This window comes from Eisenibacter elegans DSM 3317 (genome assembly GCF_000430505.1).
Taxonomy (GTDB): Bacteria; Bacteroidota; Bacteroidia; order Cytophagales; family Microscillaceae; genus Eisenibacter; species Eisenibacter elegans.
In genome coordinates, this window is sequence record NZ_KE387152.1 from 660786 (window position 1) to 716570 (window position 55785).

Below are 55785 nucleotides of genomic sequence, written 5' to 3' on the forward strand. Positions count from 1 at the left end.
CCACATTGGGACTAAAGCGCTCCGGGTGTTGCTCAATCAGGCTTTGGAGTTGGTCGGCAGACCAGTGGAGATTGGTGTTGAGCACTTGATAGCTTCCGTCGGGCTGGGACTCGATCCGCTCCCGAAGCCCTTGCTCAAGATAGAAAAAATTGACCTTACGAGGATACACCTGTGCTTTGTATCCAAGTGCTTGCAGCGCTTCGGAGCTTTGGTTCACAGCATTGTTGGCGTGATGTTGGTGCATATCTTCCCACATCATTGGGGCAAACAGGCGCTTTAGGGCTGCCTCATCGCCATCCAAGCAAACCAATCCCCAAGGTTTGAACAATGTGTGTACGAGCTTGCGTGTGGCTTCGGCTAAGTTTTGGCTTTCCAAATAAGGAGCCGCATATTCCGGCGGCAAATCGGGTAAGGTGGCCAACAGCTCGGCCAGCCCTTGGGTCGAAAGCCTACCTACTGCCCCGGTGGCTTCTCGTTGCCATTCGTAGCGCTGCCCAAAGAGGTGGAAATGATTGATTTCGGCAAAATCGTGGTCTTCCGTAGCCATCCAATATATGGGTACGAAACGGTACTGTGGGTAGCGCGCTTGTAGGCGCTCGGCCAAACGAATGGTACTGACGATTTTGTAGACAAAATAAGCCGGCCCTGTCATGAGGCAAAGCTGATGGCCGGTCGTAACAGTAAAGGTGTTGGCTTCGCGAAGCGCCTCAATATTGTCCATAGGTGCATCGGCTATCCCCTCATATTGCTTACAAAGCACCTCATACAGCACTTGTCGATGCGATGCAGGAAAATTTTTTTTCGCTTCTATCTGGGCTTCAAAGCCGGCTTCTGTAGGTAGATGACCATAAAAATCGCGCAGCTCGGGGCGCGCTTGGAGATAGTCCAACACCAAACCAGAAAAAGCATTGGTGGCCGATAGAGGCATACAGTGAATGTCCATAAGAATGAGCAGGGGAGATAGCAATGATGAATAAAATAAAAAGGCGATATCGGTGTTTAAACATATACCCTAACAAGCACCTTGGGTGATAAGTTTCGCACCAAGTCTTATATCAAGAATGCGCTAGCCGAGCGCGCCTAGTCTCCTGTGATGGCGATTTTGCCTACCAAGGCCTCCTGGCCGTCGGGCAGGGAGCCAAACACCAGATAAACCCCGGCGGGTGGGCGACGGCCTTGGGCATCGGTCAGCGGCCAGGTAGCTGTGCCGCCTTGGGCTTGGGTTCGGTAAACCAAGCGCCCGGCGATATCCGTAATGCGTACTTCTGAGTTGCGTGCAAAGCCTTCTATAGCGACAAGGCCACTAAAATCGGAGCGTACCGGATTGGGGAAAATGTGCAGTGTGCTGACCGTTACCGGTGCGGCGCTAGCGTCTGTTCGGTATCCCCAAAGCCCTTGGGGTGTGGCTACGATTAGCTCACCACTGCGGCCTTGCCAAGCGAGAGAGGTGATGGTATCGCTACGCAAGGGGCTATTTTGCGTATCAAATCGGGCTTCGAGCGCAGTACCGGCTGGGTTGAAGGCCCAAAGGCCGTTGCGTGTACCCATCCATTTACGGTTGCCTCCGTCTACGGCAATGGCCAACACCGACTCAAAGCGCAGCAAGGGCCGGCTGTCAAATACCGGACGAATGACCCGGAAGTCAGGCACAAACACGTTGCGCTCCGAAGCAATCACCGCCACTCCGTTGCTAGTACCTATCCAAAGTTGGCCTTCGAGGTCTTGGGCGAGGCTCAGTACTTGTGCCGAGGGGAGTTCTCCGGTGCCGGGGAAGGCATTGAGTACACGGCTGTCGTTGGTACGTGGATCCAGCACCCATAGCCCTCCCTCAGGGCTTTGTCGGTTCCATACGTACACCAATCCGTTGCGGCTGACAAACACATCGCTGGCTTGTCGAAGGGCGTTATTGGGGGCAAAATAGGCTTGGGGGCTGCCGTTGTCTGTCGGAAAGCGGAAGAGTGTTGCCCCGCCTTGGGGGTTGAGCGCCTGTACCCATAGCTCGCCTTGGCTTGTAGCGGCTAAGGCCGTTACGTTGATTTGACCGTTGGCCTGTGGCAGCCCGCTGTTGGTTAGCCTTACCCACTGGCCGTCGGGGCTGCGGCGTAACAAACCGTCTCCCATCGTGCCCAACCACCAAGTCCGGCTGTTGGAAAGGTACACCGCATCGGCAGGGTCTTGGGTGGAGGGTAAAAAATTGCCTTGTGCAGCGTTAAGGTTGCGCCATTGCCCTTGGGCATATAGCGCTATATTGGCGGGGCGATTGAGGGCTTGGCCGTTGTTGCCAAAGCCGCCATTGAGCACCCAAACACTGTCTGCCCCTTGGCGCAGCCGGAAGGCCGCCTGCCTTGCCGGGCCATTGGGGCTGCGGGCTTGCCAAGTCTGGCCTTGCGGAACGAGCAGTCCTCGGGTAGCATCGGCCAGCCACAGCTGTCCTTGGTCATCAAGCCAAGCATCTTGTGGTGTAGTGATATTGGTAGCCTGCACCAATACAGGAGCCTGCCCGAGCTGGATACGGTACACACCATTGGCTGTAAGGGCGATGAGCTGACCATTGCGGCTGTGCAAGCGCTGTGTAGGCCAAGGCCAACGCTGTTGCCACTGCCCCCGGGCATAGCGCCAGATACCTTGTGGGGTGGCTGCATAAAGGGTATCTTGCCATACGGCCAACTGCCCTACTGGCAGTGGCAGGCTACCGGCGGCGCTGCGCTGCCAGACGCTGAAGTCTTGTAAATTGAGGTTGCTGCGCAAGGCCGCACGCTGTACCCCCTGTGGGGTGGCGATGAAAAGGCTGTCTTGCCAAAGGGCTATGCCACGTGTGGGCAACACAGAGGCATTGATGCCTAGGTTGCGATAAATTTCGCGCACTTGGCGGCGGCGTAAATCAAGGATTACCACCCCTGCCTCAGAGGCAAGATAGGCCGTTTGCCCATCCACCGCAGCTTGGTAGAGTTGTTTGCTGCCCGTCAGCTCGGCTTGTGCCAACGCACTGAGCGCATACAATCGATTTTGCTGCCAAAGGTCTATGGCTCCATTGACATAGCCTATGAGCAGATCTTCGGATGCTTGACCGGTGGCTTGTAGCAGGGTAAAGCGGTTGTCAGAAAGCGCCAGTAGGTTGCTGAGCGGCTCTAAGCTTTGCTCTTGGCGGTCGTAGCGAAAAAGCCCGTTTTGGGAGGCAACATACACAAAGGTCGGTGTGCCGCTAATGAGTTGTGCTTCTTGGTAGGCAGGATAAGTCCGCCAAGTACCCACCGGCTGTAATTGAGCGTAAGCCCTCAAAGCAGACAAATACATCAAAAGACCGAGCAAGATCCAAACGTGCAGACCAGCACCATACCACTGAGCGTTTTTGGAAAAGCAGCTCCAAAGCTGGAGCTTGGGGGTAAGCAGGCATATCATTTTGATACAAAAACGAGGGCTTGGTAAATTTGGCTTACAGGTTGACCTGTAGGAATGCAAAAATTTGAGACCAAATCGACGGCTTAGGCAGCCCCCTCTGGGGAGTGTGTGAAGACCTAAAGACATGTAAGAAGGATCAGACAAGGCTGTACTCATTAACAGGGTTATTGAAAAGAGAGGCGTTTTTTACCTGTATACACAGCAAAAGAGCCGCCATCCGTAAAGCTGAGCATCGTGATGCCGGCATCTGTGGCTAGGTGATAAGCCAAGCTTGTGGGGTTGCCAACACCAGCCACCACTGGAACGCCTAGTGTCAAGATTTTTTGCATTACATCAAAATCAATATTGGCATTGACCACCAAGATGTGGTGTTGCAAGGGCAACAGGTTTTGGGTCAGTACAATACCGATGAGTTTGTGGATGGCATTGATGAGGTTGTAGTCTTCTTTAATAAGTGTCAGAGAGCCTGAATGTTCAAATAAGGCGACTGCTTTGAACTGAAGGTGGGTCTGTGCTTTGCGCAAGTTAGCCAACAACTGGTGAATTTGTTGGGTTTTAAAAATAGGAATAGGGGGAGGAACTCTTTGTGGGCTTTTTTGCAAGGCTTCAGCAATGGCAGCTGCCGGATTGATACCCAGAGAGGCATTTTTGTAGCGTTTTTGTTGAAAGTTCGCAGGGTCAAAATTAAAATGATGAGCCAGCTCCACCCACAACACATTACCGCGCTCGCCTTCGCTTTTGGGGTTGTCGTCATGGTACATCTTGACAATATCTTGGTAGCGGCTAATCCCCCCCACTGTATATAGAAACCCTACTGCCAGCTCAAAATCGTTGCCGGGGGTGCGCATCAGGGTCGAAAATATAAATACACGTCTGTCGGAGGGGGCACCATAGTGTAGCCGTATTTCTAGCGGAGCCTCTTGTGTAAGTAGCTCTTGATCTGGAGATTGTAGCTGATTGGCTACAACTTTTTCAGCCGTAGTGGAGCTTGTTTTCATGGGGTTGTTCTGATTGGGGTAGGGGCTTGGTTTTGTTGAGTAAAAGTAGGACAATTCCAACTCATTATCAAGGGCTTCACTACTTTATTTGGCCAACAGACCTAATGTATCACAAAAAAAATGCTATATTTACTCAACACAGTTCAAAATCACTGATTTCAGGTGCGAACAACTACCCAAGTGCCCTATGGTTACCAACGTATTTGTGTATGCCAAAACATTGGCCTGATAATCAGGAAATAGTAACTAACCACTAAAAACAAATTTTACGATGGCTCAGAAATATGCAAGCGCCCAAAACCTTCAGTTTTTGCTCAATGAGGTACTCTCAATCACCGAATTATGCCGGCTGCCGGCTTATGAGGAGCACTCCCCCGAAACCTTCACGATGCTGCTCGATACAGCTTTTGAGCTCTGTGATGCCTACCTCAAACCCATTCACGAGGAAATGGACAGGGACGAGCCACAACTGGTAGACGGCAAAATACGGGTACACCCCAAGATGCGCGAAGTGGTCAAACAAATGGCCGATGCAGGGTGGATTTCGGCCATATTCGATTATGATGACGGGGGGATGCAACTCCCCATTACAATCAACTCTGCAGCAGGGTTTGTCTTCAATGCGGCCAACTATTCGGCCAGCGTCTATCCGTTTTTGACTACAGGCGCTGCCGGACTTATCAAGAGCTTCGGCAGTGAGGCGCTACAAAAGACCTACTTACCCAAGATGTTTTCAGGAGAATGGCAGGGCACAATGGCCCTGACAGAGCCCAATGCGGGCAGCTCGCTATCGGACATTACCACCACGGCCACAGCCGCCGGCGATGGCACATACCGCATTCAGGGGCAGAAAATTTATATCTCTTGTGGCGATCACGATGCTTGCGACAATGTCATCCATCTGATGCTGGCGCGAATCAAGGGGGCTCCTGTGGGAGTAAAAGGCATTTCGCTTTTTGTAGTGCCCCAAAAACGATTCGATGCCCAAGGGCAACTCCAGCCCAACGACTTGCAAACCATTGGCGTATACCACAAAATGGGCTACAAAGGCGCACCCATTGCCCACCTCCAAATGGGCGAGCGTGAGGATTGCCACGGGTATCTAGTGGGCGAAGAACACCAAGGGCTGATGTATATGTTCAAGATGATGAACGAAGCCCGCATAGGGGTGGGAATGAATGCAGCGGGGATTGCCTCGGCGGCCTATTATGCTTCGCTGGCCTATGCGATGGAGCGTCCACAGGGGCGTAAGATTGATAACAAAGACCTCTCGCAGCCTCAAGTCCCTATCATCCAACACGCCGATGTAAAGCGAATGTTGCTGTTCCAGCGGGCAGTGGTAGATGGGTCGCTGGCACTACTGCTACAAGCAAGCTATTATGCCGACCTAGCCAAGGCGCATCCCGATCACGCTGTGCGCGAAAAATACGAGCTTTTGCTAGATTTCTTGACCCCCATCGCCAAAACCTATCCCTCCGAAATGGGTGTGCAAAGTACCAGTGCAGCGGTACAGTGCTTAGGCGGTGCAGGCTATTGCCGCGACTTTCCAGTCGAGCAGTATTACCGTGAGGCCCGCATACACCCCATCCACGAGGGCACGACGGGTATCCACGGTCTCGACCTGCTAGGCCGTAAGGTTACGATGAAGCAGGGGCAGGCTTTTGGCTTGTTTTTGTCAGAAGTGCAGGCTACCATCCAAGCTGCCGCCGAACACACAGCCCTCAAGGCCGAGGCCGATCAGCTCCAAACCGCCCTCCAAGAGCTCCAAACCACCACCAAGCAGCTGCTTACCCTAGCACAACAAGGGCAAACGGAGGCGTTTTTGGCGGATGCAACCCTCTATCTGGAACTAACAGGCATCATCGCCATCGCATGGCAGTGGCTCAAACAAGGACTTTGCTGCCAAACAGTCTTACATCCAGAAGAAAACAACGCTACTGCCGCCAATGGCAATACGGCTACACTCATCCGCCCGACGGCCAAAAAGCTGGCTTTTTACGAGGGTAAGCTCCAAACAATGCGTTATTTCTTTGCCTATGAGCTGCCCAAAACTGCCGGCTTGCATCAGCGACTTCGCCAACAAAATTTTGTAACAATAGCAATGCAAGGCGAGTGGTTTGAAGACTAAAAGCCAATCAGGTGTAAAAAACACCAAGATTCATTGGATGTAAGAATTTTATATGCTTGATTATCAAGGGTTTTTGATGCATAATATTCCAAACAAATCTTGATTGGGGCTAACCCCTCCAAAACCAGACAAGGCTTGGAGGGGTGGCAGCTATCAAGGCCGCCTATTATTATGATGGATAGCCGCTGGGTTTTGGAACATAGCGCGCTTAGCGCTTTTTGTTTTGTTTGAAATCCCTCAAAAACTCCTCTCTGTCGTTGATGCGGATATCTGCCTGATACTCGTGCTCCAGCCCTTCGTGAAGGGTGTGGTGTGCGCCGTAGTAATAGAGCTGCTTCATCGCAGCGATAGTTTGGGCACTGTTTTGGGTGATTTGTGCCGCTAGTTGCGCGACAGTTTGGTCTAGTTGTGCGAGAGGAACCGACCGATTGGCCAAGCCTAGGGCTGCCGCTTCGGTACCGCTGATGGGTTGGGTAGTAAATGACATTTCCATCGCTTTAAGCAGGCCAATACGTTGGGGCAGCCGTTGGGTCATTCCCCACTTGGGCGCTATGCCCCACTTGGCGTGTGTATCCCCTATGCGGGCTTCGTCAGCAGCGACAATCAAATCAAAAGCTAATGCAATTTCTAGAGCTCCCGTAAAACAGAAGCCATTGATGGCGGCAATGGTTACCTGTGGCATCGCTTGTAGGGTTTCGATAAGCTGTAGCCCATCTTTCAAAATCTGATCTGCAGCAAACTGCCCTCCTTGGATGCTTTCATTAAGCGCTTGGAGATCTACCCCAGCAGACCAAGCACGCCCTGCGCCCTGCACAACCAGTACTTTGATGTCTGGGCTTTGGGCAATGGCCTTGGCGGCCTTATTCCAGTCTGCAACTAGGGCAGGACTGAGGGCGTTGAGCGAGTCGGGGCGATTGAGGGTTAGATAGGCAACGGCATCGCGTTGCTCAAACAACAAAATGTCTGTGGTTGGAATCATTGGTAGGTAGTTTTGGGTAATTCAACAGAAACACCTACAAGATACACAAAACCTCTATAGTAAGGCCTTGTTGTTCAGAAAATCCTCCCAAGCCAAGTCCCAACCCAAAAGCCAAGCCCAAATAAAATGGCTAAGCCAAGCACCCACAACAGCCGTAAACGTATCATAAATTCAGCAAAGCTCATTGTTCAAAGGTGCATTTTTTATGTTTTAAAAAGCACAAATAAAAACCTAAATAAGCCTGAACAAAAACTTAAAAAGAAGATGGCAGCTTGGAGGCTGCTCCCCAAACGAATCAAATTGGACTCTTGTGGCGCTATTGTGGGGGAATGGTTGTTGATTTAGAACAAGATTTCCCTCAAAACCTCTTTGTCATCAAAGGGATAACGTACTCCTTTTATTTCTTGGTAGGTTTCGTGGCCTTTGCCTGCTACCAACACGATGTCTTTGGGTTTGGCCATAGCACAGGCCTTGGCAATGGCTTCACGTCGATTTTCGATGATTTGTACTTGTGCTTGAGCCGAAGGCGGAACACCTGTGAGCATATCCTCCAGAATGTGCATAGGTTCTTCATTGCGCGGATTATCAGAGGTCAGGATGACCTGCGCGCTATATTGACAAGCAATTTTGGCCATTAGTGGGCGTTTGAGCGCATCGCGGTTACCACCACAGCCAACTACTGTAATGACGGCCTCGTCTGCTTGGCAGGCATCATTGATGGTCTGAAGTACATTTTCGAGCGCATCGGGCGTATGGGCATAGTCTATCACTGCTACGATACCTTCGGGACTAATCATTTGCTCAAATCTTCCGGTAGCAGGGCTGAGGGCAGAGATGGCTGTCAATACTTGCTCTTCTTCTTCGCCCAATAGGCAGGCAATCGCATAGATGGTCAGGAGGTTGTAACCATTGAAATTGCCAATTAGTTGGCACCAAGCCTCACGCCCATCAAACTGCATCAGCAGCCCTTGGAGGGTATTTTCGATGATTTTCCCCTTAAAATCAGCAGCCTCTTGTAGTGCAAATGTTTTCTGAATACGAGCAGCACAATTTTGCAACATCACCATTCCCCGCTTATCATCAAGGTTGACCAGTGCGAATGCCTCTGGAGGCAGCAAATCAAAAAAGCCTTTTTTGGCCTTGATGTATGCGTCAAAGGTTTTGTGAAAATCGAGATGGTCGTGGGTGATATTGGTAAAAGCAGCGCCGCTAAAGTGTACTCCGGCAATACGCTGTTGTACGACTGCGTGAGAGCTCACCTCCATAAATGCGTGAGTACAGCCCGAGCGCACCATTTCGGCCAAGAGCGCCTGTAGCTGTAATGGGTCAGGGGTGGTAAACTGCGTAGGCGATACCCGGTCGTGCACACGGTTTTCGATGGTCGAAATCAAACCTGTACGGTAACCTAGGTTTTCAAACAGCCGGTATAGGAGGGTGGCACAGGTGGTTTTGCCATTGGTACCTGTAATTCCCACCAGACGGAGCTGGCGCGAGGGGTGCTCATAATAATTGGCGGCTAATAAGCCTAGAGCTTGAGCAGTGTCGGGTACTTCGTAGCAGCTCAGTGTTTGGGGAAGGCCGGAAGGGGTATTGAGGCAGACAATCGCCGATGCGCCCTGAGCCACAGCCTGAGGGATATACTGGTGGCCATCGGTTTGTAAACCACTTACGGCTACAAATAAATCTCCGGGCTGTACTTGACGTGAGTCTGAGCGTATTTGTTGGATTTCAGCTTGGACAGGGCCGTGTGTATGGCGAGCATTCAAGCCCGATAATAAGGTGGAGAGTGTTTTCATTATATGAGAGAGGGGGCTAATCAGGCAAAGATACGTAAATTTTGTGAGGAGGCGCTCAACTATCCAACCACTGAAAGAGCAATTGTTTGCCCTCTGGAGTCATAATAGATTCGGGGTGAAACTGTACCCCACTGACGGGATAATGCTTGTGTTGGATAGCCATAATCCTGCCGTCGGGGGTGCGGGCAGTAATATCAAGTAGGTCGTGGGGAAACCCTTCTTCGTGCAGAAGCCAAGAGTGGTACAGCCCTATGGGCATAGGGTTGGGCAAGCCTTTGAAAAAACCTTGCCCATTGTGTTGGAGTGGATGGGCTTCTCCGTGGTAGATGGTGTCAGTGTTGTAAAGCCTTGCACCAAATACCTCTCCCACAGCCTGATGCCCTAGGCATACCCCTAGGATGGGTTTTTGGGGGGCATATTGTGTGATAAGCGGCAACATAATCCCTGCTTCGGCAGGAACACCCGGCCCCGGGGAAAGAATTATTTTATCGAAGAGCGCTACGGTTTCAAGGCTGATACGGTCGTTTTTGGCCACATAACAAGTATACCTGCCGTGTTGCTCCAATATTTGCAGCAAGTTGTAGGTGAATGAGTCGTAGTTGTCGAGCAATAAGAGGCGCATAAGCAATAAATGCCCAAAATTATGATTAAGCCCTCAGCTTTGCAAGCCAATGAAATAGATACAATAAAAACCCTGCCGTCCAAAAACGACCCTTCCAGCCTTTGCAGCTCTATTGGTTCTGATTTTCGCGAGCCATTATCATCAAAATCACTGAGTGAATAATCGTGACCACCCCAACACCAATAAAGCCATAATACAATTTTCTACCATCAGAAGCCGCAGTCATACCGATGCCCAGCAGGAACAAAAAAATGCCTACGCTTTTTGCCTAGTATCAGCACAAAAATCAGCTATTTTGAGCGCGGAGCTGAAAATTTAGACAAGCTCTTATGTGGTTGAACATATATCAAAGCTGGGTTTTGGGGCATTGTTAGAGACTGTTTGCGATACTGCCTCGTGATTTGTACTACGGGAGCGTGGGGGCAGCGAAGTTTTATCAAAAAAATCAAGTCTAACCACTTGATTTGGGAGAGCACTCAAAAGTTGGATAAAAACTTTCGAGTGCTCTCCTCAGTAGTTATGATGCGTATTCTACAAGATTATAGGTCGCCCTTGCTGATTTGCCCAAAAGAAACCGGGCTCTCTTTGGGACTATGTTCAAATTTGACAAACACGACTCCTAGGCGCTCGTCGACACTGACGACCTCTGCCGGACGGAAATTGCCCACAAATACGGCCTGTACTTTGTCGCCGGGTTGTACTTTGACTATCTGTGGGATGGTCTTACAATCTTTGCGAGGATAGGTCTTCATTCGCCCTGCAAACCCAAGCGTCAGAACTTGCTGCCCATCATTGGCAATAACCTGCACACATCGCCAGTCGTCGCCGTCTTTGGCTGCGATGGTGCTTCCTTGAGAGAAAGGCCCTATGACTGTAAAAGAGTTCGGTTTGAGTTTGTATTCTGTTTGTCCGATGCCTTTGCCGCTGTCGCGGTCTTGGGCGGGGTTGTCCCAGCTGAGGTCAAGGTAGCGCACTGTCGGTTCGGCGGGGTTGCTGGCTTCGGTTACAATGGCGCGTTGCATTCCCGAGCCTGTTTGCCACCAAGTCAGTACTACATCTCCGACCTTGGCTTTTTGGCCTTTGGGAATACGTACCAGCATTGAATTGGGCATTTTTTGTGTACCATCAAAAGTAAATTTCACTTCTGACTCTAGCTCTCCCGGAGTTTCCATCTCTGCGTGGTAGAAGAGATAGGTCTCCTTGGTGGGGTCTTCTGTGGCTAGTTTACTTGTCCACATTTTGTAGCTGGGGCACAATACCACATCGCCGGCTTCGGCCTTGGTAGCTACTGCAGGGAAGCCAAAAGGGGTTTCGCCCGGAGCCAAGGTTACCGTCTTCGGCTTCTCAGTCGTTGATTCAGCCTCAGTAGTCAGGCTGTCTGCTGTATCGGCCTCAGTGGCGTTTTCTTTGGTGCTACCACCGCAAGCCGACAGTGTGCCGGCGATTAAACCAAAGATGAAAAAGCGAAAAATGGAGGAATGTTTCATAAGTGTAAGTGGTTTAGTGAGCAAAAGGTTAAAACATCTACGAAGCCATACGCATTCAAGCATTATTTGTTGCTGAAAGCAACTTTTTTGTTTATGTCAATGGTTATCATATCGATAAAACACGCTCCCTACTCATAACAGCGTCTTTACCTGCTAAATTTGCTAAATTTGCGTGCTTTTCGCTACGCTTTACCCATTTGTTATGACCACTAAGCTCAAACTGGCGCGCCTCAACGACGGCCCTGAGATATTCTATACCATTCAAGGAGAAGGCAAAAACCTAGGGTTTCCTTCTATTTTTGTGAGGCTTTCGCTTTGCAATCTCTATTGTGTATGGTGTGATACTGACTATACCTGGAATTGGCAACACACCCCATATCCACACTTGCGCGATACAGAGCCAGGCTATCAGAAATATGACAAAGCCCAACATATCGTGATGATGGAGGTGGAGGCGCTGATGGAGGCTGTTGGGCAGCATCCTTGCAAACATGTCGTCATTACTGGAGGAGAGCCGCTAGTCCAACACAAGGCGCTATTACCTTTTGCGCAGCGCCTAAAAAGCGAAGGCTATTTTATAGAATACGAAACCAATGGCACCATCATCCCCAATGAAGCATTAGATATATACAGCGACCAATATAATGTCTCTATCAAGTTGAGCAATGCGGGGGTGTTGACAGAAGAGCGTATTAGACCAGAGGCCATCAGTTTTTTTGCGCAGTCATCAAAATCATACTTTAAGTTTGTGGTAGATTCTCCCCAAGATCTGAGCGAAGTCCTAGATTTGGTACAAAATTATGATATCCCTTCGGATAAGGTATACCTGATGCCCCAAGGGACAAGCCAAGCACTATTGCGCCAAAAACAGCAATGGCTGGTAGCATTGTGCAAAGAGCAGGGTTTCCGCTACACCGACCGGCTACACATTCATATTTATGGAGACAAGCGCGGGGTCTGAGTAAGCCTGTAGCACAGCCATCAAACGGAGCAAGCGGGCTTTTTAGCCTACAGCTTGGCTATCAATATGATAAGTGTGCCCTTCGACACTAGCATAGCTTTCAGCAAAAATACGTCTAGCTTCGGCCTCAAAGGCGGCTGCAGGCTTTTCGTAACGCACCGAAAAATGCCCCATCAACAAACGTTTTACCTGCGCATCGTGGGCTACTTGTGCGGCTTGTTGGGCTGTGCTATGCAGGGTGGCTAGGGCTTTGTCGAGGTCTTGGTGCAAAAAAGTGGTCTCGTGGTAGAGCAGGTCTACCCCGTGCAGGTATGGGGTTATGGCTTCGTCAGGCATTGTATCGCTACAATAAGCATAACTGCGGGCCAGAAATTTGTAGGTATATTGGTCAACGCGCAGGGGTTTGCCTAGTGTATCAGTGGTATCCTGTCCTTGTTTGAGTGCCAGTATTTGAGCTTTCCCAAGCGTAGGCCCCAGCATCTCTTTTCGGAGGTTGTAGCGAATATCGGGGCGCTCCCGTACCACAAATCCAGTACAATCGATACGGTGTTTGAGCGGAAAAGACTGCACACTAAACGAGGGAGTTTCTACCAAATAGCAAGGGCTATCCGCCGGAATAGGGCTGAAGTGTAAGGCATAATTGAGAATAGTCTGTGAAGCTTTGAGCTGTAGACGGATGATTTCATCAAGAGCACGTGGTGCATAGAGGTATACTGGGGTCTTGCGCCCTTGCAGATGCCAAGAGGAGAGCAGCCCCATCAGCCCCCAGTAGTGGTCGCCGTGGAGGTGTGAGATGAAAATATGGCTGATTTTTTGGGATTTGATACCATAGCGCATCATTTGAATCTGCGTTGCCTCTCCACAATCGATAAGCAAATGCTGATTGTCGAGTTGAATATACTGTGCGCTGGGGTTGCTTTGGTGGGTAGGAGTGGCTGCGCCATTACCCAAAATTGTGATTTCAAACATAAGCAAAAAACAGTCCTAGCTACGAGGGCTTGCCGGAACGCCAGGCCCGACAAGCCTCGGCTAGAGGGCTATTCGTCTTCTACATCTTCTTGGCCGGCGCGCAAGTCATTCTCCAGCTCTGTCATAAAAATATGTTCTACCGCCTCTTCGACAGTAGGCAGTAAGGTAAGCACTTTTTCAAGCTGAGAGATTTTGATGAGCTTCATCACGTGGTCGGTGAGGGCCGCCAAAATCAAGCTCCCGCCTGCATCAGAGCAGAGGCGGTTGGCAATCAACAATGCGCTTAGGCCTGAAGAATCCACATATTTTACTTCGCTTAGGTCGAGCACAAGATTGCGCATTCCTTCGGCATTGAGGGAGATAAACGTGGCTTTTACCTCAGGAGAGACAGTAGCATCAAGTCTTTCTTCGTGAAACTTGAGCAAGATGTATTTGGGTTCTTTGTCTATAGAATATTTCATTCGAGCAAAGCGTTTTTGTTTAGGAGTTTAAATATGTATTTATCTGTTGGGCAATAGCATCTGTGTTGGCCGTTTGGGGCACAAAAGCCTGTCCGGTAAGCTGTTCGTAGAGCTGGATATAGGCCTGTGAAATCTGCAAGGCCCATTCTTCTGTCATTTCAGGGATTTGCTGCCCGGCCAAGCCCTGAAAGCCTTGGCTCATCAGCCATTTGCGCACCATTTCTTTGGAGCGTTGGGGCTGCGCTTCTCCTCGCTCTTGGCGTTGGGCAAAGCCATCGGCATCAAAGTAGCGAGAGGAATCAGGAGTATGTATTTCATCGATAAGGTAAATCTTGCCATCAAAGATACCAAATTCATATTTGGTATCCGCCAAAATCAACCCTTTTTCAGCGGCAATTGTTGTCCCTCGGGCAAAAAGCTGGCGGGTATATTGGGCGATGATTTCGTATTGTTCGGGGGTGAGCAGGCCGCGAGAGAGGAGCTCCTCGGTGCTGATATCTTCATCGTGATTGCCTTGGGCGGCCTTGGTACTGGGGGTGAGGATAGGCTCGGGCAAGGCGTCGTTTTCGCGAAGGCCTTCAGGGAGTTTGTTGCCATTGAACACGCGCTGCCCTTGGGCATAGGCACGCCAAGCGCTGCCCGCAAGGTAGCCTCGGATAATCATCTCGACCGGAAGCGCTTCACAGCGCCTACCAACGGCCACATTGGCGTGAGGAACAGCCGTAATCCAATGTGGTACTTCGGGGGTTTGTTGCATAAAATAATATGACAACAAGTTGAGCACCTGTCCTTTGTAAGGAATAGCTCTGGGTAGTACCACATCAAAAGCCGACAAACGATCGGTGGATACTACTACCAACTGATGCTCAAAATAATATACGTCGCGTACTTTGCCTTGGTAGCGTGCTTTGAGGCTGGGAAAAGAAAAGTCTGTTTGGGTAATCACCGCAGTGCTCATAAAAGGGATGGCTTGGCTTGTGAAATACCTACAAAGGTATAAAAAGTTTCGACTTAGACATTGGTTTTTGTTTTTTTTGGCTAAGTGCAGTCTTAGTTGCTCCCAGCTTCAAAGGTTGTGGCGCATACCCCGAAACAATTTCAGGAGTCTACACAACTAAAGCATTGGAGTTGATTTGCAAAACGCTTGTACTTTGCTCCAAAATAATATTGACGATAATCAGGTTTTGCCGCGCCAGAAGTATAAGAGCCCCCGTGTATCCAAACCATCACAGGCAGCGGGGCAGTACTGTTGGTTCTGGGAAGGGTGATAGACAGCTCTTGACAGTGCTCATCTTGGCCAATGGAGGGCTTCCCAATACTTTTTCGAGAAACGGAACACCAGCTTGTGGGCAGGCTGCCGCCCACTGTTGAGCCAGTATGGGCGATGGACTGGGAGCAACGGGCTCCAGAGCCTGAAACCGCTCCGCACGAGCATAGGGCACACCGGTTACCCGAATAACTTGCCCGTCATATCAACCAATAATCTCGCCTGCTGGGGTGATAAATGTAGGGGAAGTATCCTTGTTTGACATAGTAGTATGAGAGGGTTGGGCGAAAACTGTTGCTGCCATACAAGAGATTATGACAGCCATAGCAAGCTGTTTGGTCATAGTGATTTTTGGTTTATATGGCTTATCAGAGGCAGGAAGACATCGGTTGGCTGCTGTTCGTTAAGCCTTCGTCTCGGCCATAAACTTTTGCAACCCTTGATTTACTGCACCCTTTACTTTGTTTTTGAAAGCGGGAGTCCAACCCATCAAAAGCCCCATCGGTCCGAAAGCCTGCCGTGCCCATCGCCAAAAATCAAAAGTATCAATATGATTGTATACCTTTCCATCCTTGAATAAAAACCGGGCTTTGATTCGGTTATGTACCTTCTTGCCTGTGCGCGAAAAGGTGTACCTGGCCTCCCACTCTGCCGAGCCTTCTGTGTCTGTGGCGTGGATATTTTGGCAGGTAACCACAAAGTCAGCCGTAGCGTTTTTGCAAAGCATCTGCCACATGGCTTTCAGCTCTGCGCCTCTTAGCTCAAAAATAGCATCTTTGAAGTAGGCATTATCTGTGTATAGATTGGCCATTTGCTGTGCATCTCTTTGCTGAAGGTGATGATAAAAATCTTTGATTTTTTGTTCGTTAGGGTGCATAATATTCCTGTTTTGTTGACAACGCCTACAACAGCCTGTGTCCACAACTTGGCGTTTGTTGAATTACGCTGAAATTTGGCTTATTTTGTGTTGAAAATCTAATGTTACACCATGATTTTGTTGCGAATGTAGGAATGTAGGAGGGTTCTTGGCAATCGATGCGCTGATACTTTGTCAAAAACAAAAGCTTCCATTATACGTATAGCTTCGCGATATTTGCACACATATTTATCCCAATATTCCCTTACATTTATGTTACACATGTACCGTTCATTATGTGTAGGCTTGCTGGCTTACGGCTTCACAGTCAGTGTGGTGTCTGCCCAATATGAAGACCAGACCTTCGCCTCTCCTACAGGCAAGTACGAAGCAGTAATCAGCCCTGTGGGCTCGGCCATGATAGAGGACTATGAAATGCCGTTGCACCGCATCACAGTATATGAGAAATCTTCCAAAAAAGTGGTTTTCAGCACCAAGGACGCATTTCCTGAAGCAGATGGACGCTTTGATTTCCGCTTTGGCTTTCAAGATTATACCAACAATGACAACCCTTGGTCACAAGAAGACATGTTGTTGATTCAACAGCAGTCGGCCTCTATGTCGCCTATTCCTGATGAAGAAGAGGGGATGCCATCGTATCTCATAGACCTCAAGGCTCGGAAACATTATCAGATGCCAATGCCTTTGTTTGTAGAAACTATTAATAATATTGGAGTCAAACTACGCAATGGCACAAGCCCAGTATTTACTTACGAGGCTCAGGAGCCATTCGTCTATGTTACCCGTTTTGACGACCGGATACTTGAGGTCATCATGGCAGGCGATATCTTTGCACTTAAAGTACAAGTGCTAAAAAATGGCAGCCCGCTAGCTCACTACCATCAGATGATTTATCACAGTGAGTTTGCCCTTTGTGTTGGTAGTCTGAGCATACACGAACGCCAAAGCGACAAGGAAATCATTCGTTTAGAAGAGTCTCTTTATGGAGAATGGATTAGCCCTACTGTCGTGTTTGCTATTTGGGGCTGTATGGATTTTGGAGGCTATTATCTTTTTGATGTTGCTGCCAAAAAAGCCTATCCTTTTAGTGGTGATTTGACAGATTACTTGCTCAATAACCTTGATTATGAGCAGCCTAGCCCTTTCACATTCTTCTACCCTGAAGTAAAGTATAAGGTAGCCAAAGGTAGTAGCTACCACGGTGATAGAACCGGAGATGTAGTTACCGAAATCACCATCGGAGGGGTTACCTATAAGGCCAAGTAACCCTAGGTTTTCTTGGTTCGGCATTCGCTTTTTTGATATAAAAGTTGACAGACTTCCCAAGCTCAAACTTGGATAGTCTGTCAATGATTTTTTTGCTGGATATTGGCTATAAAGCTTTTAGCAGATTTTCATTGCTTAGACGCTCTTTATAATTGGCATCGCTGTGTGAGAAAATCACTTTTCCTGTTTTATCCACTACCAATACCGTAGGTACAGGCAACACCTCTGTAACTTTGCCTTTGCTATTGGCGGCAATATATGCTTTAGCGCCTCCGGGGGTTTTGAATCCGATGCCTAATGCGGTAATCAGTGTCGCCCCTGAGTCGCTGTAGATTTGGTAGTTAAGCTGGTTTTTGTCTAAGGTTTTGGGCAAATTTTCGAGATTATCAGGGCTGATAGCCAGTATTTGGTAGCCCCGGGCTACAATCTCTTCGTTAATTTCGGCCAACCCTGAGAGCTGTTTGTTGCAATAAGGACACCAACCCCCACGGTAGAACACCAACACGCTACCTTGCTGCTTCACCAAGTCGTGTGTATTGATTTGCTTGCCCTCGCTATCAGTGAGCGGCAAGTTTGGAATGATTGTCCCTAGAGCAACAGGCTTTACCTCTTCGGCATCTTTGTGAACCATTTGTGCTTCCGCACTACCTAGTGTGAGGGTAAATGCAATCCAAGAAAACATCAGGCTAATTTTAAGTTGATTGAGATTCATTTGTTTTTTAGTTTGTGGAGAAATTATCTGTTTTACAAAGGTAGCAGCCTTTGCGCTGCCGCTTGTAGTCCCAAATACCTGAACAGTAACCGATTTTTCCTGAGTTAGCACCTAATAGATAAATCAGCCATATGGATAAAGATGCGCAATATCATCAAGGGTATTGCTTTTATTTTGCCTTTTTCATACGTATTACTACCTTTAGCGTTATTTAATCAATATCTCAAAACAAAATAGTGCTATTATGTCAGCTGGAGCTAATTGGAAAGAAATGTTTATGGCCGCCCAAAATGGCGATGAGGCCTTGGTAAACTACCATCTCAAGTCAGGAGTAGACCCCAACTACCAACACCCCGAAATACTGTGTACGCCGCTTGTGGTAGCTGCCGAAAACGGCCACCTTGAAATTGTCAAACTATTGCTGGGCAATGGTGCACAGCCAGAACTAGCCTCTTTGTTTGAGGGGACAACTCCTCTGCAAGCTGCGCGCCTCTTTGGGCAAAAACACATCGTAACTTACCTTACTGCCCAAGGCATTGAGTGTTGATAGCCAGCAGCCATAGGGTGAAGCTATTGTATCAGATTCAAAATCTTAGGGTTTGAAATGAGCTCATCCTGATTAACAGAAAAATGAAAAAATACGGCTGTAGACCCCGAAAAGATGCACAACAGTGCGTCTTTTCAGTGTTGGAAAATACCCAGTAGTTTAGGCCACAAGGCCACTGCTTATTGGGCTAATACCCTTTTCGTCTTTTGGCAATAAACCAAGCACCGCGCAGGGCGATGCGTAGGTGATTCCAGAGCGTGGGAAGTAGGCCGAAGTGTTTTTGTAAAATCTTGAATCGGTCTGTGAGGGAGCGTTTGAGGTGCTTTCTCGAAAAGCCGCCTTGTAGGTAGACAGCCAGCACCTGTTGGGTGTGAGTGGCGCTTTGGGCTTGTTTTAGGCATTGGATGACCCAGTCGAGGTCGGCGCTGTAGGGGTGGGTGTGCCAGTCGTAGCTAGGGGCGATGCTCCTTTGGGCGATAAATGCCTGATGGCAGACGACCATGCCCCGTGCCATACTCCGCCAACTGAGTTGTGGCGGCAGCCTGTGTGGGGTAACCTCGCTGCGCAGCCCCATATATTCTTCACTCAGGGTGCGGTATTCGGTATCGCCATAATAGACCTCTGCCCAAGGGGCTTGGGCAAAAATGCGGCTGAGTGTATCGGGGGCGAAGATACGGTCGCCGGCATTGATAAACCAGACGTAATCGCCTTTGGCGGCGGCAAGGCCTTTGTTCATGGCATCGTACAGGCCTTTGTCAGGCTCACTCACCCAATAGGCCAAGTGCTCAGCATAGCGGCGGATGATGTCAGTGGTGCCGTCGCGGGAGCCGCCATCGATGATAAGGTACTCGATGTGGGGGTATGTTTGTGCCAACACACTTTCGATGGTGCGCTCTAGTAGGCTTTCGGCTTGGTACGTAACCGTGATGATAGAGATAAGGGGCGGTGTGGTCATAGTGCAAAGGTACACAAGCACCTAAGTTTACACAAAAGCTGACTGATTTAACGCAGCCGTATGCCTACGATGGTCGCATCGTCGCGTTGGGCGTGTTCGCCCATAAACTCATTGAGGCAGGCGCGTAGCTTGGCCTCCTGCTCCGGCAAAGGCAGGGTGTAATGATCTAGCGCAAACTGTTTCAGGCGTTTGAGACCAAACTTCTGTCGATATTGCCCACCGGGCTGGTCAAGAATACCATCGCTGAAGAGATACAAAATATCTCCCGCTTCTAAAACGAGGGTTTGGTTTTCGTAAGGCTTATAAATTTGGCGCTCGTTTTGGATATGGCCTCCACCTACAGCGCGTTTTACACCCTTCAGATAATGCATGTCTCCGTTTTGGGTGATGACAAGCAGGGGGCGTTTGGCTCCGCAGAAAGTAACCTGTCGGCGTGTCTGGTCTAGTTCTTCAATCATACAAAGGCAGACTTCCATCGCGTCGTTGTTCTTATATTTGTCTTGGTTGAGCTCTGCCATTACTTCAATGTGCATGGCTTCGAGCATCAGGGCGGGGTCGTCGAGCGGATTTTCGCTCAGAAGTTGGTTGAAGAGCACCGTGCCGATGATACTCATAAATGCGCCGGGCACGCCGTGACCGGTACAGTCTACCGCAGCGATAAAGCTTTTGTGATTGTGTCGTTTGAACCAATAGAAGTCGCCCGAAACCACATCCTGTGGCTCATAAATCAGCATTACTTCTTGGAAATAGGCTTGCAACTCCCTTCTTTCGGGCAAGATAGCCTGCTGCATGCGTTGTGCGTAGCGCAGGCTGGCCATTGTCTGTTCTTGTTTTCGTTCTAAGCGCTGGCTTTTTTTCTCTAGCTCCTGAAGTGTTTCGCGTACAGTGCGCAGCATCTTATTAAAGTCCTTGGAAAGCCGCCCAATCTCATCCTGTGAGTAGACGTGGTGAAAGTCTACCCCTTCGGCAAACTTGCTCTGTACGACTACACGAATAGAACTAGAAAGGCGTTGGATAGGATTGCTGATGAGCCTAGTGATATAGATGGCAAAAAAAACAATCAGCAACATCGAAAAGACCATCACCCCCCAGAGTGTAATCTGTTGTCGGCGGCGCAGCACCTGCGTCTGTTGGGCAACCTCTCCATAGAGTCGTTTGACCAATGTATCAATCTTGGCAGCTTCTTGTGCCAACTCTCCGCGCAGCCCGCTTTGCGAACTAAAACCTATCTGTTCTTCGAGGCGTACGAGGTTGGTGAATTTCTCTTGATAAATAGCCAAAAGTTTGTAAGCGTAGCGCTTGTCGGCGGCTTCTAGCCCGATACTGGTGATTTGTGTTTTGAGGTCTTCGAGTGTTTGTGCGAGTTTTTTGGGGTATTGCAAATCTTTTCGCAGGATAAAATCCTTCTCGTGGCGACGCAGGGTGAGCAATAGCCCCTTGTCGAAGGGGTAAGGAGAGTTTTCGAGTTCGTGGATGGCACGACGCATTTCGCCTTCGGTACCAAAGTCTTTGAACCCGCGTTGTTTGGTGAGGCTAACCAACTGGTCAAAAATCTGCTCGTAGTGGTTATAGGCGTGCCTGGTTGAATCCACATCCTGTGGGAGCGTGCCCTCTTGTAGCTCAGGGGTGCGTGAGACTTGTATGAGCAAATCTTGCACCTCCTGAGTCAGTAGGCGGTGTCGGTCGAGGTATGGACTGGCGCCGGTCTGATAAAACGCAGGGTTGATGGTCTCATCAGCAAAAAAGCCATACTCCAGCTTGTCAATCTCTTGTGTTTTGATTTTGAGAGTATTGAGCCGCTCACTAATACTGAGCACATAGTCTTTGCGCGCCTCCAACCACAAAACGGCTGCCATCAACAAGACCGTAATCAGTAAGAATATTGAAAAAGAAAAAAGCAGCTTGTCACGGATAGACGCATTGAGCAAGCGATGCCGGAGGGCAGCAAACATAATCAATCAATTAGGGCGCAAATTAATATAGGAGCGACAAAATCCCCCAAGCTTTAGATGATGTTTGGGTTATCAAATTGTGTGCAAACCAATGGCGCATTGATGTTATGTTTTTGTTATCCTGATGTCTGGCAGGGCTTTTACACACAACATTTTTGCATCGTTTTTGCTTTTCAAAAAAAATAAGTACCTTTCCAACACACAACCAAACCCGCACTTAGTACGTACTTCATCGGTATAACTAAAGCGCTCAAACCAACTGCTAAATTGACAAATGTTTTACCAAGCTCCCCTCCGCTTTTGATAGAAAAAGTAATCCAACTAGAAAATGTTTCCCTTGTTGATTTTCTCGGAGTAGAAAACAGCAACATCAAAGAAGTGGCGGCAGCCTTTCCTTCGAGCAAGATTGTTTCGCGTGGCAATGAGTTGCGTATCCAAGGCAGCACCCCCGAAATCATCAAGATCAACGAGATTATCCATTCCTTGCTCCAACATTATCATAAGTACGGCAAAGTAACCCAAGAAAATGTCAGTGCTTTCTTACGCGAGGAGGAAATCAAAGCCTTACAAGAAGGTCATCAACATGTATTGGTATATGGGACTAAAGGAACGGCCATCAAGCCCAAAACACCCAACCAACTGACCTTAGTAGAGACATCACTCACACACGACCTCGTGTTTGCCCTAGGCCCCGCCGGAACAGGCAAAACCTATATCTCAGTAGCCTTGGCTGTGCGAGCGCTCAAGAACAAAGATGTTAAGAAAATTATCATTACCCGACCTGCGGTAGAGGCTGGCGAAAATTTAGGGTTTCTGCCCGGAGATCTTAAAGAAAAAGTAGACCCCTACCTGCGCCCTATTTATGATGCACTCGACGATATGATTCCGAGCGAAAAGCTCAAACACTATCTCGAAACGCGCATCATCGAAATAGCTCCCTTGGCCTATATGCGTGGCCGTACATTACACAATGCGTTTATTTTGTTGGATGAGGCTCAAAACACTACCCCTATGCAGCTCAAGATGTTCTTGACACGGATGGGGCCTGAGTCTAAGGTGATTGTTACGGGGGATGTATCTCAAATTGACTTGCCCAAACGCCAAAAATCTGGATTGGTAGAGGCAATGGATATTCTGAGAAATGTCCAAGGCATTGGCTTTGTCGAGCTAGCTGCCGTTGATGTGGTGCGCCATAAGCTAGTCAAACGCATCATCAATGCCTATGATCGCTATGAGTTTCAAAAAGACCAAACACGGTTTGACTACAAACCCAGCCCCGAAGCTCCTACAGATAGTGAGCAGACCTCGCCTGCCGATAATCCCGCACCCCGCCCCGACGAACCGCAAAACTAGGACATTCCCTAATAAAGACCTTCACCCACTGGCGAGGGTCTTTTATACCCAATCAAAATTGGTTTGGGAAATGTGTCCGCTGAAAATCCTTGATAATCAAGAAAATCAAATCCTGCAAATCCCCAAATCCTGCAAATCTTGGTATAAACTCCTGTAGCCGAGCGGGTATTTCCTCCAACAGACCTAGATTTTTCGCCACCAAGCAGTATTGATTTTACGCAAACAGGGGGCGGTTTTATTTTGTGTTATTTTTTATCTCTTTGTTGATAAACTCAATATATTGGAGGATTTCGGCACAACCTTCTTGGGTAATGGCAGAGGTTACGAATTGCATAGGGAGTTCTTCCCATTTCTGACGCATCACCCTGTTATACAACGCAATACTAGATGCTGTTTTATTCTTTGATTGTTTATCAGCCTTCGTAAATACCATCACAAAAGGTACTTGTACTTCGCCCAGCCACTGCAAAAACTCTAAATCGATAGGCTGTGGGGGCAGCCGTGAATCAATCAATACAAACACGCACTGCAACTGCTCGCGGTTGAGCAGATACTCACTAATCATTTCGGTAAATTTATGCCGTTGCTCTTTGCTTACCTTGGCAAAGCCATAGCCTGGCAAATCGACCAAAAACCATTCCTCGTTGATGATAAAGTGGTTGATAAGTTGTGTTTTGCCGGGGCGTTGAGAGGTTTTAGCTAGCTTGCTATGCCCTGTGATGGCGTTGATGAGTGAGGACTTTCCTACGTTGGAGCGCCCTATGAAAGCAAACTCAGGGAGTTTTTCGGAGGGGCACTTTCGATGGTCGGTATTACTGATGACAAATTTTGCGCTACTTACGGCCATAATATGGAGGGTTTTAGGGGAAAGAATATCAAAACGAAAAAAGGATTTTGCGGCAGTATCCTGCCACAAAATCCTGATAATAAGCCTTTTGGCGATTTTATGCCTTGGCCTTAGAAAGCGAAAGTACCAGTTGGTCTCCTTCGCCGGTATAGTCTGCGTGAATGGTATCGCCTTCAGCAATATCTCCTTTCAAGATTTCCTCGGCGATTGGGTCTTCGAGGTATTTCTGAATGGCACGCGACAAGGGGCGAGCTCCATATTGCGGGTCATATCCTTTGTCAGAGAGGAAGTCTTTGGCTTTCTCGGTGAGCGTAACGATATAACCTAGAGTTTGGATGCGGGCAAACACTTTTTCGAGCATCAGGTCAATGATTTGGTGAATGTGCTCACGATTCAGTGAGTTGAATACAATCACATCATCCAAGCGATTCAAGAACTCTGGCGAGAAGGCCTTGCGCAAGGCACTCTGGATAGTGCTCTTCATTAGCTCACCTTCGGCATCTTGGCGCGATTGGGTGGCAAAACCTACCCCTGCACCGAAGTCTTTCAGGTCGCGTACTCCGATGTTGGAAGTCATGATGATGACCGTGTTTTTGAAGTCTACACGGCGACCTAGGCCATCTGTCAAGATGCCGTCGTCCAGTACTTGTAGCAAAATATTGAACACGTCGGGGTGCGCTTTTTCGATTTCATCCAACAAGATTACACTGTAGGGCTTGCGGCGGATTTTCTCGGTCAGCTGACCTCCTTCTTCGTAACCTACGTATCCCGGAGGCGCTCCCACGAGGCGCGATACGGAGAACTTCTCCATATACTCACTCATATCGATACGTACTAGAGCATCTTCTTTGTCGAAGAGGTATTCGGCCAATTTTTTGGCCAATTCTGTTTTACCTACCCCTGTTGGACCAAGGAATACAAAGGAGCCGATGGGTTTTTTGGGGTCTTTCAAGCCCACGCGAGTACGTTGGATGGCTTTAACCAGCTTGAGCACTGCTTCATCTTGTCCAATAACCTTGCCTTTAAGGGCTTCTCCCATTTTGAGGATTTTATCCCCCTCTTTGGTGGCAATACGTTGGGTAGGGATACCGGTCATCATCGCTACTACTTCGGCTACGTTATCTTCCGACACGGTGTAACGCTTCTTCTTGGTTTCTTCTTCCCAATTTTGCTTGGCTACTTCAAGGTCTTGTTGTAGGCGTTTTTCCTTGTCGCGCAGTTGCGCGGCTTCTTCATACTTTTGGTTGCGTACGACTTGGTTTTTCTCACGCTTGATTTCCTCGATACGTTCTTCGAGCTGTAAGATTTCTTCAGGCACTTGAATATTGCTGATGTGTACGCGAGCGCCAGCCTCATCGAGTACGTCGATTGCCTTATCAGGCAGGAAGCGGTCGCTGATATAGCGATCAGAGAGCTTTACGCAAGCCGCCAGCGCTTCGTCGGTATAGTTGACGTGGTGGTGGTCTTGGTATTTGTCTTTGATATTGTTCAAAATTTCGAGTGTTTCTTCAGGCGTAGTAGCATCTACCATCACCACTTGGAAGCGGCGTGCCAAGGCGCCATCTTTCTCGATGTATTGGCGGTATTCGTCGAGTGTTGTAGCGCCAATGCATTGGATTTCGCCGCGAGCCAGCGCAGGCTTGAACATATTGGAGGCATCGAGAGAGCCTGAAGCTCCACCAGCGCCTACAATAGTATGTAGTTCATCGATGAAAAGAATCACCTCAGGTGATTTTTCGAGCTCGTTCATCACAGCCTTCATACGTTCTTCAAACTGGCCACGGTATTTGGTACCAGCTACAAGCGAGGCAAGATCAAGCGTAACGACACGTTTGCCAAAGAGCACGCGGGATACTTTTTTCTGAACGATACGTAGCGCCAAGCCTTCGGCGATAGCTGTTTTACCAACACCAGGCTCACCTATCAAGATAGGGTTATTTTTCTTGCGGCGGCTCAAGATTTGGGCCACACGCTCAATTTCCTTCTCACGCCCTACGATGGGGTCAAGTTTGTTGGCTTCGGCCAACTTAGTGAGATCGCGACCAAAATTATCGAGCACTGGGGTGCGTGATTTTTCGGAAGAGGCCGAAGAAGAACGAGGAGAGCCGGTGCCGCCTCCAAACATCGATTTTTCTTCGTCGTTTTCATCTGTGTCGGCATTCATAGGCTGATTGCCGGTGCGTTGATCGAGCATATCTTTGATGGTATCGTAGTTGATGTCATACTGATGCAGGATTTGTGTTGCGATACTGTCATCATCCCTAAGGATAGACAGCAGCAAATGCTCTGTACCAATGAGCTGACTTTTGAATATTTTGGCTTCTAAATAAGTGATTCTCAGTACCTTTTCAGATTGTTTAGTTAAGGGGATATTAGCCAAATTTTTGACATTTCCTTTGGCTGTTTTGCGGGTAGCCTCTTCGATGGTGTTACGCAAGTCATCGAGCGTAACGCCCAGCTTTTTGAGCAGTCCCACAGCAATCCCTTCTCCTTCCCTGATGATACCCAGAAGCAAGTGTTCTGTGCCAATGTAGTCGTGGCCCAAGCGAAGCGCTTCTTCACGACTTAAGGAAATAACTTCCTTCACTCTGTTTGAAAATTTTGCTTCCATATGTATATCAAATAAACAGTTGTTTCTCTTGAGTGGCTGGTTTAATTAAGCAACGATAGTAAATAATAAGGACAATCTCAAATTAATTGCTGCAAAAGGTGTGTTTTGTTGAAATTTTGTTGCAGGTAGCTGCGCGCTTCTACTCCACAACAAAACAAGAGGTCTAGTATACTTAAATTAGGTACAAATTCCTCAAAAGGTTTGCCAAAGACTTGCAGATAAGGTTTTGTGTCATTTTGTCTGCCGGGGGCATATCCCTTTTTGGGGTGTATTAGGTCTCGTAGGTCTTGCTCAGAGGGAGGTAAATCTGCCTGAGCCTGATATTGTGTGCTTTTTTGAGGGGTTTGGCTGGCGCCAAGTATTTGCAGACAAGTTGTCAGTAGTGCCCAGTTAAAATCAGCGAGCAGGTCATATTGTTGGGCGTATATAGGGGTGAAATAATCGGCATAATGTTCAAAATAAGGAGCTTTGCGGTAGGCAGTGACGATGCTTCGCCAATGAATTTGTTGCCAACGCTGGCTATTATCAATCATCACCTGACACATCGCTTGCTTGTGTTGGCTGTTGCCTTTGATGATAGGTATGGAGAGTGGTACAATACCTTGGCTACTAAGGATATAACAACGATTGCGGTAGCTTTGTTTTTGATAGTGTTCGTGAATATCGACCTTTACTTTGTCGGGGGCAGCCATACAAACGGCCATATAGGCCAAGCAGGGGGCGTATTGTAGGTCTATTAAATACTTTTCAGGCATTCAGAGAGAGTTGTTTGTTTTCATGTGTACGCAACTTTACGCCAAAAGGTCTGACCAGTTGGCTGCGAATTTATTGGCGAAGATAGCACAAACAGCCGCAAGTTTGTATCTTTGCAGCAAGGCATAACTATGTTTATACGCAATGTGGCTGTTAAAGTTGCTTTCTTTATTCCCTACTAGGGTACTTTATATTTTTTCAGACCTACTCTTTTTGTTGCTATACTACATTGTGCGGTATCGTTATAAAACTGTGCGTCAGAATATTAGCCAGTCTTTTCCTGAGAAGAGCGAGGCCGAGCACCGGCAGATTATTCGGCAGTGGTACACCCAATTTTGTGATTTAATTTTTGAGACCGTCCGCCTGATGAGCATCAGCCGCGCAGAGTTGCAACGGCGCGTTCAGTTCAAAAATCTAGATTTACTGACTTCTAAGATAGCCCACGGCCAATCTGTATTGGCACTGACTACCCACCATTGTAACTGGGAGTGGCTCCTCAACGCCACGGCTGCCTCGGTATCTTTTCCGATAGATGCGGTATATAAGCCGCTATCCAACCCCCTTGGCGCGTCATTTATGCAACAAATTCGGGGGCGTTTTGGCGCTTCGCCCGTAGCGATGAATATGGTCTTGCGTGAGATTATCCGCCGCAAAGGCCACGAACAACATGTGGTGGCGATGGTGGCGGATCAGCGGCCTTTCGGCAATTTACCAGAACATTATTATTGGGCAGATTTTTTGGGAAGGGAAACAGCCTTCTATATAGGTGCAGAGAAGATCGCTCGCAAGACCAATTTTCCTGTACTTTTTATCGGGATGCGCCCCGGCGCAAAACGCGGCCATTATGAGGTGTTTTTTGAAGAAATTGCCCTCCCGCCATATCATGAGTATTATCCCAATGCCATACTAGACAAATACATTGCCCTAAGCGAGGAGCTCATCCGTCAATACCCTGCCAACTACCTTTGGTCTCACGACCGCTGGCGCGACCAACGGCCCTGGCATCAAACATCTGCCGCCCATTCTGAATAACAAACGCCGACAAAGTATCTCAAAAAAGTTGTGATGTTGTCGAAGATTTGCGTATTTTCAAGCCCGAAAATAATAGCATCATTCTTGCATCAACATATTTCACATTACTTATCTGTCGTCGAGCCACGACGCTCTAGCGATACAACAACTAACTCACTATGAAACGGCTATCGATAGTTTTACTTATCGCTATAAATGCGTATATTGCGTTTAACCAATACCTAAGCTATAGGCGATACAACCCCCCCACCAATTACCATTATCCTATAGCCCCCGAAGACTCTATCGATGTTCATTACCACCGCCCCGAAGCTGTAACCGAATATTATCGTGTGGCCAATGAGGCTGGGGTATTTGCCCGCAAAGTATGGTTCAATGATGGCATTGATGTGCTCTTTCCTGATGAACGTGATGAGCAAAGCCTAATGGCCAGTACCTATTATAACCAACTCATCAGCCAAGCTCGGGAGTTAGAAGCCCGCCTCCGAGCCTCCAAAAAACTCAAAAAAGCCAAGTATGACAACGAGGCCATTGCTTTTATAGAAGAAAAAGGTATCGCTCAAGACGAGTACATGATGTATAAGGCCGTACAAGAGCGCCCCTTGAGTAAAGGAGATACTTCGGCAGTTGTTTGGAAAGTACAGGGGATTCTCATAAAATTGGGCTATGATATTCCACATGACGGCCTTTTTATCGAAATTACAGAAGATGCAGTCAAAAAATTTCAAAAAAGCCGCAAATTGTTAGCCTCTGGCAAAGTAGACGAAATGACGATGCGAGAGCTACTGAAACACCAATAACCCCTTTATATTCAAACACTTACCCACACAAATAACCCCCAAAACTATGAGCAACGGCAGTAACTACGCAGACGAAATGTACAAAAATAGACTCGAAGAGGTCAAGAATTTGCTTTTCGGGCAAAACATCGAAAACTATGAGGAGCAAATTCAACAGATTCAACAAAATATCAACCAAAGCCAGCAGGTATTGCTTGCCAAAATTGAAGAAGTGAAAAACGAGCTGTTGCAAGCCCTCAAAGAAACACAAACCAATATGGGTGAGCGCCTCAAAGCACTTGAAGAAGCAGCACAAGCTGAGCTTGAGCGCCAAGACAAAGCCCATGTGAGCAAACAAGCCCTTAGTGCTTCTTTGGAAAATATTTCTAAAACCTTGCTCAACAACTAAATAAAACAACGCCCCCAACCTCATGGAAGATCAAGAAAAAAACGAACCCACCAACCCTAGCCCTCAAGCCGAGCAGCAAGCCCAAGAGCCTGCTACTGCCAAACAGGCTACTATGGATGCTTCTAAGATAGATGCCTTCCGAGAGCTGATTATAGGGCCCGAGAAGCGTGAAATGCAAACCCAAATCCAAGGAATGAAGGAGCTTTTCACAGCCATGCTTATCGAAAACCGTAAGGAGTATGATACGCAAGTAGGCGAGATGAAGCAGATTTTTGTAGAGGCGCTGGAGCAAAACCGCAAGGTGTTTCAGGAGCAAATGCAAGAACTCTACGACAAGCTCCCCCGTATGATACAAGGAGCTTCTCAGCAGAGTACTGCCGAAGCCGCCATGCAGCATATTCTACTGACAGAGCTAACCCAACAGGCCGCGCCCGCAGCCCAGCAAGGACTCTCGCGCCTAGATGCAGTCAAAGAGCTGATTGCAGGCCAACAGATGAAAGACATCGATAAGCGCCTCCTCAAAGCTCAACAGGAAATAGGACAGGTAACCGATGCCACCCATCAGGCCTTACTCTCGATGACCCAGACCCTCAGCGAGGAAATCCGCCAAATGGAAGAGGAATTTACCCAAAAAATGCATCAAACTGTAGAGCGTATCAGCGCCAAACTGCACCAGAACGACCAAAAGCAAGCCGACAAGGCTACGGCGGCTCAGTGGATAGCAGAAGTGGCACAGAAAATAACCCAAGCCTAATACCACCCCTCTTATGGAGTCACAAGCCCAAGAAGATGAAGTACTGAAGCAGTTGCGCGAACTCTTGCTGGCTGATGAATTGCAGCAGAGGGAAGAACTGCGCCAAGAGTTGGAAACAATCAAGGCGCAGCTAGACCCTTTGGTGGCTCAAAAGGTAGAATCGCTTACCAATAAATTGCTCGAACTGTCGGAGCCGGTCATTAGCCAAAAAGTCCATAGTGAACTGATGCAAGCGCAAGATACCATCGCACACGCAATCCAGCCTATGCTGGGGCGTATGGTCAGCAGCTACATCAAACGTGAGCTAGAACGCCTCTCGGATAATATCGACCAGCGCCTCGAACGGGCATTCTCTCTAAAAAATATCTTCAAACAATTCTCCGCTTTGTGGGAAGGAGTCAGCTACCGCGATGTGTTGTTACAAGAAAGCAACAAAGCCCGCGTAGAAGAGGTATATGTCATCAACCAAGCGTCAGGGCTTTTGGTGGGTAAATACTCCACCGGAGATACCATAGACCAAGACCTGATAGCCGGCATGCTTACGGCTATTAAAGCCTTTATTGAAGACGCATTCAAGCAAAAAGGTGGCTCCTTGGATATGATAGAATATGGCTCACTCAAAATCATTCTCCATAATTACTACCGCTTTTATATCGCAGTAGTGGTGTCTGGAGTGGTCAACTCGGCCACCAAAAATGGATTGATAGAGTATATGAACGTCTTTGCTGAAAAATTCCTCTCCCAACCACCGGAGATGATCAGTGAAGAAGATATTGGACAAAAATTAGCACAATATTTCGGAAAACTCCATGCAGCAAATCAGTAAAAAAGTTATTTTAGTCGGGCACTTCGGCGTGGGAAAGTCCTCACTAGTGCGTCAGTTTGTTTATCAAAAATTCTCTGATGAGTATCTTACTACCTTGGGAGTAAAGATTGATAAAAAGCTCGTCGAGTTTGCTGCCCATACCGTCAACATGATTATCTGGGATGTGGCCGGAGAGGTTACCCAGAAAAAAGTACCAACTTCGTATTATCTCGGAGCGCATGGTATTATTTATGTGTTTGATTTGAGCCGCTCGTCTACCTTCCAAAATGTGAAAGAAGATATTGATTACCTTCGGAAAATGCTGCCACAGGCGCATTTCTGTGTGGTAGGCAATAAACGCGATTTGGTCAAGGATGAAGATATCGCTGAAGTAAAACAGAGCTTCCCGCTAGAGATTAATTTTTTGACCAGTGCGCGCACTGGCGAACACGTAGAAGAGATGTTTCGATACATTGCAGAACAAATGACCTAGATGGAGCAAGCCAAGCAATATTTGCTTCAGTACAAAGATTTGCATCAGCCCCAAATCCAGTTTGTACTCCTCAATACCGAAGGCCACGTGGTAGCCAGCGATGACGCTATTGTGTCGCTAAAAGACTATCAAACGCGCTCGGTATTTGGAGCGCTTAGCTTCTTTGAGCACCTTGCGCCTATCATACAAGCGTTGCAGCCACAAGATCAGCCGATTGTTTTCCCAAGGCTCGAAATTTCAATTTTGGGAACAGAGGGGGTCTTTGACTTTATTTTTGAGGCATTTAGCCCCCAAGAGGGAGTACCACCGCTACTTGCCTGGCGGATAGAACAAAGCCAATACCACAACCAGTACCTCTATAAGGTACAACAAGAGCGCAACGAGTCGTTGATAGGCAACGACCAAGTACAACAAGAGCGCAAACGTGTCAAAAAGCTGCAAGCAGCCTTTGAACAAATACAGACACAATACCAACGGGTTCAGTCGCGCCGCTCACACTCCAGCCGCTACTTGTATGAGCTCCAGCAGTTTTTGTTTACCCAACAAATTCAAGGAGTTCGGGCTTTTTTTCAAGATTGTGGCGCAGTCCTTTCTCCTAAAGACGAAGTATCGGCAGATTTCGTGTGGTTTTATCCACAAGGGCGGCATATTTGTGTGGTCTTTGGCGATATGTCGGGCATAGAAGCCGAGGCTTTGTACCAGACAATGGTCATCCAGCGTACCCTAGGGGATCTCATCAACAGCCATACTCCCAATGATTGTGAGGGCTTGTTATCGGCTCTTATCGCCTCCGAAACGCTCAAACAAGCTGATATAGCCCTAGACCGGTTTTTTAAGGTGGCGGTGTTATCATTGGATTTGCAAACTCAGGTGCTCAGATATGCCGCCATCAAGCAGGATGCGTTGTTTGTGCAAGCCGACGGAGCCGTCCACCAACTTAGTCCGACACACAATCACCAAGGCCAATTGCTGGAGCAGGCTGTGTCTCTACAATACCAAAGCGGTGCGCAAATCTACCTACTGTCTGACGGGTACTCCCAGCAAATAGGTGAAAGCAGCAATACCAAGTGGGGCGAAAAACGCATCCAACAGCTGTTACAACCTTCGGCAGCAAGCCTGCAAACGCAGGCGCAGGCATTCCAGAAAGCTTTTGACGAATGGCGTGGCAGCTACCCTCAAACGGATGATGCTACCTTTTTGGCACTCAAGCTGGCCTGATGCATTTGGGTATGGTAGCCGTCTTTTTCTGATTTAATCTTACCTTTGCAGGCGATAGACCTGCTTACAAGAACACACCCCAAATGAAAAAACACCGCCTCTTTGTAGGTTTGTGCTTGGCGATGCTATGTTGCCTACAAGCCTGTAACAACTCTGAAAACACCCAGAATACTCAGAATACAAGCAGTACACCCCCACTGGTATTGCAACCTACACCTGATTTCAACGCCGACTCAGCCTACGCATTTATTGAGCGTCAGGTGGCTTTTGGCCCACGTGTACCTAATACAGCAGCCCACCGCCGCTGTGGAGAGTACTTAAGCCAAACCCTACGGGGCTATGGCTGGGAGGTGATGGAGCAATCGTTTGAGGCAAGAGCCTATGACAGCACCCTGCTCCAAGGGCGTAACATCATCGCAAGCTACAACCCACAAGCGGCCAAGCGTATTTTGTTGGCGGCTCACTGGGATACCCGTCACGTAGCCGACAAGGACAGTGTCCGCAAAAACGAGCCTTTTGATGGAGCCAATGACGGGGGAAGCGGCGTAGGAGTACTGCTCGAAATAGCCCGTATCCTCGGAACGGTAGATACCAGCCTTTCCAATGTAGGGGTTGATATTATCTTATTTGATTTGGAAGACTATGGCTACCCCGAAAACTATGAAGGCCAACAAACGATGGAGTCTTGGTGTTTGGGTTCGCAGTATTGGGCCAAAAACAAACATCGAGACAACTACTCGGCCTACTATGGTATTTTGTTGGATATGGTGGGTGCCAAGGGAGCCCGATTTTACCGTGAGGGGCACTCGATGCAGTTTGCCGCAGGCATTACCCAAAAAGTATGGGGTATAGCCGCTAGGTTGGGCTATAGTAGCGTTTTTGTCAATCAGCAAAGCCCTGGAATTATGGACGATCATTACTATGTCAACAAAATCGCCAAAATTCCGATGATAGACATCGTAGAGTTTAACCCCGAAGATGGCCGCTCTTATTTTGGGCACTATCACCATACACACGCCGACAATATGTCTATCATTGATACAGCCACACTGAAGGCTGTAGGGCAAACAGTATTGCAGGTGATTTTTAACGAAGCCGCCCCGGCTAGTTGATGGTTTTGCTTTATGATAAGATATATCACTATCATTTTTTGTGTCTTGGGAGGCATCAGCCTCGGAGGGTGCTCCCCAAGTTTGGAACAACAGTTTGAGGGGCGTTGGGTGTATTTGTCGCCCCAAGGCTCACACTTAAACCTTGTTTTTTATACTGATGGCACTGCGCGCCGGCAGAGTGTCAAGTCGGTAGAATCGCTGTTTTACCGTTTTGACGATGGGCGTGTCATCAAGATTTACAACAGCGCGCAAGTGGGGGATGTATTTCGGTTTGAGTTTCGGGGCGATACACTCATTCTCACAGAGGCCAGCAACGGACAGTATCAAGAAGTTTTGGTGAGGAAGTAGGAGAGGTATCTAGCCCCATCTGATACCCAAGAGCATAACGACGAATGAAGTAACCCTAAGCGAGAATAAATATAAGGTATAGCTTCCGTAATGTCCTACGATTACCAAGGGAATATTGAGCAAGGCCAAGGAAATTACACCAAGAAAAATCCTTGGGAATCAATAAAACCAAATCCATTCCGGGGATTAGCATCCGTTTTTGGTCTTTTCCTAAATTTGGTGCAAATCCTCAGTGATAGGTTGGCAAATCTATCACTAAGGAGGTTTTTGAGGACTTGAGCGCCAAAATCACGGAAGAACCCTATTTTTTCTTCTTTGGTGCTTTATAAGGCACATATACGAATATTTGGTTGCCGTCACGGTCATCGAGTTCGAGCATCAGTTGTTTTTTATTGAGACTCAGAATAGCATACACCTGCTTGGCATTTTCTTCAGACGAATGGATGACGAGCTGGGTCTCGTCTGTATTAAACGCCCAAGAATTGCGTTGCATCACCTTGCCGGCAGGGGTACGGATATAGCAGGTACCATTGGCGGCAAACTCTAGAAGGTTGCTCGTTCCGGCACGGGAGCTGACAATATCACTGTCATAGACTTTATTTTCGAGCTTGAGTTGGTTGAGTTGCCATAGTGTACTAGTCAGCAATTCGCGTTTGTTGCTATTGGTTTGGGCCTGGCTCATCAATAAGCCAAGGGCAAAACACCATACAAGAAGCAGGGGTATCTTGGGAGTAAATTTCATAAACAGTCAGATGGGTTTGGAGCTTAAATTTGTACAATAGCCCAAGGCAAGAAGCAGCCATTTTAGGGCAAGCAGCTATGTGTATGTGCTATATTTCTATCCAAATGAACGCAAAAGCCAAGCCATTCGGTACGCAGGACACCTTGTTTTTAGCTAAAGACACGCCACTCACGCCAAAGGATGTATAGCGCCATCAAAATAATAAAAACACCGAACATACGCCGCAAGGCCTTGGCCGGAAGCTGCCGTGCGATTTGCCCGCCCAACAATACGCCCACAATCATCGCTGTTGTGAAGGACAACAGAAAAGGCCAGTCAAGATGATAACGCCATAGGTCGCCTAGTAGGCCTGTGAGGGCATTGATACCAATGATAAAGAGCGAAGTCCCCACAGCTTGTTGTACGGGCAGGGCTGCAATCCCCATCAGCATAGGTACTATCAAAAAGCCCCCACCGGCTCCCACCATCCCTGTAAGCCAGCCAAGCCCTAAGCCCCCCATTGCCAAGCGCCAAGGTTTGGAGGCTGGCGCTGGAGTATCTTCGGGGCGAAACATCCAGTAAGCAGCATAAAACATCAATCCAGCAAAGAGGGTCATCAGTAGGCCACCCCGCGAGAGATTCAAAGCCCCAAAGTGAAGGCGCTCAGGCAAGGCCGGCAACAAGTAGTTGCGGGTGAACACAACTGAGAAAATCGAGGGAATGGCTACCCAATATCCTTGTCTTAGGCGGACAAGGTGCTTGCGGGCATAGTCAAAAACTCCGACCCAAGCCGACACCCCGACCACAAAAAGTGAATAGGCCGTAGCCAAAATAGGTGTTACCTGAAAAACATATACAAATAAGGGGATGGTAAGGATAGAACCGCCGCCGCCCAACAACCCCATCACAAGGCCGGTTAATAATGCTATTAAAAATGTGGTAAACAATGTTTTGACGTAAGATATAGAGAGTATGAGGCCCTGTTTTGCCGTTTAATCAATGAGTAGCACTTGGCTCTTCCGAACAAAAGCCGTTTTGCCATTCCAGCGGGTTTCGAGCCAGATATCTTGCTCTCCTGCAACCTCTACCCGATAGCCACGGCGGAGCATCTGCAACAAATCGGCTCCGGCAGAAGGCGCGCTCATCAGACAGGCGTTTTCTTGGGTGATGATGGCTTTTCGAGGGGGGGGGATGAGGTTGTTGAGCGTGATAAGTAATATCAGTAGGCTCATCAACAAGCTGGTGTAATACCAAGGTACACGACGGCGGTATTGATTACGGCGGATGACTACCATCAACACCAAGACATAGAGCGCGATGAGCAACAAGGAAAACAAAAAATGATGACGGTGTAAGAAAACCTGTAAAAACTCCCAATCGGACTGTCGGTAGCCCTCTAACTTATACTCTGCGGCCATTTCTTGGATTTTGGCCAAGGCTTTGTCATCGGGCGATAGGTGATAATAGGTATGAAGATAATACAAAGCAGAGACATAATTTTGTTGTTGCTCACAGATGTAGGCCATTTTGAGCAGCATACTAGGTGATACTTTTTGCGACTGCTCGTGTAGAGATTTGTATTTCTCTAAGGCTTGCGAGTATTGCTTGTTTAAAAAAAGCGCATCTGCCTCTTGCAATAGCCGTTGGTCTTGGGCCTGCAAAGCTCCCCCTATGCTGTAGCATAAGCCCAGAAGTATCATCCAAAAATATTTTTTTGCGAGCAAAGCTTGCATATATGCACGGGGAATATTTATATTTGCCCTGCAATTAAGCAAAAAGGTAACAAATAAACAAATGTTTCTCCTTGGGGCTTCCCTTAGGTTGAATCTTCTCCTTCCCTTATCAAGCAACTTCTTGTAATGTGGACAGCCTGTGAAGCAATGACTTCCAGCAACTCTGCCTCATTACTTGAAGTTGTTTTTTTATGGGATAATGTGCTGGTAGCACGAATTTTATGAAACATTGAACGGGTGATTTTACCCGTTTAAATGATTTATCAAACCTTTTGTCGAAACTATGTTACCACCACCAATTTTCAAATCCTTATCATCTATTGTATGTTTGCTAAGCCTGTTGGTCTTGGTTGTCCCGGCCTCGGGGCAGAACTGTGAGGGCTACTTTCCTTTTCAAGATGGCCGTGAGATTGAGTATGAGTCTTTTGACCGCAAAAACAAGTCTAGTGGTGTTACACAATACCAAGTACGCAAAAGCGACAAGCCCAATGCGATGCAAGTAAAGGCGACTATGACCGACTCCAAGGGCAAAGAAACTACTTCGATGGACTATGAGGTCTTTTGTGAGGGCGATGCTATGCGGATTTCGATGGATGCCTTTATGCCCAGTGAGGTGATGGCCGCCAACAGCAGCTATGAGATGCAGGTCAGCGAGTCATTTTTGGATATGCCTAACAACCTCCAAGTAGGGCAGAGCCTCCCTGAGGCCACGATGACTGTAGAAAGCTTTATGAGTGGCACCAAAGTCAATACCATTACCATCAGGCTCTATAACCGCAAAGTTGTGGGGCAAGAGAAAATCACAGTACCGGCAGGCACGTTTGACTGTTTCAAAATCACCTATGATTTTGAGTTCAACACCAAAACAATGGTGGGTATCTCAATCAAAGGCGAGCTACAAGAAACCCAGTGGGTCAGCAAACCTGTAGGAATGGTGCGCTCCGAAACTATCAGAAAGGGAAAGCTTTTTGGCAGTACTGTCCTCAGGGCAGTAAAGTAGTAGTTTAGGCTATGAACACGCCACCCCTCTAAGATTTGCTACCCTTGAGGGGTGGAGTATTTTGTCAGGGCTTCAGGGTAGACATTCCGCCATCTATGCCCATCACCTGTCCCGTAATCCAAGTCGATTTATCAGAGAGGAGAAAGAGGGCCGCGTCGGCCAGCTCCTGGGTAGAGCCTACACGGCCTAGGGGGTGTCTTTTGCCAGCGGCTTCGCGTTTGTCATCGCTGCTGAGCAACTTGGCAGCCAGTGGGGTATCGGTCAGAGAGGGGGCTATCACATTGACCCGAATCTGCTGCACAGCCCATTCGGCAGCCAGCGATCGCGCCAAGCCTTCTACTCCTGCTTTGGCGCTGGCGATAGAGGCATGAAAGGGCATCCCTGTGGTGGCGGCTACGGTGCTGAAGAGCACCACGCTGCTGCCCTTGGAGGCTTTGAGGGGCTTGAGCAACTGCTGGAGCAGGTTGGCCGCTCCCCATACATTGACCCTGAAGTCGTAGAGCCACTCTTCTTCTGTAAAGCGGTGAAAAGGTTTGAGGTTAATCGTACCCGGCGCATACACCACCCCGTGCAGCTCTGTGGGCAAGGCCGAGAGCAGTGCTTCGGGAATAGGCGTGGTTACGTCCCAAGGTGTATGGTGAGTGGGTAGGTCTGGTTGGTTGCGAGAGGCAGTCCATACTTGATGGCCTTCGGCCAAGAGCTGCCGGGCAATATCATAACCAATACCTGAAGAAGCGCCGACTACTAAAAAATGCTTTGACATAGCGTTATCTCAATTTTGATTTGGTTGATACAACCCATCTGTCAAGCACTTTGTTAGGAGATGTTAGGCCTTTGTTTCAGTTAGGGCTTTCTTAGCTTCTTCTGCATTTTTGTAAAACTTGATACCCAAGTCCAAACCCATCGTCTGAATAGAGGTAACGAGCAACTTGATGGTAGTGCCTTCTATAAAACTGTCGCTATTAATCACTCCGATTTGGAGCTTGCCCTCAATGCTTTTGTATAACTCTGGTAAGTAGCTCGTAACCAGCCAAGTACGCCCCAAAAGCGGGGTAGATTTCACCTTCTTGATATCGATGATGACCGTACTAATTTTGCTAGATTGTTTTACATCTTCAAGAATGGCGTTGAAGCCTCCCTTGAAATCGTCTACATTGACGTGTCCTTCCGAATAGATGAGGTAGTATTGGCCTTCGCGGTCGACAGAAGTTACAGAAGTTTGTTTAGTGTTTTGAAAAATCACGTCCATAAGCGTATCGGTTTGTTTGGAGTAGATAAGTAAGATAAGGCGCAAGCGCTCTCGGGCGAATTGCTTCACCCAAAGTACACATTTTTTGTGTATTTTTTGTACTATTGTCAAAAAACTAACACTATGAGCTTTTTAGCCACTCCTTTTTCGCTTTACCTGACGGTAGTGCTCTACCTAGTTGCAGGGATTAATCATTTTATCAACCCTCGGTTTTATGAGCGGATGATGCCCTCGTTTTTGCCCGCTCCGGTGTTGCTCCACAAGCTGGCCGGCGTAGTGGAGATTGTGCTTGCAGTAGCGTTGCTGATTCCGGCTTGGCGTTTGTGGGCTGTTTGGGGCTTGGTAGCGTTGTTGGTATCTTTTTTCTTGGTGCATATCCCGCACCTCATCCGGCCACCTATCAAAAAAGTACCTTACTGGATATATTTGGTGCGTGTCCCTATCCAGTTTTTCCTTATTTATTGGGCTTGGTCCTTACAGTATGTATCTTGATGCGAGCAGGGGCATTTCTGGTTGGGTATTGGTCAATGAGGCGTTTGTCGACCAATGGCTCAGGCAAGGTTCGCAAGGCAGGTATAATTATACCTACTTTGCGTTTAAACCTGCTCCGAATCCACACAGCTCAGAAATGGCTGTTGGTGTGGAGATGAATCGTAGCCTGAGCGCCTAAATCACAGAAAGTCCGAGATATTTAGCAGCAGGCTTAGGCATTTATATTTTGGTAAGCCTCCAATGCCTGAATAAAGTCTTTTAGGTGCTCTATCTCTACGTGTTCCATCAAGACAATCTTATACCATTCATTGTCATCGTGATGTTTTTGAGGGACAAGGTTGTATTTGGTGGCGATTTCTGGGGGGATAAAAGCCGCCTGAATGGTAACGACATTCATATCAGATTGCCTGAAATATACGATATTGAGCTTATCCAAGGCCTCACAGAGCCATTTGGTACGTAGTTTCAGGATATTTATTTTCTCATACCACTTTTGTCGGGGCAATGCGCCCACGCTACTTGGCGCAAGAAGGGCAAATTCAGAAAATAGCCGGCACCAGACACGCCATCGGAGGATTCCAAAAAAATACCGAATGGATTTTTGAAAAACACAGCTTCGACCTCAGCCAAGGAGCCGTGTGCTACCTTTTCTCTGACGGCTACGAAGACCAAATCGGGGGAGACACACAGAAAAAGTGTATGACCGCCCGCTTTAGAGCGCACCTCCAAGAGGTTCACCACCTTCCTTGCCAAACCCAAAAACAACAACTCGAAGACACCTCAAAGAATGACAGGGAGGCCTCTCCCAAGTAGATGATATCTTGGTGATGGGCTTTAAGGTATTGGGCAAGGCGAGTACCACCACACAAAAACAAACCCTCTCTAGCGAAACAGCCTGAGAGGGTAGGGGAAGATCGTTTGGAGCAAGGGCTTAGGCAGGGTTATAACGTGTATCTACCCCAGACTCCGTGTAGTGAGGAACCCAACCCGATTGGTCTATAAAGATACGAATGGCTTTCACGTTGGGGTTGGTTACTCCGGCATCAAACCAATGCTTGGTATGCGCGGGCACTGAAATCAAGTCGCCCGCCTCACACAAAACATTGAAGACAGGGTCTTGCCCATTGTCCAAGTTGAACCAAAACAAGCCGCTTCCTTCTACAAAAAAGCGCACCTCATCTTCGGTATGGGTGTGCTCGTGTAAAAACTTCTCGCGGAGGGCTGTGTAGTTGGGCGTGTGTGCGTTGATGTTGAGCACGTCAGCAGTTTGGTATCCCCCTTTTTCCATCAAAGGCTTCAGCGCGTGGGCATAGGCGTTGAGAATGGTTTCTTGATCAGCCTCGGGGCTAAACTGTACCGCAGCCTCCCATTGGTCAAAAAAGACCCCACGGGCATTCAGAAAAGCACGAATTTCGGCTACATCGCGGATACTTTTGTTTTGGTCGGGTATGTTGAGTACGGCCATAGTGATGAATACAGATTAGTGATGCGAATTGATTCTATGTAATGTGTGGTATTGAGTAGGAAGCGCCCAATTTTCGCCACGGATGCACGGATGTTTTGTACTGATTTGTGTATTAGTGGCTGATTTCATAACCAAAACTCCTTCTCCAGCCATAAAGTTCGGCAACAAGGGGCACATTGATAATAGGCATCTTTGATTTTTGGGGACAGTGTGTGTATTTCAAGCCCTCTGTTTATCAGCACAAGTTTAACCGCAAAGCTCTATACATCAAGTGTTATACAAAGTCTGATAAATCAACACCACGTTAGAAAATATCTATTGGTACAAACAAACGCTAAAGTTTATTGACAACCCTTTTGATACCATTACGGAGTAATGACACATTGAAATTAATCAATAAACCTAGTTTATAGCCACCTAGCTTCATATAAGTCAACGTTTGAGCAAGATGAATATCATTTAAAGTCTTCACACTTTTTATCTCAATGATTAACTTATTTTCTATTAACAAGTCAATTCTGTAACCATATGCTAACTTAACATCTTCAAAGACAAGAGGCATCGATTTTTCTTTTTCTACAAGTAAACCTGACTTGGTAATTTTATAAAACAGACATTCTTGATAAGCGCTTTCTAACAGCCCGGAACCTAATCCTGAATGAACTTCGATGGCTAATCCAATTACTTTTATTTGCTATTTCATTTTCAGTCATCTTTTTGTCCTCAAAATAGAAAGCGATTTCTAGTTAAGAAGAGGGGTTGTAATTACAATAAATAAGTTAAGTGATATCGTAATGAAATGCAACTATAAGCATTATATTTTGTGCGAACTTGTAGCTAAGCCAACTCTGCGTCCTTTGCGGTTAAGGTTGTTCTGTGTCCTTGTCAGCAATCCTGTCACGAAGAGATGAAGCCTAAGTGGTCTCCCAAGGTCTTAGTTGCAGCACGCATTCCATCAAAAACTCCAGCACCTCTATCTTGCGCTTAGCCTCCTCCAGTGTGCGTCCCCAGGTGTAGAGGCCGTGGCCGGCAAGGAGGTATCCCTGCGTTTGCGGATTTTGCGCCATATACTTACGCACCTCGGCGCTCAGTGGCTCCATCTCCTGCGCATTGGCAAAAATGGGCAGCCACACACTAGTGTCGTGCGTTTGGATATTGTCCAAGCCCTTGAGCATCTCAAAGCCCTCCAATACCAACCCCCCTTGGGCGGCATAAATGCGCGAGAGCACTGTCCCCGCCACCGAATGCGTGTGCAACACCGCCCCAATGTTTGGGTTTTCGTACAGCTGCGTATGCAGCAAAGTCTCCGCCGACGACCGAAGCCCCTCATATCCTGGCAGAGGCTTGGCCTGCGCATCAATTTCCATCAGGTGGTGGAGGCCAAACTTCGACTTATCCACCCCTGATACCGAAATCGTGAAGGTATCCTCTTGTGGTGTGGGGTTGCGAAACGAATAATTGGTGCTCGTGGCCATCGACCAGCCACGGTCATTAAAAATACGGATAATTTCCAGCAGGGTATCTACCTGCGCAATACGGGTCATATGCATAACAGTCTCAAACAATGCGGGTTCAGTAACCCCTATTTGGGTAAGCAGTTTTTTGAATCAAAGCCAAATTAGAAAATGTTCGGAGGTACGGAAATCCAGTAAATCCTGGTCCTCTTTTTGGGGCTTGCCCTGCGAGCCGTGCCATCACCTGTAGTCCCTGTGGCTCAGGGCTGTGAAGCACAGCCCTGAGCCACAGGGAGCTACTTGGCTCTGTCCCTAAGCCGCTTACGCACGAGCCGGGCTAGCGCACAAACGCCAGCACAGTCTGCTCAATGATGTCGGAGCACTCCAGCAGTTGGGCTTTCGTCATCACCAGTGGCGGAGCAAAGCGGATGATATTGCCGTGGGTAGGCTTGGCCAGCAGGCCATTGTCTTTCAGCGCCAAGCACAAGCGCCAAGCCGTATCACTCGTCGCGCTGTCATTGATGACAATTGCATTGAGCAGCCCCTTGCCGCGCACCAGCGTAATCAAGTCCGACTTGGCGATGAGCGCCTGCATTCGCTCACGGAACAACTCCCCGAGCTGATAGGCATTGTCGGCCAAATTCTCCTCTTTCAGCACCTCTAGTGCGGCTATGGCCACCTTACAGGCCAGCGGATTACCCCCATAGGTAGAGCCGTGCTCTCCGGGTTTGATGGTGAGCATAATCTCGTCGCGAGCCAACACAGCCGACACCGGAAAAACCCCGCCCGAAAGCGCCTTGCCCAAAATCAGTATATCGGGTTGAAACCCTTCGTAGTCGCAGGCCAGCATCTTGCCGGTGCGTGCCAGTCCGGTTTGCACTTCGTCGGCAATGAAAAGCACATTTTTCGCCTTGCACATTTCATAAGCCTGACGTAGATAGCCTTTGTCGGGCACTACCACGCCGGCCTCTCCTTGGATAGGCTCTACCATAAAGCCGGCCACATTGGGGTCTTCAAGCGCCTTGGCCAGGGCCTCTAGGTCGTTGTAGGGAATGATTTCGTAACCCGGCATATAAGGCCCAAAGTCATTGCGCGCTACTGGGTCGGTAGACGAAGAGACCGCCGCCAAGGTGCGTCCCCAGAAGTTGTTTTGGGCAAACAAGATTTTGGCCTGATTGCTCGGCACACCCTTGACCTTATACGCCCATTTGCGGCAGAGCTTGTTGGCTGTTTCGCCACCTTCTACGCCCGTATTCATCGGCAACACGCGATCGTAACCAAAATATTGGGTAATATAGCGCTCATATTCGCCCAACACATCGTTATAAAAGGCACGAGAAGTGAGGGTCAGCTTTTGGGCTTGCTCACAAAGCGCCTGAATGATTTTGGGGTGGCAGTGCCCCTGATTGACCGCACTGTAGGCCGAGAGAAAATCAAAATAACGTTTCCCTTCTACATCCCACAGATACACCCCTTCGCCACGGCTCAAGACGACCGGCAGCGGGTGGTAGTTGTGTGCGCCATATTGGTTTTCTAAATCGATGGCGTCTTGACTTGAGGAAATGCTTGTTTTTGTCATAGGAGCAAGTGTTACATAGTGTGTCTGAATATGAGTACAAACCAAAATAGGAGGGAAAAAGGAGCGATACCTTGTGGTGGCCTTTGTGCAAAGATACACAATGAGGCTAAGATTGAATAAAAAACCCCATGTTTTCCTACTTTCCTTTGGGCAGAGGCTTGCAGCTTGGTATTTTTTTTGCCTAATTTGAGCCAAGCACCACACCTACCCAAGTCAAGAATGCCACACACTGAAAAACAACCCCTCACTGCCGAAGACTATTACTACGACCCACGGGGTTTTAAGGTTTTCACCGAGCAATACCTCCTCAAACGAGGTCATTGCTGCAAAAATAACTGCCGCCACTGCCCCTACAGCATCCGGCATAAGAAGGGCTGAGCAGAGGCCAAATACCAGAGCACAAAAGATTTTGCCTGAACAATTGCGATTTTACACTAGAATACCTACATTTGCAATCCGTTTTTAGAAACAGGCCGGAATCATTCCTTTTGAGCACTTATAAAAATATTTACCACAATGGCTAGAGTTTGTCAAATTACCGGAAAGAAGACACAAGTAGGTAACAACGTGTCTCACGCCAACAACAAAACAAAGCGCAAGTTTTACCCCAACTTGCAAAAGAAGCGCTTCTTCGTAGAAAGCACTGGTGAGTGGATTACTTTGAAAGTTTCTTCACACGGTATCCGCATCATCAACAAAATCGGTGTTGAAGCCGCTATCAAAAAAGCACGCGCAAAGTCGCTTACAGACGTACAAATCTAACAATGCTTGTACGCTTAAGCCTTCTCAAGAGTCTTGCTTCCTAAATAGGAGGCAAGATTTTTTTTTGCACTTGAGGGAATCCATCATTTTTTGACCAAAACCAGCTTTGGGTTTGTGAATGCCCGGCATGAGTTGATTAAGCCCCAATTGACACACAAAAACAGGAGCAGACTAGAGCCGTATTTTGATTGATGTGGCAACATTTATACAAACCTTGGCGTTATTAGTCTACCAAAACAACCCATTTGTAGAATAAACTAAAGCAAGGTTTATTTTGGCATAAAGCTTGGTAAGGTCTAAGAAAAATAATATTTTTGCTCAAATTACCAAACCACTACAAACCAAACAAGCTTTTGACCAAAGCCTTGATTATCAAACCTGAAAGTACACCAAACACTATGAAAACGACCTTTCAACCTTCAGCTAATCAATCTTCAAAAAGCATAGAACAGCAAGTTTCCTCTATCCGTGCAAAAAGCATCCGGCTCAAGGCAGCCATGCAACGATTGGATGAAGCCTTGGCGCAAATGGAGCGAGAAACGGGGCACAATAAAAAACGCTAACTTCAAAAATAGGGGACACAGGTGCTTGTCAAAACATCAGGGGTGGTCATCCACTATCTCAAATACAGCGAAACTTCGATTATCACCAAAGTATATACCGAAGAGCTTGGGCTACAAACTTACCTCGTCAGTGGGGTGCGTAGCGCCAAAAACCGCAACAAAATCGCGCTCTATCAGCCGCTAAGCCTTCTGGATATGGTCGTATACTACCAAAAAGATGTGCAGCGCATTTACCGTATTTCAGAAGTTAAACCCGCTCCTGCGCTCCGCCAAATTCCTTTTGACCCCAACAAAACCGCTGTAGCGCTTTTCCTCTCCGAAGCCCTCTACCGTATTCTGAAAGAAGATACTCCACAGCCGGAGCTGTATGCCTATCTCAAGCAACATATCCTCTGGCTCGACAACGCCACGGAGGGGCTAGGGCTTTTCCATAGTTATTTCTTATTGCATCTTGCTACTTTTCTAGGCTTCGGCATCAGCCAAGGCTCAGAGCTATTGGCACAAGTACAGGCCTACAACCCTAGTCTGATAGGGCCTACAGAGCAGGCAGCGGTGGCAGACTTGCTGGATGCCTTGTTATTGGCTTCACAACCCCCAAGCAGCCACCCGGCTGCGCCGCTCATCAAACACAAAACGGTAGATGCACTGCTTGATTTTTACCGCCTGCATATCGACAATATGCCCGCACTCAAGTCCTTGGCCGTGTTGCGAGAGGTGATGCGTTCTTAGAGTTTGTCTACATTTTCAGCGCGGCGCTCAAAACAAGCTGATTTTTGTGCTGATACTGGACAAAAAGCGCAGGCCTTGTGTTGAGCCTACGATTTTAATCGGGTGAGGGCTACGACGAGCATTTTTAACGAATTAGCAGCTAAAAAGCAGTGGTTTGGTGTCGATGAAAATCATTTTAGGCAAGCTCTTAGTGAGTACCGATGATGGTTTTAGCTACAAGTACACAGGTTTGATATTGATTCTTGTAGCTTTTTAGGACAGCCAATGCCGCACAGCAGCCAACTCCTCCTCACAGACTTCGTGTGGGCGGTTGGCGTAGATATGGCAAGAGACTTGGCCTTGCATTTGTTCAAAAACAGCGGCAGTCTCTCGGACGCGGGCTGGGGGAACCCACTCATCTACTTCGCTACTCGACAAAAATATGGGTGTTTGAGACAAACTCCCCGTAGGCGGCCAAACACTGCCAGCCTCGCCCGGCAAGCCCCCCGTAAAGCAGCAAACGGCCTTGTAGTGCGTAGGATTGCGGTATATAAAGTCGGCCAGTAGACAAGCGCCCTGTGAAAAGCCTACCAAGACCACCTGTGAGGGGGCGAGGCCTAGCGCCGTAAAACGCTCGATACTGGTGGCGACGGCCTCGTGGGCGTGGTCGAGCCAAGGTTGGTTGTCGGCCAGCGGCATCATAAACTTTTGCGGATACCACGTTTGTTCGTGTGCAGCGGGGGCTACAATAGGGAAATCAGCCCAGCCCAAGTATCCGAGTAGGTCTAACATAAAGGCCGGCGACTGCCCGCGCCCGTGTATGGCTACAATCCCGAAGCCATACTGCCCCACGCGACCAAGATTGGCAGCGTGGGCAGGAAGGTCTAGATGAGGGTTGGTCATGAGATATAGTCGGGCACGGTGATAGGCTCTAGCGGAGCGATGATTTCGTCACGGCGGTGCTCAAACATCGGAGGGAGCAAGAGCTGGTGGCCGAGGTAACGAAGTCGATGTCTTCTTGTGCGCCACCCACACAGACAGTGAGGTGGTGTAGGCCAGTGATGTATTCAGATGGGTTCATAGAATGATAGATGTTGTGGGTTTTTGAATATACTTTTTCCCATAACAAGTATCACTATTACTTGTTCTTCCCAAACCTTGTAGAAGGCGGTATTCTTAAACTAGTTCAATCTTTTTGGCGATAAAATCGGGCCTTCATCTTGCTCAGAAACTCGGGAGTGATGCCCAGATACGAGGCGACATACTTTTGTGGAACCAGCTGCTCTAGCTTGGGGAAGGTGCTGACGAAGGCCTCATAGCGCTGCTCGGCACTGAAGGAAATATTGCGGATGATGCGCTTCTGATGGTTGATGAGTGATTTTTGGAACAGCAACCTGAAGTAGCGCTCAAATCCGGGAGCGGCAGAAACGAGGGTCTCAAATCGGGCTTGGTCGAAGCTGTAGACTTCTGTCGGGCTGATGGCCTTGATGCCATAATAGGAGAGGGTATTGTCTTGCATGCTCTGTAGGTCGCCGGTCCACCACATCGCCACCCCAAACTGAATGACGTGCTTGAAGCCAGCCTCGTCTTCGTGGTAGGTCATCAGGCAACCCCGCTTGATGAACATAAAGGGGCTGATATCCTCTCCTTGCCTCAGTACAAGGGCGTTTTTTTTGAACTTACGCAACAGGCCAAGTTCAAAAAATAGCGCCATCTCCTCAGTACTGATTGGGCTCAAATGGCTAATATTGGCTTGGATGTTGGTGAGGTCAGTCATAGAGCGCTAGTTGATTTGTATTTTTTATTATGATAATAATATCAATGGTATCGTGTGTAATTATGGCGACTGTAAGGGAGCGTGCACGCTGATGCAATCGAGTACTGCTTTGGGAGCCAAGGAACAAAGCCCTAAACGGGGAGAAACTCCACAAGCTTACGCTAGTTGGCAATAGTGCGCAAACTGTCTGACGAAGTGCAGGGTTTGGGCGGGGCGCTCCCACATACCAACGTGGCCTGTATGGTCTAGTACTTGGAGCAGGGCATTGGCAGGAAGACCCGCTTGTGTCAGCTCAAAAGGGATAAAACTATCTTGTTTGCCAAGAATGAACCCAAGCGGGAACTGGGCGCTTTGGAGCAGCGCTTGACGGTCGGAGCGGTCGCGCATCGTTTGGGTGTATTGGAGGATGGTTTCGTCGGGGGTTTGGCGGACCATCGTTTGGAGGGAGCTGAGGGCTTGGGTTAACTCGGGCAGGCGTGGTTCGTAGAACAGGCTTTTGACGAAGGCCTCCATAAAATCAGCCGACCCCCGCCGCCGGACAACCTGAAGGAGGTTGTTGCGTATGCGGCGCTTTTCTTCGTTGTCGGCGGCGGCAGTGGAATGGAAGAGACACAAACCGGCCACACGCTCCGGAAACAGTTCGGCAAAGGCTAGGGATACATAGCCTCCCATAGAGTGGCCGACAAGAGTAACGCGCTCAATACCTAGCTCGCTGAGTTGAGCGGCCAAGACGGTGGCTACACGCTCCATCGTGGGCAATTCGGGGAGTATGGGGCTTTGGCCGAAGCCAGGTAAGTCAGGGGTGAGTACGTAGAAGTCAGCCGCAAGGGTAGGCACGAAGTCGCGCCACAGTCTATGGTTTTCGCAAAAACCGTGTATTAAGATTAAGGGTGCGCGCTCAGCAACACCATAGGCAGGGAGATACAACATAAGCAAGCGGGACAGTGAGTGAATAAGGCAAATATAACACTTCACCCCCGACTTTTGCTACTGCTATACCTCAATCAGTAGGAGAGATGTCGACACTGCTGAGCCAAGCAAAGGCCTCTTCCTCGGACTTGAAGAAGGCTGTTTTGATGCTAGAAAGGCTTTCTTGGTAATTTTCGACGGAGAGCAAGGTGAAAAAATCCTCTGACATCACAAAGGCCTCTTTACTCAGCCCCAACGCAGCCAATTGAGGCATAATGACCTTGGCCGACCAGTCAGTGTCTTCGGGTGAAATCCCGCCTTCCATCAAGCGCAGGTCGTTGAGGCGCTCAAGATGAGGGTATTCTGACCGATAGCGGCGATATAGAGTAAGAAAAACTTCTTCGCCTTCTCGGAAATCAGCACCAAGGATAAAACCCTTGGCCATCCAGACAATACAAGGATTCTCGGACGAGAGGTAAATACCAATAGATTCGTTTTCAAATAGGAACATAGCGACACTTAGTTATTGAGCAAAAATGGACGAATCGTTTGCAAGGGATATTCATTGATTTGAGGACTTATAGGACTTGATTTTCTTGATTCTCAAAGATTTTCGGTGTGGCTATTTCCCTCAACCAATTTTTGTTGGTATAGTATACGTTATTTATGATTTATGGCATTGTGTCAAGTTTTATTTTGTTATTTAGCGATTGAAGCATACATAAGTAATGTATACATCGTTTTTGAAAAATAAATCTCATGCCGAGATTTCTAAGGGTTGGTATAGAAGTTTGTATGTTTGCGCTGTGTTTACCGTATTTATCAATTGAGTCCATAGATTTATGCAAGAGGCTAACCCAACAACAGATTTCAACGCTGATTTTTATAAGGAGATTTTCCACGAATATATCCCCTTCAACAAGTTTTTAGGATTTAGGCTAAGCCACGTAGCGCCTGAATATTCTGAGGTATTGATTCCCTTTCGGGAGGAGTTTATTGGCGACCCTCGGCTGGGGCGTTTGCACGGAGGGGTGTTGATGGTGGCGATGGATTCGGGGCAAGGAGTGGCCGCAATGACTACCATCGATATGCTGCGCGATAAGATAGCTACGCTCGACCTGCGCATCGACTACTTGGCTCCTGCCGGGCGCGAGGAGGTGGTGGTTGCTTCTAAGGTACACAAAAGCGGCAGCCGTGTGGTGTTTGTCAGCTCGGTGGCTTACCATCCCTCTGCGCCAGAGGTGATTTTGGCCGAAGGACGAGGGGTGTTTAGTGTCAAACGACGATAGCATTATCCCAAAATTCTTGGCAACAGGGGTATAGCGCCGTTGCCAAGGATTGCTACGCCAGAGAGAGAGATTAGGCCAATACCGCCGAAGGTTGAGTTTTTGGGTACAACAAGCCTTCGTAGAGCCGTTGGTATTGCCTTGCGACTACCGGTTGGGCATAGTATTGTAGGGCGTGTTGTCGGGCATTGTGGCGCAGTTGTTTTTTCTGGTTGGGGTCTTGGCTGGTTTCATACAACCAGCGGAGGGCTTGGTATAGGGCTGGCGCTTTGGCGGGTGTAGCCAAGCGCCCATTGTGGCCGTCTTGAATCATTTCGGGGATACCGCCCACAGCAAATGCGGCAGCAGGGGTGCCACAAGCCAGCGCCTCCATTAGGGTATTGGGTAGGTTATCTTCGAGAGAGGGCAGCACAAAGGCATCGGCCATCCCATAGACCTCTGCTACTGCAGCAGCACCATCTAACAAGCCTAGGTGCCGAACAGGGACAGGCAAGGGAGGGAGGGCTTCGGTTTGTTTGCCGAAGGTCAGCAAGATCATTTTTTCGAGCATTGCGGGCTGCTCTTGAGCGGCTATTTGCAGCGCCTGTATCAGGTAGTCAAATCCTTTGCGGGGATCTTGGATATTGGCAGCGCCAAAGAGCAAGACGAAGGCATCGTCGGGGATAGCGTGTTTTTGGCGGAGGCTTTCGGGCTGTATGGCGGGGCGGAACAGGTCGGTATCGATAGGGTTGGGGATGCTGTGTATCGGCACATTGCGCAAGATGCTGCTCTGTCGGGCGGCCTGTGCCAGCCACTCACTACAAGTAACGATGTGGAGGGGGAGTTGCTCCCAGTGTAGTTTTTTGGAAGCCCATACGCTATGCGAGAGGTCGTCGGCAGCAGGCCTACGGATGGAGGGACAATGGCCGCAGGCTTGTTGATAATTGGTACAGGCACCACTATAGTGGCAGCCCCCCGTAAAAGCCCACATATCGTGCAAAGTCCAGACAATGGGTTTCTGTAACTGCCCTAGCGCAGCAATGCCTTCTACAGAAAGCAGGCCGAAGTTGATCCAGTGGAGGTGGATGAGGTCTGTATCTTGTAGCCAAGGGTGTTTGTGGAGCTTTACCCCAAAGCGTCCCGGTGAAAAACTGAAACGTTGAGCGCGATTGGGCTCGTGTGGCCAGAAGAGTAAGCGCTCAGCAATAAAGTTAGCCCATAGCTGCTGGCGCTGCCAAAATGAACCCGCCCAGCCTTGCCAAGTAGCCGAAGCTTGGCGGCTGTGGCCTACTAAACTACGGACTTGAAGTTGTTCGTCTTGGGGGTAGGCACTGAGTGCTTGTGTCAGCCGCTTGCACGCAAGTGCAGCGCCACCACCTTTTTCGTAGGTGTTGATGAGGGTAATCTTCGTCATAAGGCAAGCATTCCGTTGGAGTGTAGAGCGTTTTAAAAACTTCCGCAAAGCGTTTGTCGAAAGTGGTGGTGTGTTCTACTAAATTTTAGTAGGTTTGCGATAAAAGGGGCAAAAACAGTGCCTTTTACTTCGTTATCGAAGAACTTAGTCCCGTTCAACAACAAACTCCCCCACACCCCCGAGCAGTGCTATGCTGCAAAGGTACAACACAATGGACTTTTGGTGGAATATTTTTGGCTATAACCCCGAAAACCCGCTCATTTTTACCAAACTTTCGTTTTGGGTATTTTGGGCTTTCGTGCTTTTGGGCTACCAGCAGGTGTATGGGCGCTTGCAGTGGCGCAACTGGTTTTTGCTAGGAGTCAGTCTGTTTTACTATTACAAAGCAGGCGGTTATTTTTTTGTACTCTTGTTGTGTTCTACGCTGATAGATTATGTGTTGGGTTGGTGGATATATGAAGCCCCCTCACGGCGGCTCAAGCGGTTGGGGCTGGGCTTGAGTGTGTGTATCAATTTGGGGGTCTTGGCTTATTTCAAATATGCCTACTTTGGCGTAGAGCTATATAACTACTGGATGCAGGCAGAGCTGAAGCCCATCAATGGGATGGCTTGGTGGTCCAACGCACTTTTTGACACCCAATACAATATCCACCATATTATCTTGCCGGTAGGTATTTCTTTTTACACTTTCCAGACCATCAGCTATACGGCCGATATTTATCGAGGGAAGCTCAAGCCGCTCTACCGCTTGCGTGATTTTGCGCTGTATGTTACGTTTTTCCCGCAGTTGGTGGCGGGGCCTATTGTACGGGCTGCCGAGTTTGCCCCCCAGCTCAACAGCCCTTACCAGATTGACCGTGAGGAGTATGGGCAGGGGATATTCTTGATAGTGAGTGGATTGGTTAAAAAAATCCTGATTGCCGACTTCATAGCTCTACACTTTGTTGACCGTGTCTTTGAGCGACCGGAGTTGTATACGGGCTTTGAAAACCTGATGGCGATGTATGGCTATGCCTTACAGATTTATTGCGATTTTTCGGGCTATACCGATATAGCCATTGGGTTGGCGCTTTTGCTGGGCTTTCAATTGCCTCAAAACTTCCGCGCCCCTTATTTGGCACAAAGCCCGGCAGACTTTTGGCGGCGGTGGCATATTTCGCTCTCCACGTGGCTACGCGACTATCTCTACATACCGCTGGGCGGCAACCGCTACGGAGCCGGCCGTACCTATCTGAACCTAATGTTGACAATGCTCTTGGGAGGGCTTTGGCACGGAGCCAACTTGCGCTTTGTACTTTGGGGAGCTTGGCACGGACTGGGGCTGTGTATTCATCGGTTGTGGCGTTATTATTTCCCCCTCGCGGAGCCGCTGAGGGGCTTGCCACGTTTTTGGGCAGGGGTACTGACCTTCCACTTTGTGTGCTTGGGCTGGTTGTTGTTCCGGGCTGATAGCCTCAATACCGTAGGCCTGATGCTAGGGCAGATGTGGCATAGCTTTGGCTGGAGCACTGCGGCAGAAGTGATGGGGTATTACCGAGAGGTATTTGCGTTGATGGGCTTGGGCTATTTGGCCCATATCTTGCCCCAAAACCTAAAAGCAGATTTTTGCCGCTTTTTTACGTTTCAGCCCGCTTGGGTACAAGCCATATTTATCACCCTGATAATCATTGCCTTGTATCAGGCTGACAGCGCAGGATTCCAGCCCTTTATTTATTTTCAATTTTAGCAAAATAGGCACAACAGTGAGGCAAATTGTACGCAAACCTTACAAGCGCATACAACCCCCTGCTTTTTTTGCTATTTTTGTGTTTTTGAGAATGAATTTTGCTAAAACAAAAGCCTGTCCTGCCGATACCTGAAGCAAGCCACCAATCATACCTCTATGGGTACTATCAAAGATTATTTTCTACAGTTCAAAAGTAAGCTGGCCGCCGAACGCAGCAATGTCAAACGCTATACACAGCACTACAACGAAGTCAAAAATATTGGCATCCTGTTTAACATCCGCGATATGTCTAAATATCAGTCGCTCAATGATTTGGTAGACCAACTCAAGCGCGATGGCAAACGCATCTCACTGATGACTTATATGGACTTGGACGTAATGCACAGCAACCCCTATAACTTTCAGTTTGATTGGTTTACTAAAAAGCATATCAGCGTTACAGGGCAAATCAAGTCGCATCAAGTAGACAATTTCGTAGAGCAGGGTTTCGATTACCTGTATTGTATTTATCTAGAGCCTTTCTTGCCCTTCGACAATATCTTGGCCCGCAGCAAGGCCAAGTGTAGGGTAGGGAAATATTTTGAAGGCCAAGAAAACCACTTGGAGCTGATGATTAACCTAGAAGAAGAAGGCAGCATCGACCGCCTGATTGACGAAATGTTTACACTCACCAAAAAAATGAACTTACGCTAATGACTTCACAAACCCTAAATCTCCGTGGTACGGGGGTAGCCCTGATTACTCCCTTTACAGCCGAGCAAACCGTAGATTATCCTGCCTTGGCGCGTGTGTTGTCCCACACTGGCCAGGCCGAAGGCGTAGAGTATTGGGTGGTGAATGGCACAACGGCAGAATCGCCCACGACCAGCGCCCAAGAAAAAGCCGAAATATTGGCTTTTGTAAAAGCCAATAACCCCCAACGGCTCCCCATCATCTATGGTATAGGGGGCAACCACACCCAAGCGGTGATAGAGCAAATTCGCAAGACCGACCTCCACGGCGTAAGTGCCATTATGTCGGTAAGCCCTTATTATAACAAGCCTTCGCAGCAGGGTATTATCGCGCATTACCGTGCTATAGCCGATGCCTCGCCCCTGCCCGTGATTATGTACAACGTGCCCGGGCGTACTGGCTCCAATATGAGCGCCGCTACAATCTTGACCTTGGCCGAACACCCCAACATCATTGCGGTCAAAGACGCTTCGGCCAACATAGAGCAGTACCTACAAATAGCCAAGAATAAGCCCAAGGACTTCTACCTCATCTCCGGCGACGATATGCACGCCACCGCCCTGATCGCCATCGGGGGAGAAGGGGTGATTTCGGTATTGGCCAATGCCTTCCCGACTATTTTCTCCAAGGCTATCCGCGCTGCCCTAGCCCAAGACTTCGGCACAGCCAATGAGTTGCTTTACCAACTCATCGATATCAACGGCTATATGTACGAAGAGAGCAATCCCGTAGGTCTGAAAGCCCTGATGGCGCAGCTCGACCTCTGCCGGCCTACTGTCCGCCTACCGCTGGTAGAAGCCTCTGAGGCCCTACATCAGAAAATAAAGGCGACGATGCCCAAAGCATAACAACCATTACACAGGCCGCTTTTGCATAGATTTTGCGCAAAAGCGGCTTTTTTTGCGCTATTCTCTAACTTTAGCCCAACGATATGCGTATCAATATCGACTTTGGGACACAGCTATGAGGAATTGTATCAAACTATTCATTCCCCATAAATTGTCTATTATGTTGCGTTTTTGCTCATTACTCACATTTCTCACAGCCCTAGCGCTGTTTACACTCAATACCTCACACGCACAAAATCTACCCGAAGTATGGCGGGAGGATTTTAAGGATAACCAAAACGGCTGGACTACCCAATTTTCTGATGGAACAATCACCCTGAGCGATGGCCGCTATGTGATAGATAAAACCACTACAAACAACTCCTTTCTTTTTATGCAAGGAGTCTATCTGGACAACAAGCGAGACTTTGAAATCACCTTCGTCTTTACCCACCTCAGCGGCGATATCAACAAACCCGTACACCTGAGCTGGGTCAGCCAAAACTCCTCCAACTCCTACCGCCTGTTGCTCTATGGCAACCAAAAAATTGCGTTTGGAGAGTTTAAAGAGGGGAAGTATGAACGCATCTTAGCGCCGGCAGAGTGCCCCACACTCCACCCTATGGGGCAGCGCAATACCATCAAGATAGAGCAAATCAGTGGCAACTGGCGCATATCGGCCAATGGAACAACAGCGATGTATTTGGAAGCCTCCGAAACGACACGATTCAAAGGCGCTGTATTGGGTGTGGGAGTAGAGGGGCAGATGAAGGCAGAGTTTGAGCAAATCATTGTCTCCCAAAAGCAAGAGCCTATCCGGCTGATTGCCAATGCTCCCAAAAACATTGAACGTGAAAACCTAGGCGCCAATGTCAACAGCAGCGGCGCAGAGCTAAGCCCTGTGATTACGGCAGACGGCAAAACACTCTTCTTCAACCGTAAAAACCACCCCGAAAACATAGGCAATACCGATCGCTCTGATATATGGGTGTCCGAAAAACAAGCCAATGGTACTTGGGGCAAGGCCTATAACTTTGACCGCCCTGTCAACAATGAAGGCCATAATTTCCTTATTTCTATCACCCCTGACGGCAATACCATCCTCGTAGGCAATACCTACAAAAACGATGGCAGCCCCGACAAGTCTGGAGTCTCTATCAGCCACCGCACCAGCCAAGGCTGGCAAGTACCTCAGGCCTTGGTGATTGAAAACTTCTACAACCGCAACCAATATTCCGAATACTGTCTGGCGGCCAATGGCAAGGTACTGCTCCTCTGTATTGAACAAGACGACAGCTATGGCGGAAAAGATATCTATGTCAGCTTTCTAAAAGCTGACAACACCTGGACAGCTCCCAAAAACATAGGCGAGGTTGTCAATACCTATGGCACCGAAGTAGGCCCGTTCTTGGCTGCCGATGGCTACACGATGTACTACTCTACCAGTGGCAAAAAAGGCTATGGCAGCAATGATATTTTCGTTACCCGCCGCCTAGACGATACTTGGCTCAATTGGTCA

At 48.3% G+C, this 55785-nt stretch carries 62 protein-coding genes (2 of these 62 running past the window's edge); 27 read left to right on the top strand and 35 right to left on the bottom strand.

Features of this window, described 5'->3' with window-relative positions; genetic code table 11:
* From bshC to G499_RS0113160, 3 genes are all read right to left on the bottom strand, one after another.
* A protein-coding gene (gene bshC / locus G499_RS0113150; RefSeq protein WP_027000333.1) for a bacillithiol biosynthesis cysteine-adding enzyme BshC crosses the window boundary here: on the bottom strand, positions 1–943 show its 5' portion. It extends 620 nt beyond the left edge of the window; 943 of the gene's 1563 nt are visible here — the first part of the coding sequence; the start codon lies at positions 941–943; the stop codon falls past the left edge of the window.
* 137 nt (positions 944–1080) lie between these two features.
* Positions 1081–3399, bottom strand: a complete 2319-nt coding sequence (gene porZ, locus G499_RS0113155; RefSeq protein ID WP_027000334.1) for a type IX secretion system anionic LPS delivery protein PorZ — start codon at positions 3397–3399, stop codon at positions 1081–1083.
* A 164-nt stretch (positions 3400–3563) separates the two neighbouring features.
* Positions 3564–4397, bottom strand: a complete 834-nt coding sequence (locus G499_RS0113160) for a formate dehydrogenase accessory sulfurtransferase FdhD (protein ID WP_027000335.1) — start codon at positions 4395–4397, stop codon at positions 3564–3566.
* 271 nt (positions 4398–4668) lie between these two features.
* On the opposite strand from G499_RS0113160, the gene G499_RS0113165 reads away from it, so the two are divergent.
* Positions 4669–6525 carry an acyl-CoA dehydrogenase gene (locus G499_RS0113165; protein WP_027000336.1) on the top strand — a complete coding sequence of 619 codons (1857 nt, stop codon included), beginning with the start codon at positions 4669–4671 and terminating at the stop codon, positions 6523–6525.
* 208 nt (positions 6526–6733) lie between these two features.
* On the opposite strand, the gene G499_RS0113170 is transcribed toward G499_RS0113165, so the two are convergent.
* The 4 genes from G499_RS0113170 to G499_RS0113195 all read right to left on the bottom strand — a co-directional run bounded on the left by G499_RS0113170 (position 6734) and on the right by G499_RS0113195 (position 11409).
* Positions 6734–7504: an enoyl-CoA hydratase/isomerase family protein gene (locus G499_RS0113170; RefSeq protein ID WP_027000337.1), complete on the bottom strand. Its 771-nt coding sequence runs from the start codon at positions 7502–7504 to the stop codon at positions 6734–6736.
* Between the two features lie 341 nt (positions 7505–7845).
* Complete coding sequence (locus G499_RS0113180; protein WP_035727374.1) at positions 7846–9300, bottom strand: UDP-N-acetylmuramoyl-L-alanyl-D-glutamate--2,6-diaminopimelate ligase; 1455 nt, start codon at positions 9298–9300, stop codon at positions 7846–7848.
* Positions 9301–9355: 55 nt separating this feature from the next.
* Positions 9356–9922 carry an anthranilate synthase component II gene (locus G499_RS0113185; RefSeq protein WP_027000340.1) on the bottom strand — a complete coding sequence of 189 codons (567 nt, stop codon included), beginning with the start codon at positions 9920–9922 and terminating at the stop codon, positions 9356–9358.
* Positions 9923–10461: 539 nt separating this feature from the next.
* Positions 10462–11409: a hypothetical protein gene (locus G499_RS0113195; protein ID WP_027000341.1), complete on the bottom strand. Its 948-nt coding sequence runs from the start codon at positions 11407–11409 to the stop codon at positions 10462–10464.
* A gap of 202 nt (positions 11410–11611) precedes the next feature.
* Here G499_RS0113195 and G499_RS0113200 point away from each other — a divergent pair, with 202 nt between their 5' ends.
* Positions 11612–12370: a 7-carboxy-7-deazaguanine synthase QueE gene (locus G499_RS0113200; protein WP_051296240.1), complete on the top strand. Its 759-nt coding sequence runs from the start codon at positions 11612–11614 to the stop codon at positions 12368–12370.
* Between the two features lie 42 nt (positions 12371–12412).
* Here the strand turns inward: G499_RS0113200 and G499_RS0113205 are convergent, their stop codons facing one another.
* The 6 genes from G499_RS0113205 to G499_RS0113225 all read right to left on the bottom strand — a co-directional run bounded on the left by G499_RS0113205 (position 12413) and on the right by G499_RS0113225 (position 15944).
* The gene (locus G499_RS0113205; RefSeq protein ID WP_035727376.1) at positions 12413–13339 is read right to left on the bottom strand and encodes a ribonuclease Z; all 927 of its coding nucleotides are present in this window, start codon (positions 13337–13339) and stop codon (positions 12413–12415) included.
* Positions 13340–13407: 68 nt separating this feature from the next.
* Positions 13408–13800, bottom strand: coding sequence for an STAS domain-containing protein (locus G499_RS0113210; RefSeq protein WP_027000344.1), 393 nt, complete (start codon positions 13798–13800; stop codon positions 13408–13410).
* 19 nt (positions 13801–13819) lie between these two features.
* On the bottom strand, positions 13820–14758 hold the full coding sequence (locus tag G499_RS0113215) for a phosphoribosylaminoimidazolesuccinocarboxamide synthase (protein ID WP_027000345.1): 939 nt from the start codon (positions 14756–14758) through the stop codon (positions 13820–13822).
* 140 nt (positions 14759–14898) lie between these two features.
* Entirely contained in the window at positions 14899–15117 is a 219-nt protein-coding gene (locus G499_RS22560; RefSeq protein WP_425387256.1) for a carboxylesterase family protein, read from the bottom strand.
* Complete coding sequence (locus tag G499_RS22335; protein ID WP_245576741.1) at positions 15027–15242, bottom strand: hypothetical protein; 216 nt, start codon at positions 15240–15242, stop codon at positions 15027–15029. Before G499_RS22335 ends, G499_RS22560 begins: the two co-directional genes overlap by 91 nt.
* A gap of 228 nt (positions 15243–15470) precedes the next feature.
* Positions 15471–15944, bottom strand: a complete 474-nt coding sequence (locus G499_RS0113225) for a nuclear transport factor 2 family protein (protein WP_027000346.1) — start codon at positions 15942–15944, stop codon at positions 15471–15473.
* A 252-nt stretch (positions 15945–16196) separates the two neighbouring features.
* Here G499_RS0113225 and G499_RS0113230 point away from each other — a divergent pair, with 252 nt between their 5' ends.
* Positions 16197–17210, top strand: a complete 1014-nt coding sequence (locus G499_RS0113230) for a hypothetical protein (RefSeq protein WP_161627753.1) — start codon at positions 16197–16199, stop codon at positions 17208–17210.
* A gap of 106 nt (positions 17211–17316) precedes the next feature.
* On the opposite strand, the gene G499_RS19990 is transcribed toward G499_RS0113230, so the two are convergent.
* Positions 17317–17922, bottom strand: a complete 606-nt coding sequence (locus G499_RS19990; RefSeq protein ID WP_081413795.1) for a peroxiredoxin family protein — start codon at positions 17920–17922, stop codon at positions 17317–17319.
* A gap of 244 nt (positions 17923–18166) precedes the next feature.
* Here G499_RS19990 and G499_RS19995 point away from each other — a divergent pair, with 244 nt between their 5' ends.
* Positions 18167–18469 (top strand): ankyrin repeat domain-containing protein, encoded by a 303-nt coding sequence (locus G499_RS19995; RefSeq protein WP_051296241.1) that lies wholly within the window; start codon positions 18167–18169, stop codon positions 18467–18469.
* Between the two features lie 187 nt (positions 18470–18656).
* On the opposite strand, the gene G499_RS0113245 is transcribed toward G499_RS19995, so the two are convergent.
* Entirely contained in the window at positions 18657–19424 is a 768-nt protein-coding gene (locus G499_RS0113245) for a glycosyltransferase family 2 protein (RefSeq protein WP_027000348.1), read from the bottom strand.
* Between the two features lie 47 nt (positions 19425–19471).
* Positions 19472–21376 (bottom strand): SpoIIE family protein phosphatase, encoded by a 1905-nt coding sequence (locus G499_RS0113250; protein WP_027000349.1) that lies wholly within the window; start codon positions 21374–21376, stop codon positions 19472–19474.
* Positions 21377–21676: 300 nt separating this feature from the next.
* Here G499_RS0113250 and G499_RS20000 point away from each other — a divergent pair, with 300 nt between their 5' ends.
* Positions 21677–22729 carry a PhoH family protein gene (locus G499_RS20000; protein WP_081413796.1) on the top strand — a complete coding sequence of 351 codons (1053 nt, stop codon included), beginning with the start codon at positions 21677–21679 and terminating at the stop codon, positions 22727–22729.
* A gap of 235 nt (positions 22730–22964) precedes the next feature.
* On the opposite strand, the gene yihA is transcribed toward G499_RS20000, so the two are convergent.
* From yihA to G499_RS0113275, 3 genes are all read right to left on the bottom strand, one after another.
* Entirely contained in the window at positions 22965–23576 is a 612-nt protein-coding gene (gene yihA, locus G499_RS0113265) for a ribosome biogenesis GTP-binding protein YihA/YsxC (protein ID WP_027000350.1), read from the bottom strand.
* A 97-nt stretch (positions 23577–23673) separates the two neighbouring features.
* Positions 23674–26187, bottom strand: a complete 2514-nt coding sequence (locus tag G499_RS0113270) for an ATP-dependent Clp protease ATP-binding subunit (protein WP_027000351.1) — start codon at positions 26185–26187, stop codon at positions 23674–23676.
* Between the two features lie 77 nt (positions 26188–26264).
* Positions 26265–26942 carry a WbqC family protein gene (locus tag G499_RS0113275; RefSeq protein ID WP_027000352.1) on the bottom strand — a complete coding sequence of 226 codons (678 nt, stop codon included), beginning with the start codon at positions 26940–26942 and terminating at the stop codon, positions 26265–26267.
* Positions 26943–27084: 142 nt separating this feature from the next.
* On the opposite strand from G499_RS0113275, the gene G499_RS20005 reads away from it, so the two are divergent.
* The 9 genes from G499_RS20005 (at position 27085) to G499_RS0113320 (ending at position 33890) form a co-directional block, all read left to right on the top strand.
* Entirely contained in the window at positions 27085–27972 is an 888-nt protein-coding gene (locus G499_RS20005) for a lysophospholipid acyltransferase family protein (protein ID WP_051296242.1), read from the top strand.
* Positions 27973–28130: 158 nt separating this feature from the next.
* The gene (locus G499_RS21235; RefSeq protein WP_051296243.1) at positions 28131–28772 is read left to right on the top strand and encodes a peptidoglycan-binding domain-containing protein; all 642 of its coding nucleotides are present in this window, start codon (positions 28131–28133) and stop codon (positions 28770–28772) included.
* 46 nt (positions 28773–28818) lie between these two features.
* Positions 28819–29160 carry a hypothetical protein gene (locus tag G499_RS0113290; protein ID WP_027000353.1) on the top strand — a complete coding sequence of 114 codons (342 nt, stop codon included), beginning with the start codon at positions 28819–28821 and terminating at the stop codon, positions 29158–29160.
* 22 nt (positions 29161–29182) lie between these two features.
* On the top strand, positions 29183–29914 hold the full coding sequence (locus tag G499_RS0113295) for a hypothetical protein (protein WP_027000354.1): 732 nt from the start codon (positions 29183–29185) through the stop codon (positions 29912–29914).
* 13 nt (positions 29915–29927) lie between these two features.
* Complete coding sequence (locus G499_RS0113300) at positions 29928–30740, top strand: hypothetical protein (protein ID WP_027000355.1); 813 nt, start codon at positions 29928–29930, stop codon at positions 30738–30740.
* On the top strand, positions 30724–31212 hold the full coding sequence (locus G499_RS0113305; protein WP_027000356.1) for a Rab family GTPase: 489 nt from the start codon (positions 30724–30726) through the stop codon (positions 31210–31212). The genes G499_RS0113300 and G499_RS0113305 overlap by 17 nt, the downstream gene beginning before the upstream one ends.
* Positions 31213–32430 (top strand): PP2C family protein-serine/threonine phosphatase, encoded by a 1218-nt coding sequence (locus G499_RS0113310; protein WP_027000357.1) that lies wholly within the window; start codon positions 31213–31215, stop codon positions 32428–32430.
* A gap of 83 nt (positions 32431–32513) precedes the next feature.
* Positions 32514–33542: a M28 family peptidase gene (locus tag G499_RS0113315; RefSeq protein ID WP_035727378.1), complete on the top strand. Its 1029-nt coding sequence runs from the start codon at positions 32514–32516 to the stop codon at positions 33540–33542.
* A gap of 12 nt (positions 33543–33554) precedes the next feature.
* Positions 33555–33890 carry a hypothetical protein gene (locus G499_RS0113320; RefSeq protein ID WP_154658447.1) on the top strand — a complete coding sequence of 112 codons (336 nt, stop codon included), beginning with the start codon at positions 33555–33557 and terminating at the stop codon, positions 33888–33890.
* 301 nt (positions 33891–34191) lie between these two features.
* Here the strand turns inward: G499_RS0113320 and G499_RS0113325 are convergent, their stop codons facing one another.
* From G499_RS0113325 to G499_RS0113335, 3 genes are all read right to left on the bottom strand, one after another.
* Complete coding sequence (locus G499_RS0113325) at positions 34192–34632, bottom strand: glycosyltransferase (protein WP_027000360.1); 441 nt, start codon at positions 34630–34632, stop codon at positions 34192–34194.
* Between the two features lie 149 nt (positions 34633–34781).
* On the bottom strand, positions 34782–35558 hold the full coding sequence (locus tag G499_RS0113330; protein ID WP_027000361.1) for a sulfite exporter TauE/SafE family protein: 777 nt from the start codon (positions 35556–35558) through the stop codon (positions 34782–34784).
* A gap of 45 nt (positions 35559–35603) precedes the next feature.
* On the bottom strand, positions 35604–36311 hold the full coding sequence (locus tag G499_RS0113335; protein ID WP_154658448.1) for a hypothetical protein: 708 nt from the start codon (positions 36309–36311) through the stop codon (positions 35604–35606).
* 316 nt (positions 36312–36627) lie between these two features.
* Between G499_RS0113335 and G499_RS21240 the strand changes: the two genes are divergently transcribed.
* Positions 36628–37344, top strand: a complete 717-nt coding sequence (locus G499_RS21240; protein ID WP_154658449.1) for a TapB family protein — start codon at positions 36628–36630, stop codon at positions 37342–37344.
* A gap of 64 nt (positions 37345–37408) precedes the next feature.
* Here G499_RS21240 and G499_RS0113345 read toward each other — a convergent pair whose 3' ends face one another.
* Both G499_RS0113345 and G499_RS0113350 read right to left on the bottom strand, forming a co-directional pair.
* Complete coding sequence (locus G499_RS0113345; RefSeq protein WP_027000363.1) at positions 37409–38107, bottom strand: SDR family NAD(P)-dependent oxidoreductase; 699 nt, start codon at positions 38105–38107, stop codon at positions 37409–37411.
* Positions 38108–38170: 63 nt separating this feature from the next.
* Positions 38171–38662: a hypothetical protein gene (locus G499_RS0113350; protein WP_154658450.1), complete on the bottom strand. Its 492-nt coding sequence runs from the start codon at positions 38660–38662 to the stop codon at positions 38171–38173.
* Between the two features lie 54 nt (positions 38663–38716).
* Between G499_RS0113350 and G499_RS0113355 the strand changes: the two genes are divergently transcribed.
* Positions 38717–39085: a DoxX family protein gene (locus G499_RS0113355; RefSeq protein ID WP_027000365.1), complete on the top strand. Its 369-nt coding sequence runs from the start codon at positions 38717–38719 to the stop codon at positions 39083–39085.
* Positions 39075–39263: a hypothetical protein gene (locus G499_RS21855; RefSeq protein WP_154658451.1), complete on the top strand. Its 189-nt coding sequence runs from the start codon at positions 39075–39077 to the stop codon at positions 39261–39263. Before G499_RS0113355 ends, G499_RS21855 begins: the two co-directional genes overlap by 11 nt.
* A 33-nt stretch (positions 39264–39296) precedes the next feature.
* Here G499_RS21855 and G499_RS0113360 read toward each other — a convergent pair whose 3' ends face one another.
* Entirely contained in the window at positions 39297–39590 is a 294-nt protein-coding gene (locus G499_RS0113360) for a hypothetical protein (protein ID WP_027000366.1), read from the bottom strand.
* Here G499_RS0113360 and G499_RS0113365 point away from each other — a divergent pair.
* Entirely contained in the window at positions 39590–39898 is a 309-nt protein-coding gene (locus tag G499_RS0113365) for a SpoIIE family protein phosphatase (protein ID WP_027000367.1), read from the top strand. The two genes, G499_RS0113360 and G499_RS0113365, sit on opposite strands and share 1 nt — an antisense overlap.
* Positions 39899–40016: 118 nt before the next feature.
* On the opposite strand, the gene G499_RS0113370 is transcribed toward G499_RS0113365, so the two are convergent.
* The 4 genes from G499_RS0113370 to rocD all read right to left on the bottom strand — a co-directional run bounded on the left by G499_RS0113370 (position 40017) and on the right by rocD (position 43583).
* Positions 40017–40550: a 1,2-dihydroxy-3-keto-5-methylthiopentene dioxygenase gene (locus G499_RS0113370; protein WP_027000368.1), complete on the bottom strand. Its 534-nt coding sequence runs from the start codon at positions 40548–40550 to the stop codon at positions 40017–40019.
* Positions 40551–40884: 334 nt separating this feature from the next.
* Positions 40885–41241, bottom strand: coding sequence for a GxxExxY protein (locus G499_RS20020; RefSeq protein ID WP_211231624.1), 357 nt, complete (start codon positions 41239–41241; stop codon positions 40885–40887).
* A 223-nt stretch (positions 41242–41464) separates the two neighbouring features.
* Entirely contained in the window at positions 41465–42100 is a 636-nt protein-coding gene (mtnB, locus tag G499_RS0113380) for a methylthioribulose 1-phosphate dehydratase (protein WP_027000369.1), read from the bottom strand.
* Between the two features lie 241 nt (positions 42101–42341).
* Positions 42342–43583 (bottom strand): ornithine--oxo-acid transaminase, encoded by a 1242-nt coding sequence (gene rocD, locus G499_RS0113385; protein ID WP_027000370.1) that lies wholly within the window; start codon positions 43581–43583, stop codon positions 42342–42344.
* A gap of 219 nt (positions 43584–43802) precedes the next feature.
* On the opposite strand from rocD, the gene G499_RS22040 reads away from it, so the two are divergent.
* From G499_RS22040 to recO, 4 genes are all read left to right on the top strand, one after another.
* Entirely contained in the window at positions 43803–43961 is a 159-nt protein-coding gene (locus G499_RS22040) for a C1orf53 family protein (RefSeq protein ID WP_161627755.1), read from the top strand.
* A gap of 138 nt (positions 43962–44099) precedes the next feature.
* Positions 44100–44345, top strand: a complete 246-nt coding sequence (gene rpmB / locus G499_RS0113395) for a 50S ribosomal protein L28 (RefSeq protein ID WP_027000371.1) — start codon at positions 44100–44102, stop codon at positions 44343–44345.
* A gap of 353 nt (positions 44346–44698) precedes the next feature.
* Positions 44699–44908, top strand: a complete 210-nt coding sequence (locus tag G499_RS0113400; RefSeq protein WP_154658452.1) for a hypothetical protein — start codon at positions 44699–44701, stop codon at positions 44906–44908.
* Positions 44909–44929: 21 nt separating this feature from the next.
* Entirely contained in the window at positions 44930–45637 is a 708-nt protein-coding gene (gene recO / locus G499_RS0113405) for a DNA repair protein RecO (RefSeq protein WP_027000373.1), read from the top strand.
* A gap of 252 nt (positions 45638–45889) precedes the next feature.
* Here the strand turns inward: recO and G499_RS0113415 are convergent, their stop codons facing one another.
* The 5 genes from G499_RS0113415 to G499_RS0113430 all read right to left on the bottom strand — a co-directional run bounded on the left by G499_RS0113415 (position 45890) and on the right by G499_RS0113430 (position 48813).
* Positions 45890–46519 carry an alpha/beta hydrolase gene (locus G499_RS0113415; RefSeq protein ID WP_027000374.1) on the bottom strand — a complete coding sequence of 210 codons (630 nt, stop codon included), beginning with the start codon at positions 46517–46519 and terminating at the stop codon, positions 45890–45892.
* A 28-nt stretch (positions 46520–46547) separates the two neighbouring features.
* A complete protein-coding gene (locus tag G499_RS21860) occupies positions 46548–46697 on the bottom strand; it encodes a hypothetical protein (protein ID WP_154658453.1) in 150 nt (49 codons plus the stop codon).
* A gap of 105 nt (positions 46698–46802) precedes the next feature.
* Positions 46803–47393, bottom strand: a complete 591-nt coding sequence (locus tag G499_RS20025; RefSeq protein WP_051296246.1) for a Crp/Fnr family transcriptional regulator — start codon at positions 47391–47393, stop codon at positions 46803–46805.
* Between the two features lie 156 nt (positions 47394–47549).
* On the bottom strand, positions 47550–48323 hold the full coding sequence (locus G499_RS20030) for an alpha/beta fold hydrolase (protein ID WP_081413797.1): 774 nt from the start codon (positions 48321–48323) through the stop codon (positions 47550–47552).
* A gap of 70 nt (positions 48324–48393) precedes the next feature.
* Positions 48394–48813: a hypothetical protein gene (locus G499_RS0113430; RefSeq protein ID WP_027000375.1), complete on the bottom strand. Its 420-nt coding sequence runs from the start codon at positions 48811–48813 to the stop codon at positions 48394–48396.
* 331 nt (positions 48814–49144) lie between these two features.
* Here G499_RS0113430 and G499_RS0113435 point away from each other — a divergent pair, with 331 nt between their 5' ends.
* Positions 49145–49591: a PaaI family thioesterase gene (locus G499_RS0113435; protein ID WP_051296248.1), complete on the top strand. Its 447-nt coding sequence runs from the start codon at positions 49145–49147 to the stop codon at positions 49589–49591.
* A 70-nt stretch (positions 49592–49661) separates the two neighbouring features.
* On the opposite strand, the gene G499_RS0113440 is transcribed toward G499_RS0113435, so the two are convergent.
* On the bottom strand, positions 49662–50981 hold the full coding sequence (locus G499_RS0113440) for a glycosyltransferase family 4 protein (RefSeq protein ID WP_027000377.1): 1320 nt from the start codon (positions 50979–50981) through the stop codon (positions 49662–49664).
* A 190-nt stretch (positions 50982–51171) separates the two neighbouring features.
* Here G499_RS0113440 and G499_RS0113445 point away from each other — a divergent pair, with 190 nt between their 5' ends.
* The 4 genes from G499_RS0113445 to G499_RS20035 form a co-directional block, all read left to right on the top strand.
* Positions 51172–52707: an MBOAT family O-acyltransferase gene (locus G499_RS0113445; protein WP_211231620.1), complete on the top strand. Its 1536-nt coding sequence runs from the start codon at positions 51172–51174 to the stop codon at positions 52705–52707.
* 156 nt (positions 52708–52863) lie between these two features.
* Positions 52864–53400: a DUF6913 domain-containing protein gene (locus tag G499_RS0113455; protein WP_027000379.1), complete on the top strand. Its 537-nt coding sequence runs from the start codon at positions 52864–52866 to the stop codon at positions 53398–53400.
* Positions 53400–54287, top strand: coding sequence for a 4-hydroxy-tetrahydrodipicolinate synthase (gene dapA, locus G499_RS0113460; RefSeq protein WP_027000380.1), 888 nt, complete (start codon positions 53400–53402; stop codon positions 54285–54287). Before G499_RS0113455 ends, dapA begins: the two co-directional genes overlap by 1 nt.
* A 160-nt stretch (positions 54288–54447) precedes the next feature.
* Positions 54448–55785 carry the 5' portion of an OmpA family protein gene (locus G499_RS20035; protein WP_051296249.1) on the top strand. Its footprint extends 780 nt past the window's final position, so the window shows 1338 of its 2118 coding nt (coding positions 1–1338); the start codon lies at positions 54448–54450; its stop codon lies off the right edge, out of view.

Excerpts from the sequence above, each read along its gene's own strand:
- G499_RS0113250 (WP_027000349.1), bottom strand. The coding sequence starts at position 21,376 with ATGTTTGCTGCCCTCCGGCATCGCTTGCTCAATGCGTCTATCCGTGAC.
- G499_RS21855 (WP_154658451.1), top strand. The coding sequence starts at position 39,075 with ATGTATCTTGATGCGAGCAGGGGCATTTCTGGTTGGGTATTGGTCAAT.
- G499_RS0113215 (WP_027000345.1), bottom strand. The coding sequence starts at position 14,758 with ATGAGCACTGCGGTGATTACCCAAACAGACTTTTCTTTTCCCAGCCTC.
- G499_RS0113345 (WP_027000363.1), bottom strand. The coding sequence starts at position 38,107 with ATGTCAAAGCATTTTTTAGTAGTCGGCGCTTCTTCAGGTATTGGTTAT.
- G499_RS0113230 (WP_161627753.1), top strand. The coding sequence starts at position 16,197 with ATGTTACACATGTACCGTTCATTATGTGTAGGCTTGCTGGCTTACGGC.
- rpmB (WP_027000371.1), top strand. The coding sequence starts at position 44,100 with ATGGCTAGAGTTTGTCAAATTACCGGAAAGAAGACACAAGTAGGTAAC.
- G499_RS0113275 (WP_027000352.1), bottom strand. The coding sequence starts at position 26,942 with ATGCCTGAAAAGTATTTAATAGACCTACAATACGCCCCCTGCTTGGCC.
- G499_RS0113180 (WP_035727374.1), bottom strand. The coding sequence starts at position 9,300 with ATGAAAACACTCTCCACCTTATTATCGGGCTTGAATGCTCGCCATACA.
- G499_RS0113370 (WP_027000368.1), bottom strand. The coding sequence starts at position 40,550 with ATGGCCGTACTCAACATACCCGACCAAAACAAAAGTATCCGCGATGTA.
- G499_RS0113170 (WP_027000337.1), bottom strand. The coding sequence starts at position 7,504 with ATGATTCCAACCACAGACATTTTGTTGTTTGAGCAACGCGATGCCGTT.
- G499_RS21860 (WP_154658453.1), bottom strand. The coding sequence starts at position 46,697 with ATGAACCCATCTGAATACATCACTGGCCTACACCACCTCACTGTCTGT.
- G499_RS0113195 (WP_027000341.1), bottom strand. The coding sequence starts at position 11,409 with ATGAAACATTCCTCCATTTTTCGCTTTTTCATCTTTGGTTTAATCGCC.
- G499_RS0113225 (WP_027000346.1), bottom strand. The coding sequence starts at position 15,944 with ATGCACCCTAACGAACAAAAAATCAAAGATTTTTATCATCACCTTCAG.
- G499_RS0113305 (WP_027000356.1), top strand. The coding sequence starts at position 30,724 with ATGCAGCAAATCAGTAAAAAAGTTATTTTAGTCGGGCACTTCGGCGTG.
- G499_RS0113210 (WP_027000344.1), bottom strand. The coding sequence starts at position 13,800 with ATGAAATATTCTATAGACAAAGAACCCAAATACATCTTGCTCAAGTTT.
- G499_RS0113335 (WP_154658448.1), bottom strand. The coding sequence starts at position 36,311 with ATGATACTTCTGGGCTTATGCTACAGCATAGGGGGAGCTTTGCAGGCC.
- G499_RS0113455 (WP_027000379.1), top strand. The coding sequence starts at position 52,864 with ATGGGTACTATCAAAGATTATTTTCTACAGTTCAAAAGTAAGCTGGCC.
- G499_RS0113200 (WP_051296240.1), top strand. The coding sequence starts at position 11,612 with ATGACCACTAAGCTCAAACTGGCGCGCCTCAACGACGGCCCTGAGATA.
- G499_RS0113325 (WP_027000360.1), bottom strand. The coding sequence starts at position 34,632 with ATGAAATTTACTCCCAAGATACCCCTGCTTCTTGTATGGTGTTTTGCC.
- G499_RS19995 (WP_051296241.1), top strand. The coding sequence starts at position 18,167 with ATGTCAGCTGGAGCTAATTGGAAAGAAATGTTTATGGCCGCCCAAAAT.
- yihA (WP_027000350.1), bottom strand. The coding sequence starts at position 23,576 with ATGGCCGTAAGTAGCGCAAAATTTGTCATCAGTAATACCGACCATCGA.
- G499_RS19990 (WP_081413795.1), bottom strand. The coding sequence starts at position 17,922 with ATGAATCTCAATCAACTTAAAATTAGCCTGATGTTTTCTTGGATTGCA.
- G499_RS0113365 (WP_027000367.1), top strand. The coding sequence starts at position 39,590 with ATGCGCCCACGCTACTTGGCGCAAGAAGGGCAAATTCAGAAAATAGCC.
- G499_RS20025 (WP_051296246.1), bottom strand. The coding sequence starts at position 47,393 with ATGACTGACCTCACCAACATCCAAGCCAATATTAGCCATTTGAGCCCA.
- dapA (WP_027000380.1), top strand. The coding sequence starts at position 53,400 with ATGACTTCACAAACCCTAAATCTCCGTGGTACGGGGGTAGCCCTGATT.
- G499_RS0113160 (WP_027000335.1), bottom strand. The coding sequence starts at position 4,397 with ATGAAAACAAGCTCCACTACGGCTGAAAAAGTTGTAGCCAATCAGCTA.
- G499_RS0113315 (WP_035727378.1), top strand. The coding sequence starts at position 32,514 with ATGAAAAAACACCGCCTCTTTGTAGGTTTGTGCTTGGCGATGCTATGT.
- mtnB (WP_027000369.1), bottom strand. The coding sequence starts at position 42,100 with ATGCATATGACCCGTATTGCGCAGGTAGATACCCTGCTGGAAATTATC.
- G499_RS0113320 (WP_154658447.1), top strand. The coding sequence starts at position 33,555 with ATGATAAGATATATCACTATCATTTTTTGTGTCTTGGGAGGCATCAGC.
- G499_RS0113440 (WP_027000377.1), bottom strand. The coding sequence starts at position 50,981 with ATGACGAAGATTACCCTCATCAACACCTACGAAAAAGGTGGTGGCGCT.
- G499_RS0113270 (WP_027000351.1), bottom strand. The coding sequence starts at position 26,187 with ATGGAAGCAAAATTTTCAAACAGAGTGAAGGAAGTTATTTCCTTAAGT.
- rocD (WP_027000370.1), bottom strand. The coding sequence starts at position 43,583 with ATGACAAAAACAAGCATTTCCTCAAGTCAAGACGCCATCGATTTAGAA.
- G499_RS21240 (WP_154658449.1), top strand. The coding sequence starts at position 36,628 with ATGTTACCACCACCAATTTTCAAATCCTTATCATCTATTGTATGTTTG.
- G499_RS0113445 (WP_211231620.1), top strand. The coding sequence starts at position 51,172 with ATGCTGCAAAGGTACAACACAATGGACTTTTGGTGGAATATTTTTGGC.
- G499_RS0113205 (WP_035727376.1), bottom strand. The coding sequence starts at position 13,339 with ATGTTTGAAATCACAATTTTGGGTAATGGCGCAGCCACTCCTACCCAC.
- G499_RS0113185 (WP_027000340.1), bottom strand. The coding sequence starts at position 9,922 with ATGCGCCTCTTATTGCTCGACAACTACGACTCATTCACCTACAACTTG.
- G499_RS22040 (WP_161627755.1), top strand. The coding sequence starts at position 43,803 with ATGCCACACACTGAAAAACAACCCCTCACTGCCGAAGACTATTACTAC.
- G499_RS0113435 (WP_051296248.1), top strand. The coding sequence starts at position 49,145 with ATGCAAGAGGCTAACCCAACAACAGATTTCAACGCTGATTTTTATAAG.
- G499_RS0113310 (WP_027000357.1), top strand. The coding sequence starts at position 31,213 with ATGGAGCAAGCCAAGCAATATTTGCTTCAGTACAAAGATTTGCATCAG.
- G499_RS0113295 (WP_027000354.1), top strand. The coding sequence starts at position 29,183 with ATGGAAGATCAAGAAAAAAACGAACCCACCAACCCTAGCCCTCAAGCC.
- G499_RS0113165 (WP_027000336.1), top strand. The coding sequence starts at position 4,669 with ATGGCTCAGAAATATGCAAGCGCCCAAAACCTTCAGTTTTTGCTCAAT.
- G499_RS20030 (WP_081413797.1), bottom strand. The coding sequence starts at position 48,323 with ATGTTGTATCTCCCTGCCTATGGTGTTGCTGAGCGCGCACCCTTAATC.
- G499_RS0113430 (WP_027000375.1), bottom strand. The coding sequence starts at position 48,813 with ATGTTCCTATTTGAAAACGAATCTATTGGTATTTACCTCTCGTCCGAG.
- porZ (WP_027000334.1), bottom strand. The coding sequence starts at position 3,399 with ATGATATGCCTGCTTACCCCCAAGCTCCAGCTTTGGAGCTGCTTTTCC.
- G499_RS21235 (WP_051296243.1), top strand. The coding sequence starts at position 28,131 with ATGAAACGGCTATCGATAGTTTTACTTATCGCTATAAATGCGTATATT.
- G499_RS0113290 (WP_027000353.1), top strand. The coding sequence starts at position 28,819 with ATGAGCAACGGCAGTAACTACGCAGACGAAATGTACAAAAATAGACTC.
- G499_RS0113355 (WP_027000365.1), top strand. The coding sequence starts at position 38,717 with ATGAGCTTTTTAGCCACTCCTTTTTCGCTTTACCTGACGGTAGTGCTC.
- G499_RS0113300 (WP_027000355.1), top strand. The coding sequence starts at position 29,928 with ATGGAGTCACAAGCCCAAGAAGATGAAGTACTGAAGCAGTTGCGCGAA.
- G499_RS20005 (WP_051296242.1), top strand. The coding sequence starts at position 27,085 with ATGTGGCTGTTAAAGTTGCTTTCTTTATTCCCTACTAGGGTACTTTAT.
- G499_RS0113245 (WP_027000348.1), bottom strand. The coding sequence starts at position 19,424 with ATGACCACACCGCCCCTTATCTCTATCATCACGGTTACGTACCAAGCC.
- G499_RS0113415 (WP_027000374.1), bottom strand. The coding sequence starts at position 46,519 with ATGACCAACCCTCATCTAGACCTTCCTGCCCACGCTGCCAATCTTGGT.